The following is a 55,774-nucleotide window of genomic DNA, read 5'->3' on the forward strand; positions in this document are numbered from 1 at the left end:
AAACACAGCTCTCTGCGAAGCCGTAAGGCGAAGTATAGGGGGTGACACCTGCCCGGTGCTGGAAGGTTAAGGAGAGGGGTTAGCGTAAGCGAAGCTCTGAACTGAAGCCCCAGTAAACGGCGGCCGTAACTATAACGGTCCTAAGGTAGCGAAATTCCTTGTCGGGTAAGTTCCGACCCGCACGAAAGGTGTAACGATTTGGGCACTGTCTCAACCAGAGACTCGGTGAAATTATAGTACCTGTGAAGATGCAGGTTACCCGCGACAGGACGGAAAGACCCCGTGGAGCTTTACTGTAGCCTGATATTGAATTTTGGTACAGTTTGTACAGGATAGGCGGGAGCCTTTGAAACCGGAGCGCTAGCTTCGGTGGAGGCGCTGGTGGGATACCGCCCTGACTGTATTGAAATTCTAACCTACGGGTCTTATCGACCCGGGAGACAGTGTCAGGTGGGCAGTTTGACTGGGGCGGTCGCCTCCTAAAGTGTAACGGAGGCGCCCAAAGGTTCCCTCAGAATGGTTGGAAATCATTCGTAGAGTGCAAAGGCATAAGGGAGCTTGACTGCGAGACCTACAAGTCGAGCAGGGACGAAAGTCGGGCTTAGTGATCCGGTGGTTCCGCATGGAAGGGCCATCGCTCAACGGATAAAAGCTACCCCGGGGATAACAGGCTTATCTCCCCCAAGAGTCCACATCGACGGGGAGGTTTGGCACCTCGATGTCGGCTCATCGCATCCTGGGGCTGTAGTCGGTCCCAAGGGTTGGGCTGTTCGCCCATTAAAGCGGTACGCGAGCTGGGTTCAGAACGTCGTGAGACAGTTCGGTCCCTATCCGTCGTGGGCGTAGGAAATTTGAGAGGAGCTGTCCTTAGTACGAGAGGACCGGGATGGACGCACCGCTGGTGTACCAGTTGTTCTGCCAAGGGCATAGCTGGGTAGCTATGTGCGGAAGGGATAAGTGCTGAAAGCATCTAAGCATGAAGCCCCCCTCAAGATGAGATTTCCCATAGCGTAAGCTAGTAAGATCCCTGAAAGATGATCAGGTTGATAGGTTCGAGGTGGAAGCATGGTGACATGTGGAGCTGACGAATACTAATAGATCGAGGACTTAACCATATAATATGAAGCAATGTTATCTAGTTTTGAAAGAATATAAAAAACTTGTTGACTTTTAAAGTTAAATAAGTTATAATGATTCTTGTCTTAAATGAATAGAGTCTGGTAATGATGGCAGAGAGGTCACACCCGTTCCCATACCGAACACGGAAGTTAAGCTCTCTAGCGCCGATGGTAGTTGGGACCTTGTCCCTGTGAGAGTAGGACGTTGCCAGGCAAAATGGAGGATTAGCTCAGCTGGGAGAGCACCTGCCTTACAAGCAGGGGGTCGGCGGTTCGATCCCGTCATCCTCCACCATATATGTCGGAGGGGTAGCGAAGTGGCTAAACGCGGCGGACTGTAAATCCGCTCCTTCGGGTTCGGCAGTTCGAATCTGCCCCCCTCCACCATTCTTAATTAATGGGCTATAGCCAAGCGGTAAGGCAACGGACTTTGACTCCGTCATGCGCTGGTTCGAATCCAGCTAGCCCAGCCATTAAGAGCCATTAGCTCAGTTGGTAGAGCATCTGACTTTTAATCAGAGGGTCGAAGGTTCGAGTCCTTCATGGCTCACCATTTTAACAAAATATGCGGGTGTGGCGGAATTGGCAGACGCACTAGACTTAGGATCTAGCGCCTTTGGCGTGGGGGTTCGACTCCCTTCACCCGCACTTTTAATAAAATAACTCATACATGTCTTGCGGAAGTAGTTCAGTGGTAGAATACAACCTTGCCAAGGTTGGGGTCGCGGGTTCGAATCCCGTCTTCCGCTCCAATTTTCAATATGACATGCCGGGGTGGCGGAACAGGCAGACGCACAGGACTTAAAATCCTGCGGTGGGTGACCACCGTGCGGGTTCGACCCCCGCCCTCGGCACCATATGCGCCCGTAGCTCAATTGGATAGAGCGTTTGACTACGGATCAAGAGGTTAGGGGTTCGACTCCTCTCGGGCGCGCTTTTAATAACGGGAAGTGGCTCAGCTTGGTAGAGCACCTGGTTTGGGACCAGGGGGTCGCAGGTTCAAATCCTGTCTTCCCGATATTCCCAAAAACATGGGGCCTTAGCTCAGCTGGGAGAGCGCCTGCCTTGCACGCAGGAGGTCAGCGGTTCGATCCCGCTAGGCTCCACTTTATTTATTATATGTCTCGGAGGTATACCCAAGTTCGGCTGAAGGGATCGGTCTTGAAAACCGACAGGCGGTGAGAATCGCGCGGGGGTTCGAATCCCTCTACCTCCTCCATTTTCTTTTAAAATGGTTTAGACATAAATAATAAAATATTTTTTCCTTCATGGAGGTATACCCAAGTTCGGCTGAAGGGATCGGTCTTGAAAACCGACAGGCGGCGAGAGTCGCGCGGGGGTTCGAATCCCTCTACCTCCTCCATTTTTTATAAAGTAAATATTTTATCATCGCGGGGTGGAGCAGCACGGTAGCTCGTCGGGCTCATAACCCGAAGGTCGCAGGTTCAAATCCTGTCCCCGCAACCAAATGGTCCCGTGGTGTAGTGGTTAACATGCCTGCCTGTCACGCAGGAGATCGCCGGTTCGACCCCGGTCGGGACCGCCATTTATGTTTGGCTCGGTAGCTCAGTCGGTAGAGCAGAGGACTGAAAATCCTCGTGTCGGCGGTTCGATTCCGTCCCGAGCCACCATTTTTTTATGCCGACTTAGCTCAATTGGTAGAGCAACTGACTTGTAATCAGTAGGTTGGGGGTTCAAGTCCTCTAGTCGGCATCCTTTAGGGGCATAGTTTAAAGGTAGAACTGAGGTCTCCAAAACCTCCAGTGTGGGTTCGATTCCTACTGCCCCTGTAAAGTATATGGGCCTATAGCTCAGCTGGTTAGAGCGCACGCCTGATAAGCGTGAGGTCGATGGTTCGAGTCCATTTAGGCCCACCATATATTATTCCGCAGTAGCTCAGTGGTAGAGCTATCGGCTGTTAACCGATCGGTCGTAGGTTCGAGTCCTACCTGCGGAGCCATGGCCCGTTGGTCAAGTGGTTAAGACACCGCCCTTTCACGGCGGTAACACGGGTTCGAATCCCGTACGGGTCATAAAAAAAGAGTCAGCATATTGCTGACTCTTTTTTATTGTGCGTTCATTCTCCTTTATCAACTGATTTTCCTGAAATAAATAAAGGGATTTAGGAAAAGCTATGGTATGTATAAAAAGGAGGAGATACAAATGACACGAGTGAGAGACTTGATGAGCACTCATATTGTACAGTGTACACCGTTAGACAATGTATATGAAGCTGCTGTAAAGATGAAAGAAGAATCGATTGGATTGATCCCGGTTGTTGAAAATGAACAAGTTGTTGGTCTTGTTACGGACCGAGATTTAGTTGTTCGAGGGATTGCTGAAAAACATCCTGGATCTAATAAAATTACAAATGTAATGACAAAAAACATTGTTTCAGTTTCTCCAGATGATCCTATTGAAAAGGCTACAGAGTTAATGGCACAGTATCAAATTAGACGATTGCCAGTAGTTGAGAGTGGTCAACTCGTTGGGATGTTAGCACTAGGAGATTTAGCTATAAAAGAATCGGCAGATGATCAAGCGGGATTTGCTTTAAGTGAAATATCAGAGCATACGGAATGAAGTGAGACTTTAATTAGTGTAATACGTTACGTATAAAAATCAGATACATTATTCTAGTATATAGGGTTAAGCTAATATGTTAGCATGATGTATCTGAGCCATTATATAATAAGTATACAGTTAGTAATTTCGACAGTTTATTTAAATTTGTCATTCCTAATTATAAATAAGAGAAAAAATGATATACTGATAGATATAAGTATTATGATTGATTTCGAATATAACAATATTCATTGTTAATGATGTGATAATGGATTAATATTTCCTATGTAGATAAAAGGGAAGGGGAATTATATGAAGGCTGTACAGCGCGATCCAAATTGGAATTTGGTTACAGATACATATATAGAACCAAATAATTTCGCTGAATTATTTTCTTTGCTTGTACCTTGTCATCCAAAAGGTGAAGGGAAAGAACGAACTATATTAGTGTGGAAAGAAAAAGAATTTTATAAAGAAGAAAATTTAGCGGCATTTATCGTATATGGAATGAATAAAGCAAAGAATTTACCGCAATTTCATAAAGACGAAATTCCAACTTTAGTACGTATTCTTCGCTTATGCCAAGAAATTGGTTGGTATGAAGAAGCGAATACTTTTATGGTAACTCAAGGGCTAGCTGAGTTTGTTCATACTTCATTGGAATATGAAACGTGGGATCTTTTGACGCAGGCGGTTGCTTTAAACTATTTAATAATTAAATATCGTATTGGTGAATTAACTGATGGAGATGTAGAAATTTGGGATAGAGTTAAATTTAATGAGAAATGTATAACAGACTGTAAACATTTATTATCCCATAAAGAAGTATTAGAATTTACATTTTTTTATATGTGTAAGAGAGCTAAGTCACTATCAAAAGAGCAATTAAATAGTGATATGATGAGTTTAGCGATGTATTGTAATACTTTTGTTTATGACTTATATACATATGATTTATTACGAAAGTATCGTAAGTGTACAGACTTTCTATCATATTATGGACCTAGTCAAGCGGTGTTAGCTTGCCAAAGGGCTGTACTTTCTCAAATTTCAGATCGATTAGACCCACTCAAGACTACTCATGTAGATGATTATTTATATGTAATGAAAGATATGATGGAGCATATGACGATAGGAATAATGGATCGATATGATCATTTTATTGGAAAATTATTATCATATGTGCCATTTTTTGAAATGATCCAAGTTCCACAACATGCATATTATTGTGAAGAATTATTGTATATTTGTAAGGGCATTAAATATAAAGAAGAAATATTACGCAATTATATATTTATACAATTACATGACTGTTTACCATCTTTCTTTAAACTGTTTCTTAAAAATAAGCGTTATGCAACGATTCATGATATTCTGTTCTATTGGTGTGATGATGAACAAAGAATGAGCTTAGAGAAAAAATATAATCTTAGCTTTATTTATGAAAAATATGCTTGTGGATAAAGAGCACTTTCTATATAAATTAAAAAGGATCTCAATTGTGAGATCCTTTTTTTATTAGTAAAGCAAGGAGAATGTAATTAAGACGAGAAATAACATTCCATAAAGGAGAAATTGTGCCGTATAGCTTCCTTGTATACCAAAAAAAGTATTTGTTTTTTTATATAAATTCAATATATATTTTATCGGATTATCTTTGAAAGATTGGTACACAGTGTCTCCTCTTTCTAAGCTTCTTGTTCGTGTTTTTTGTTATTAGGGACATGAATGTATCTAGCTATGAATAATAAAACAGCCATAAAAAATACGGGAAATACGGTAGATAAATAAAAACTATTACTAATAATATTTGTTATTAAAGCACTTAATAGAAAAATGGCATTATAAATATGGGCAATTTTTTGTTTTAGTTGAACTTGAAAAGCTTCCATCATAATTTCTAAAGCAACAAAAGCAATGATAATAGATAAAAATACAGTATTTGTATTATAAATTACTAAGCAACAGATTAGGCCTAAAAAGGCTAAGTATTCAATTAAGAGAGGTATATTGATATTGCGTGGCATACAATTTACCTAACTAAATATGGCAGTGGGTTTACTGCATTTGTTTTTTCAAAATTCCATTCTCCATTGTGTAATTCAAAATGAAGATGTTGCCCGTATGAATGACCTGTGTTTCCCATATGACCTACTAATTGTCCAGCTTGTACTTGATCACCAGCTTGTACAGTGCGATCTTTCATGTGAGCATAGACTGTTGTATATAATTTCCCGTTTATTTGATGGGCGATGAACACAACATTGCCATAGCTAGCTGAATAATATGATTTCACGACTTTACCTGCCGCAGCAGCCTGGATAGAGACATTACCCTGAGCTGCGATATCTATACCATAATGCATTTGTTCCCAGCGCATATCAAATGTTGAGCTAATTTTTCCTTGAGTAGGGAATTTGAAAACGGCTGGAATGGAAGTAGGTTGAGTCGTTTGAGCTTGTGATTGCGTTTGATTTTGCACTACATAATGCTTTGCCACATATCCGTATCCTGTGCCAAAACGAATTTTATACCAAGTTCCTACAGTTTCCACTACTTGTAATTGTGTACCATTTTGTAATGAACCAAGTAGTGCGCTACTTGTACTAGCGTTGCTACGCACATTAAGTTTAGGTGTTGCAACTGTGTATTTCGTATTATTTTGAACTGTGATGCCTTTTACTAAAGGCTGTGAACCATTAGATACGAATGCCTTTTGTACGTAACCTGTTTTGCCATTATGTAAAATTTTATACCATTCACCTTGTTCTTCTTGAATAGTAATGAATTTCCCATTTGGTAATACATCTAAAATTGAAGATTCTAAATTAGGTTCAGAACGAACGTTTAATGCATTGGCATTGACGATATATTGATTATTAGATTGAAGTTTGTTTTTTAGTAGAATAGAATCTTTTTGTACGTAACCTACTTTATTATTAACAGATACTTTATACCAGCCATTAGTTGTTTCAAGTATATTCACTTTCGTATTAAAGCGAATTGTATCAATTGATGAGCTATTTGCGTTATCTTTTGTATGTAAGGCTACTTGATCGACTTTGACATATCCAGTTTTCACATTAGATAATTGTTCAGCGTTGGCTGTTTGTACATTTGTTTCTCCCATAGAAGGAAGTAAAGAAGCAATTGCGACAGTAGTTGCTGTTAAAGCAGTAGCTTTCATATTCATATAATAGAGACCTCCTCTAGTTGTATAGTTGTAATTTTATTATAGTATAAAGATATAATATAGTGGGTGTATTCACATAAATGTAATATGAAATCAATATAAAAATAAATTTTTTGAGGATAATGATTCCTTTTTATCCAATTTATTAGGATAATAATTTCTAAGATAGAATATAAGTGTTATATGGTTTTGTTATTTTGTTGACAATTGAGAAAATTAAAACAGTTGATGATGTCTTATTACGGTGTTATACTGACAGTGATAATTTTATAGTTTGCTAGGAGAGCTGGTGTTGCCAGCTGAGAGTAAGACCTTAAGTCTTTGATCCTTTTTATTACCTGATCTAGATTATGCTAGCGTAGGGAAGCAATTCGGACACTAATAATGAGTCCCCGTTTCTTTGCGTATAGAAACGGGGCTTTTTTATTTGAAAATTTCATATTGAAACCACTAGGGGTGCTTGTTGTGCTGAGAGAGGAATAATCCTTAACCCTTACAGACCTGATCTAGATAATACTAGCGAAGGGAAGTGGAGCAACGAATAAATTATAATTTTATTTGCTGTAACCACTTCTTATTTAGAAGTGGTTTTTTATTTAGATATATAAATTGAAAGGGGATAGAGAAATGAAATTTTGCGATAGATTATTAGAAACTGTACAACCAGTTTGGGAGATGAGTCATAATCATCCATTTGTTGTAGGTATGGGGGATGGTACGTTAGAAAAAGATAAGTTTCAGTATTATATTATTCAAGATTATTTATACTTGTTAGATTATGCAAAGTTATATGCGATCGGTGTTGTAAAGGCAACAAATCCACAAGTTATGGGGAAATTTGCTGAACAAATTGATGGGATATTAAACGGAGAAATGACAATTCATAAACAGTATGCAAAAAGACTTGGAATTTCTATAGAGGAGATAGAGTCTGCAAAGCCATCTGCTAAAAATTTAGCTTATACAAATTACATGATGTCTGTATCTCAAAATGGCACACTTGCGGAATTAATAGCAGCACTTCTTCCATGTATGTGGAGCTACTGGGAGATTGGAAAGCGTTTAAATGATATTCCTGGAGCAAGAGATCATGAGTTCTTTGGTGAGTGGATTCAAGGCTATAGCTCTGAAGAATATGGCAACCTTTGTGTTTGGTTAATCGATTTATTAAATGAAATGGCAGTTGGAAAGTCTGAAAAAGAGCTAGATCGATTAGAGGAGATTTTCCTATATTCCAGTCGATTTGAATATTTATTCTGGGATATGTCCTACCGTAAGGAGATGTGGGGATTTGAGGAGCAAGAACATACTACAGTTTCATAATGTTTCTTTTCATTATGATGAGAAGCCAATCATTAATGAATTAAATGCTTCTATACAAGATAAAGAGTTTGTAAGCATTATCGGACCGAGTGGATGCGGGAAAAGTACTTTATTTCGCCTTATTACAGGTTTAGAAGAAGCGAGTACAGGACAGATAGAACTAACAGAAACAAAGAGCCATCCTGTAGGGTATATGCCCCAAAAAGATATGCTCCTGCCATGGAGAACGATTATTGAGAATGCGGCCCTGCCGCTAGAGTGCCAAGGTGTACAGAAGAAAGAAGCACAAATAAAGGCAAAGGAACTGTTACACAAATTTGGTTTACAAGGATATGAGACAAAATATCCGAAAGATTTATCTGGTGGTATGAGGCAACGCGTATCTTTCATTCGAACTTTATTAACAGGCGGAGAGATATTGCTCTTAGATGAACCGTTTAGCGCGTTGGATGCTTTAACGAAGGCATCTTTGCAGGAATGGTTGTTTGAACAATGGAAAGAGTGGGAAAAAACAATTTTATTTATCACTCATGATGTGGAAGAAGCATTGTTTCTTTCTAATCGAATTTTAGTGGTAGAGCAGCAACCGATAACTACTTTAACCGAGAGGATTGTACCGCTTGATCATAATCGGACAAGAAAAGATTTATATAAACCGGAAGTATTAGCGCTGAAAGATGAGCTTCTTAGTATGTTGCAAAGGCAGGTACTCGTATGATGAACCGGTTGAAGGAGCTATTACCTGCTCTTACACTTTCTAGTATTTTACTTGCTCTTTGGGAAGTAGGCGCAAGAATTGTAGATGAAATGTACATTTTACCGTCACCGTCTGCAATTGTAATGAAGATATGGAAACTAAAAGACATATTATTTATGGTTCATTTGCCAGCAACATTATATGTCGTTTTAATAGGGGTGGCTATTTCTATCGTACTTGGGGTAGGGCTAGCGATGTTAATGAATGCGAGTAATTGGATGGAGAGAGCATTTTATCCATTATTAGTTGCCTCACAAACGATTCCTATTACAGCGCTTGCTCCGCTTTTCGTTTTATGGTTTGGATATACGATCTGGAGTAAGGTTGTTGTTACGGTTTTAATTACGTTTTTCCCAATTGCAGTTAATACGTATGATGGACTGCGCAGTACGAAAAAAGAATGGGAAGAGCTTTTAGTTACGTATGGGGCAACGAAAAAAGATGTTTTTCTTAAATTAAAATTGCCGTCTGCACTTCCTTATTTTTTCTCAGCTTTAAAAATTGCAGTACCGCTTAGTGTAATTGGGGCGGCAATTGGTGAATGGCTCGGTGCACAAGCGGGGCTAGGATATTTCAGTAAGAGAATGATGACGCAATTAGACGGGGCAGGTGTATTTGCACCCATTGTATTGTTATCGTTATTAGCTATTTTCTTCGTCGTACTTATTTCGGTATTAGAAAAGAAATTCATTAGTTGGAGGAAGCATTCATGAAATTTTTAAAACGCATCTTTGTGCTTACATTATTAGTTGCAATGATTGCTGGATGTTCGAGTAATTCAGCATCAGATAAGAATAAAAAAGAGAAAGAAATAACGGTCATGCTTGATTGGTACCCAAATGCGGTACATAGCTTTATTTATGCGGCAATTGAAAAAGGTTACTTTAAAGAAGAAGGAGTAAAGGTAAATATTAAATTCCCTTCTAATCCGACTGACCCATTAACGTTAGCAGCTGCAGGAAAAGTAACAGTTGGCTTATATTATCAGCCAGATGTTGTCATGGCAAAAGCAAATGAACAAATTCCAGTGAAATCAATTGGAGCTGTCGTACGTTCACCATTAAATCATGTTGTATCGCTGAAGTCTGCAGGCATTCAATCGCCAAAAGATTTAGAGGGTAAAACAGTTGGGTATTCTGGAACACCTTTAAGTGAGATGTATTTAAAAACGATGGTAAAAGAAGCTGGTGGTAATCCAGATACAGTGAAAGTAGTCGATGTTGGTTTTGATTTAGTACCAGCATTAATTACGAAAAAAGTGGATGCGGTAACAGGAGCATATATTAACCACGAAGTACCTGTTATGCGTCATGAAGGTCATGAACCAGCATACTTTAATCCAGCAGATTATGGTGTACCGAATTATCATGAGCTCGTATTTGTAACAGGTGATAAAACATTGAAAAAAGATAAAGAAGCTTTGCAAGCTTTCTTGCGTGGTACGAAAAAAGGCTATGATTTTATGAAGAAAAACCCAGATGAAGCATTGAATATTTTATTAAATCATCAAGAAAAAGAAAACTTCCCACTTGTGCCAGAAGTTGAAAAGGAAAGTATGAAAATTTTATTAGAGAAGATGGAAACGAAAGATGAGCCATTTTTATCAGATTCAAAAGAGTCATGGGAGAAACAAAATAAATGGTTGAAAGATAAAGGAATGACGAAAGAAATCGTTCCGGCCGATGAGTTATTCGAAAACATTTTAAAGTAGGCGAATGAATATGAAAAATGAGCTTCATGTAATCTCAAATGGTCACATGTCATTCGAAGAGTTAGTGAATGTAGCGATGCAAATTGAAAGTGAAATTGATTATTTGCATATTCGTGAGCGTGAGAAAAGTACGAAGGAATTGTATGAAGGTGTGGAAAGTCTTTTGAAGAAGGGCTTTCCAGCATCGAAAATAGTGATAAATGATCGAATTGATATTGCTATTTTATTAAATATTCCGCGCGTGCAGCTAGGATATCGAAGCGCAGATGTAAGGTCAGTGAAAGAAAAGTTTTCTTATTTGCATGTCGGTTATTCTGTGCATTCTTTAGAAGAGGCGATTGATGCATTTAAGAATGGCGCGGATTCACTCGTCTATGGTCATGTATTTCCGACAGATTGTAAAAAAGGTGTGCCAGCGAGAGGGGTTGAAGAAATTTCAGACATTGCAAGGTGTTTATCCATACCGATTACAGCAATTGGAGGAATCACTCCGGAAAACACTGGAGATGTTCTTACTAACGGCGTCAGTGGTATTGCTGTTATGTCTGGGATTATAAGTAGTAGTAACCCGTATAGCAAAGCGAAATCTTATAAGGAATCAATAAGAAAGTGGGCGGAAAAACATGTGTAAGAAGTATGATGTAGCGATAATTGGCGGTGGTGTAATTGGTAGTTCAGTTGCACATTTTCTAGCAGAAAGAGGCCATAAAGTAGCGATTGTAGAGAAGCAACAGATTGCATCTGAAGCCTCGAAAGCAGCCGCTGGTTTACTTGGGGTGCAGGCAGAATGGGATGAATATGACCCGCTATTTGAACTTGCGAGAGAAAGCCGTGCTATATTTCCACAACTTGCAGAAGTTTTACGCGAAAAAACAGGCATCGATATTGGGTATGAAGAGAAAGGCATTTATCGCATTGCTCAAAATGAAGATGAGAAGGAAAGAATTCTTCACATTATGGATTGGCAGCAGAAAACCGGTGAAGATTCTTATTTCCTAGCGGGAGATCGTTTGCGAGAGAAAGAGCCGTATCTATCTGAGTCAATTATAGGGGCTGTATATTATCCGAAAGATGGTCATGTTATTGCACCAGAGCTTACGAAAGCATTCGCACATTCCGCATCATTCTCGGGTGCTGATATATATGAGCAAACAGAAGTATTTGATATCCGTATTGAAAATAATAAAGTGACTGGAATTGTGACAAGCGAAGGTATGATCACTTGCGAAAAAGTTGTTATTGCGGGTGGCTCATGGAGCACAAAGTTACTAGGTTATTTTCACCGCGAATGGGGTACATATCCAGTTAAAGGAGAAGTAGTAGCGGTCAGAAGTAGAAAACCACTTTTAAAGGCGCCTATTTTCCAAGAAAGATTTTACATTGCACCAAAGCGCGGCGGACGTTACGTAATTGGAGCAACGATGAAGCCCCGTACATTCAATAAAACTGTGCAACCAGAGAGTATTACTTCTATATTAGAGCGCGCGTATACAATATTGCCAGCATTAAAAGAAGCGGAATGGGAAAGCGCATGGGCAGGATTAAGACCACAGTCGAATCATGAAGCTCCTTATATGGGAGAGCATGAAGAAATAAAAGGTTTATATGCTTGCACAGGCCATTATCGAAACGGCATTTTATTAAGTCCTGTTTCTGGTCAATATATGGCTGATTTAATAGAAGGAAAGCAGGAGAATCACTTGCTAGATTCATTGCTTTCTAAAACAGTTTAGAAAGGGGATGAAAGTTTGAATTTAAAAATTAATGGTAATCAAATTGAAGTGCCAGAGAGTGTGAAAACAGTAGCTGAGCTACTTACACATTTAGAGTTAGATAACAGAATTGTTGTAGTAGAGCGTAATAAAGATATTTTACAAAAAGATGATCATACAGATACATCTGTTTTTGATGGAGACCAAATTGAGATTGTAACTTTCGTAGGAGGCGGTTGATTATGTTAAACATTGGACCATTTTCATTTCATTCTAGACTTTTATTAGGAACAGGAAAATTCCCTGATTTTGATGTGCAGCAAAAGGCAATTGATGTATCTGAGGCAGAAATTTTAACGTTCGCAGTACGTCGTATGGATATATTTGATGCAAAGCAGCCTAATTTATTAGAGAGACTTGATGTAAAAAAATATACGTTATTACCGAATACAGCCGGAGCAAAAAATGCTGAAGAAGCTGTTCGTATTGCAAAATTAGCAAAAGCTTCAGGGCTTTGCGACATGATAAAGGTAGAAGTTATTGGTGATGATAGAACGTTATTACCTGATCCGGTAGAGACGTTAAAGGCATCTGAAATGTTACTAGAAGAAGGATTTATCGTACTTCCGTACACATCTGATGATGTTGTATTAGCACGTAAATTACAAGAACTTGGCGTGCATGCGATTATGCCAGGAGCATCTCCAATTGGATCAGGACTTGGTATTGTAAATCCATTGAATTTGAGCTTTATTATTGAACAAGCGACATTACCAGTTATCGTTGATGCTGGTATCGGTAGCCCGGCTGATGCGGCATTTGCGATGGAATTAGGAGCAGATGGTGTGTTATTAAATACAGCTGTATCAGGAGCAAAAGATCCTATTAAAATGGCACAAGCAATGAAATTAAGTATTGAGGCAGGCCGTTTAGGCTTTGAAGCAGGTCGTATTGCACGTAAACGTTGTGCAACAGCAAGTAGTCCTTTAGAAGGAATGAGCGTAGTTGAATAATCGATATTCTCGCCAAGAACTATTTTCTCCAATTGGAGAAGAAGGACAGCAAAAGATAAGGGAAAAGCATGTGCTCATTATCGGTGCAGGCGCACTAGGTAGTGCAAATGCAGAAATGTTTGTAAGAGCTGGTGTTGGCACAGTAACGATTGTTGACCGGGATTATGTCGATTGGAGTAATTTACAAAGGCAGCAATTGTATGCAGAGAGTGATGTGGAAAATAATCTTCCGAAAGCTGTAGCAGCGAAGAAGCGTCTAGAAGAGATTAATAGTGAAGTAAGAGTAGAAGCGCTCGTTCAAGATGTAACAGCTGAGGAGTTAGAAGAACTCGTTACAAACGTTGATGTAATGATTGATGCAACTGATAATTTCGAAACGCGTTTCATTGTGAATGATATGGCACAAAAATATTCTATTCCATGGATTTACGGAGCATGTGTAGGGAGTTACGGTCTTTCTTACACAATCCTTCCTAGTAAAACGCCATGTTTATCTTGTTTATTACAATCGATTCCGCTTGGCGGAGCGACATGTGATACAGCGGGGATTATATCACCTGCTGTATCTCTCGTCGTTTCTCATCAAGTAACGGAAGCTCTTAAACTGTTAGTGGAAGATTACGAATCACTTCGAGATGGACTTGTATCGTTTGATGTATGGAAGAATGAATATTCATGTATGAATGTGCAAAAGCTTCGTAAACATAATTGCCCTTCGTGCGGAGAGAATGCATTATATCCTTATTTAAACAAAGAAAATACATCGAAAACAGCAGTTTTATGCGGGAGAAATACAGTTCAAATTAGACCACCTCATAAAGAGGAAATAGATTTTGAACGATACAAAGAGCTGCTGCATGATCGTGTGAATGATTTAAATGTAAATCCATATTTATTATCATTTTCTGTGGAAGAAAAGAGATTAGTTGCTTTTAAAGATGGTCGTGTACTTGTACATGGAACGAAAGATATAAGTGAAGCAAAAACAGTTTATCATCGTTATTTTGGATAGAAAAGGATGAGTGGGATGAAAGTAAATAAAGCTTTAACAATTGCAGGATCTGATAGTGGCGGCGGTGCCGGCATTCAAGCAGATTTAAAAACATTCCAAGAGCTTGGTGTGTATGGGATGACGGCTATTACGGCAATTACTGCTCAAAACACGCTTGGCGTTCAAGGGGTATATCCAGTTTCGTTAGAAGGTATTACGGAACAGTTGAATTCAATTGGTACGGATTTAACACCAGATGCTGTGAAATTAGGAATGTTATTTAGCAGCGAAATTATTCAAATTGTAGCAGAACATATTAATAAATTTGGCTGGAATAATATTGTACTAGATCCTGTTATGATTGCTAAGGGCGGTGCATCATTATTACAGCAAGAAGCAGTACAAGCGTTAAAAGAATATTTATTGCCAGTAGCAACAGTTGTAACGCCGAATGTTCCTGAGGCAGAAGTGTTAACGGGGCTAGAAATTCATAACGTTGAAGATAGTAAAGAGGCTGCAAAAGTATTGCATGAATTAGGGGCGAAATATGTACTTATGAAGGGCGGACATGCAGAATATCAAGGTAATGAAGTAATTGATTTACTTTTTGATGGAGAAAAGTTTATTGAATTTAGAAGTGAACGAATTCCTTCAAAGCAAACGCATGGAAGCGGGTGTACATTTGCTTCAGCGGTTACAGCTGGACTTGCGAAAGGATACTCAATTGAAGAGGCAGTTCAAGAAGCAAAACAATTTATTAGTATAGCAATTGAAGAGCCGCTACATATTGGAAGTGGTCATGGACCGACGAATCATTTTGCATATAAATTGAATAAAGCACATGTATAAGTAGACAAAAGTCAGTTGTATAACTGGCTTTTTTTTCTGTTTACTTTTTCTAGATACAAGAGTAATATATCAGCCAGAATATATTTTTTGTAATACGCTGAGTCCAATTATATGGAGCGGAGGAACCAATTTGTGCAGTGTCACTAGGGGTGAATCTTTCAATTTTGAAAGTAGGGCTACTCTCAAAGTCCGAATCCGACAGCTAACTTCGTAAGCGTCTTGAGAGAGGACGGTGCCATGATGGATACATCACTTCATCGATCTGATTAGTATAGGGGAATATCAATCTATGTTTGAGTTCTTTTATGCTAAGGAGGATGAGGTACATGGAACTAACACTTATTTGTGTTGGAGAAGAAAGCAAGGTAAATAGTTTAATAGATTTAGTAGCGTTTCAACATGAGTTAATTATTTTTACCGCAAATGAAGAGATAGCGGCTGAAGTGAGGAATTGTGGGTTTGATTGGACGTATAGCTGTAGTAAGGAGCAGGATTTTGCTAGTGTTTGTGAGTGTATTAAGAAGGTGATTTTACTAGGGGATGAGCTTCCAATTATTAGCTTCTTTACAGAACACATTCGCTTTTCTTTTCAAGCACCTATTACTGTTGTTACAAGGAATAAACGATACCCAGCGAGGCTCTATGAAACAATTGGAGCTACATTTGTCGTGTTTACGAATTGTGATAATATTTCTTTTTTATTTTTTGAATAGGGCGGGGGAGAAGAAGATGAAGGTGTTGTTACTAGGAGATATAGCGAATCGTTGGGCGGTATCGGTAGAGCGAGTTCAAGAATTGGTGGTACTTGATCCTATTTTTCCAAGGCCCTATATCATATTGCCATCGAAAGACGCTTTATATTTAAAAACAGATGTTATCGAATATGAGCAGCTACATGCAGAATTGTCACAAGTTTATATTCGCGGGAGAAATTTACGTGCTTTTTTACGAGGAGAATAAATAGTGAATAAAAATAGAGCGAATGCTAAGTGCAACAAGCTATGCACTTCATGTCATTCGCTCTTTTTATTTCGTATTTAAAAGATCATTTATGTGAAAAAGAAAGAAAAGACGAGAAAACAGATGAAAAAATATTAATAACACTCAATGTAAGCGTTTAAATAGATGGATATTTTCTTATTTTCAGTAATTTAGCTCTTTACAAGTGAAAAATAGAGGAGTATATTTACTCTCATAAATCATTCATAAAATTTCCAAAAAAACCTAAAATCGCTGAGTTCCAGAAATGGAGCGGGGGAACCAATTTTGTGCATTGTCACTTGGGGTGAATCTTTCAGTTTTGAAAGTAGGGCTACTCTTTAGGCCCGAATCCGACAGCTAACCTCGTAAGCGTTTAGAGAGGAGGTTTACTTTTTGTTGTTCATTTTTTGAACACTGAGTAGAGCTCAGTGTTCTTTTTTAATATTTTAATGGTAAATTTTTACAGAAAGGTGAGAGGGTAGCTATGTTAGATGTTGTAATGATCGGAATTTTTGTTGTGTTAGTCGCATCGATGGCAAGTCTTGCAAGTTGGTCAGATAAAGTTGTGAAAGAAGGGAAGCAATCATGATGATTGTTTTATCAGTTATTGTTGCAGCAATTACGGTGTACTTAGTGTATGCATTATTAAATCCGGAAAAGTTTTAATTAGGGGGAGTCATTCATTATGATCTGGGTTGCAGTCGTTATTACAATGCTATTGTTTATTCTTGTGGCAAAGCCAACGGGAATTTATTTAGAGAAAGCCTTTCAAGGTAGTAAAAAGCTAGATAAAGTATTCGGGCCTTTTGAAAAACTTATTTTTAAAATTACGGGTGTAAAAGAATATAATCAAACGTGGAAACAGTACGCATTATCATTAGTTTTATTAAATGGATTTATGATTGTTGTCGTATATTTCATTTTCAGACTACAAGGAGTATTGCCATTAAATCCAGCACACATTGAAGGAATGGAGCCTACGCTCGCTTTTAATACAGCAATTAGTTTTATGGCTGATACGAACTTACAGCATTATAGCGGTGAAAATGGTTTATCTTATTTATCACAATTAATCGGAATTACATTCTTAATGTTTGCAGCACCGGCAACGACGTTAGCGCTCGTTATGGCATTTATAAGAGGGCTAGCTGGAAAAGAACTCGGTAACTTTTTCGTTGATTTTACGAGAGCATTAACGAGAGTGTTTCTTCCTATCGCATTTATGGCGGCACTAGTCTTTGTCGCACTTGGTGTACCACAAACGTTAGACGGGGCAGTTACGGCGCAAACGATTGATGGCGCGAAACAAAGTATTTTACGCGGGCCAGTTGCATCATTCGTGTCCATTAAGGAACTTGGAAATAACGGCGGTGGATTTTTCGGAGCCAACTCTACGCATCCTTTCGAAAATCCAGGGCAAATGAGTAATATTTTGCAAATGATGCTTATGATGTTGTTGCCAACAGCACTTCCATTTACGTACGGACGAATGGTAGGAAATAAAAAACAAGGTCGCATCCTTTTCGTTTCACTATTCATGGTGTTTTTACTAGGATTTATAACAATTACGACATCTGAATTAAACGGGAATCCAGCTTTAAATGGAATGGGTATCGAACATGTACAAGGAAGTACAGAAGGAAAAGAAGTAAGGTTCGGAACAGTATTTTCTTCACTATACGCAACAGTAACGACAGCTGCTGAAACCGGAGCGGTGAATACGATGCATGATACGTTAACACCAATTGGTGGGTTAGTACCACTCGTAAATATGATGTTAAACACAGTATACGGCGGCGTTGGAGCAGGCTTTGTGAACATTATTATGTATGCGATTATCGCAGTTTTTATATCAGGATTGATGGTTGGACGGACACCGGAGTTTTTAGGTAAGAAAATTGAAGGGAAGGAAATGAAATTAATTGCGGTAACGATACTATTTCATCCACTGCTTATTTTAGGATTTTCAGCATTAGCTCTTTCAACAAGTTTAGGAACGGATGCTATTTCTCATTCCGGTTTCCACGGTTTGACGCAAGTAGTATATGAATACACATCGTCAGCTGCGAATAACGGATCTGGATTTGAAGGATTAGCGGATAATACACCGTTTTGGAATATTACAACTGGTTTAGTTATGTTTTTAGGACGCTATTTCAGTTTAATTACGATGCTAGCTGTTGCAGCTTCATTGAAAGAAAAGACGGTTGTACCAGAAACAGTCGGAACGTTCCGTACGGATAATAGTTTATTTGGCGGCATTTTCATCGGAACAATTGTAATTGTCGGTGCATTAACATTCTTCCCAATGTTGGTACTCGGTCCAATTGCAGAATTTCTTACATTGAAGTAATGGAGGGTAAATGATGAGACCGGTAGTAGTAAAAGAAAAAAGAGTAAATGAGTCGCAAATACATGTTGTAGAAGAGGAAGTTAGACAAGCGAAAACAATGGATCGTGATATCGTGACACATGCGATGAAACAGTCCTTTGCGAAATTGAATCCAAAAGTCATGATAAAGAATCCGATTATGTTTGTTGTAGAAATTGGATTTATCATTACGTTCATTTTATCGTTTCTTCCAAGTCATTCTAGTAGTGTACCAGGATGGTTTAATATAACAGTTTCTTTCATTCTCTTATTTACAGTTTTATTTGCTAATTTTGCAGAAGCATTAGCGGAAGGACGGGGGAAAGCGCAAGCCGATTCTTTAAAACAGTCGAAGAAAGATGTGTTTGCCAATGTTGTAAAAGAAAATGGGAACATTGTTCAAGTTTCAGCAACGGATCTGAGAAAAGGTGATGTTGTTATTGTAAAACAAGGAGAAATGATTCCAAGTGATGGGGAAGTCATAAAAGGATTAGCATCTGTTGATGAATCTGCGATTACAGGGGAATCAGCTCCTGTAATAAAAGAAGCTGGCGGTGATTTTTGTTCCGTAACAGGCGGTACGATGGTTGTAAGTGATGAGATTACGATTATCATTACGAGTAATCCTGGTGAATCATTTATTGATAAAATGATCTCTTTAGTAGAAGGGGCTGCTCGTCAAAAAACACCGAATGAAATTGCTTTAAATACAGTATTAACGAGTTTAACGCTTATTTTCTTAATCGTTGTTGTGACGCTGCCGATTTTCACAAATTATTTAGGGTTTCAAATTGATACAGCTGTACTTGTAGCATTGTTAGTTTGTTTAATTCCAACGACAATTGGTGGATTATTATCAGCGATTGGTATTGCCGGGATGGACCGTGTGACAAAGTTTAATGTGTTAGCAATGTCGGGTAAAGCAGTAGAAGCTGCTGGCGATATTAATACAATTATTTTAGATAAAACGGGTACGATTACTTTCGGGAACAGAATGGCTCATACATTATTACCTGTAGGAAATGAAACGATTGAGCAAGTTGGAAAGTGGGCTGCGATTAGCTCAGTTTTAGATGAAACACCAGAAGGTCGATCTGTTATCGAGTATGTGCAAGCGAAATCTATATCATATAATAGAGAACTTGCGGAACAAGGTGAGTTTGTTCCATTTAAAGCAGAAACGAGAATGAGTGGTGTTGATTTACAGGACGGAACGAAAGTGAGAAAAGGTGCTGTCGGTAGCGTGATTGAATGGGTTCAGTCACAAGGTGGAACAATTCCGAAAGATGTAAATCAAAAAGCAGATTTCATTTCAAAAGAGGGCGGAACACCACTTGTAGTTGCAGTGAATAATCGTATTTACGGTTTAATCTATTTAAAAGATACAGTAAAACCTGGTATGCGTGAACGTTTTGAACAGTTGCGTCAAATGGGGATTAAAACGGTTATGTGTACAGGGGATAACCCATTAACAGCAGCAACCATTGCAAAAGAAGCAGGAGTAGATGAGTTTGTTGCTGAGTGCAAACCAGAAGATAAAATTGCAGTTATTAAAGCAGAGCAAGATAAAGGGAAACTCGTAGCGATGACAGGTGATGGTACAAATGATGCGCCGGCATTAGCACAGGCTGATGTTGGATTAGCGATGAATAGTGGTACAACAGCTGCGAAAGAAGCAGCCAATATGATTGATTTAGATTCGAACCCGACAAAAATTATTGAGGTTGTAGGAATCGGTAAGCAATTGTTAATGACACGTGGTGCGTTAACGACGTTTAGTATTGCAAATGATATAGCGAAATATTTTGCAATCATTCCAGCAATGTTTACACTTGCGATTCCGCAAATGGAAGCATTGAACATTATGAAACTAACATCACCACTGTCAGCGATTTTATCAGCATTACTATTTAATGCGGTTATTATTCCATTACTCATTCCATTGGCGATGAAAGGTATCGCATATAAACCGATGAGTTCGAATGCACTACTTGGCCGAAACCTACTTATTTATGGGCTTGGCGGAGTGATTGTACCGTTCATTGGAATTAAAGTAATTGATATGATTGTCGGCTTGTTTATATAAGGAAGAGGGGAAAGAGATGGCGAAGAAACAAAGTATACTATCACCAATCATCCGTATTACTTTTACATTTTTAGTGTTGTGCGGACTTGTATATCCGCTTATTGTTACTGGTATTGCACAAGCAGTAATGAAGGATAATGCGGATGGAAGTCTAATATATAATGATAAAAATGAAGTGATTGGTTCTAAATTAATCGGTCAAAATTTCACAGATCCACGTTATTTTCATGGGCGTGTTTCTAGTATTGAATATAAAGCAGAAGCGTCTGGTTCAAATAACTATGCACCGTCTAATCCAGATTTAGAGAAACGAGTAGAGAAAAGTATTGAAGAGTGGAAGAAACAAAATCCGAGCGTTCCAGTTACAGAAGTACCAATCGATTTAGTGACAAATTCAGGTTCAGGGCTTGATCCTGACATTAGTCCGAAGGCAGCTTCCGTGCAGGTAGAGCGTATCTCTAAAATAACGAATATTCCGAAAGAAACGCTAAATCAATTGATTAAGGAGCAAACAGAAGGTGCGGCACTTGGCTTATTTGGAGAAAACCGTGTGAACGTTTTAAAGTTAAATTTAGAATTACAGAAACTACTGAAATAGTAACAACGCTACCTCAATCTAAAGGATTGAGGTAGCGTTGTTTCAAAAGAAGGGTTGTGAATGTTTTGTATGCGGATGATTATAAACCAACTTTTCAAAGGCGAACACCAGAAGAGTATTTAAAATATATTCGTCAGCAAAACCGTGGGAAGTTAAAGCTATATGTAGGAGCAGCTCCAGGAGTAGGGAAAAGCTATAAAATGCTCTATGATGCTAGAGAGATGAAAAAGGACGGTATGGATATTGTAATTGGTTTAATTGAAACGCACGGGAGAAAAGAGACAGAAGACGCAATTGCTGATTTAGAAAAGGTTCCTTTAAAAGAAATAGAGTATAAAGGGAAAGTGTTTTATGAACTTGATGTGGAAGGAATTATAAAGCGTGCGCCGCAAGTCGTTGTAGTGGATGAACTTGCACATAGTAATATTCCCAGCTCTAAAAATAAGAAGCGTTATATGGATGTACAAGAATTGTTAGAGGCTGGTATATCCGTATTGTCAGCGTTTAATATTCAACATTTAGAAAGCGTTCATGACATTGTAGCTCAAATTACAAATGTAAAAGTAAGAGAACGAATTCCAGATTTTATTTTACAAAAAGCAAATGAAATTCAGCTCGTTGATGCAACGCCGGAAGTACTTCGGAAGAGGTTAATAGATGGAAAGATATATAAAGAAGAAAAAATTCAGCAAAGCTTACAAAATTTCTTTACGCTTAATAATTTAGGAGCACTAAGAGAATTATCACTTCGGGAAGTCGCTGACGATATGGACGAAAAGATTAGTCAAACAGTGATAGAACCAATCGGAGTGAAAGAAAAAATTCTCGTTTGTGTACAGTACAGTTCAACAGCAGAGAAATTAATAAGACGGGGCTGGCGCATGGCTAATCGCTTAAACGCTGAATTGTATGTATTAAATGTTGAAAGAGAAAATATAGACTCTCTTTCAGCTAGTAAAAAACAAACAATTGAAGAGTGGAAGTCGCTCACGAATCAATTTGATGCAAGTTTTGTATTAGAAGAAGCAAAAGGGAGAAAGCCTGCGGATGTTATTATTGAAGTCGCGAAAAGATTGCAAGTAACACAAATTTTACTTGGGCAATCAGCGAGAACGCGGTGGGAAGAAATTCGAAAAGGTTCTATTGTAAATGAAATTATGAGACAGACGAAACATATTGATATTCATATTGTTGCGGATCAAAGAGTTTAAAATAGAGACCATCTGTAGGTCTCTATTTTGCTTTTTGTGTGGCAGGGAAGCATAGCATTTTCATTGCATATAAGATTACAAGTAAAAACATAATTGCGCCTAGGAAGAAAATCCAAAAGTAATTTTGGTTAAATAAAAGAAATCCACCTATAAGTGGGCCTGTGCCCATACCAAGATAGCGGATGAAGTTGTACATACCGATAGCTGTTGCGCGTTCTTGTACGAATTCTTCCGTTAATAAAGTAGTGTGAGTTGGCATAGAAAGTCCCATACTAAAACCGTACAAAGATGTAACGATAATGATGAATGGGATATTAATGCTATATGTGAAAGAGAATAAAACGACACATATAATTTTGAAGAAACTCGTAATAAATAAAGTTTGCTTTGTTGTGAGGCGTTTTTGCAAAAACTTGTAGCAAAAACTTCCCAGCATGATAGAAAGAGACATTGGTACAAACATAAGACCAATTTCATTTACAGTTAAATGAAATGAATTTGTTAAAATACTCGGTAAAAAAACGAGAAAGCAAAAGTAAATACAAAATTGAATGAAGCCAATAAGAGTAATAGAAAATCCAGTTTTATTTTTTAAGATAAACCAGTAATTCTTTTTTGCTTGCGGTTGCTTAATTACAGTAGGTTTTGTTTCTGGAAGTAGTGAAAGGTTTATCATTAATAAAAGAATGCCAAGTATAGATAAAAATAGAAATACGGATAAGTGGCCATTTATACTGCCGAGATAACCACCAATGAGAGGACCAATCGCAGGTGCGAGGGCAAGTAACATTTGGTATAGGCTCATCGCTTCTCCGCGTTCTTTTCCTTCAAATAAATCGCCGATAATCGTTGCTGAAACTACAGGTATAGCCGCTATTCCTATAGCTTGAACAGCTCTAAAAAAGAGAAATAAATAAATGTTTGCCGAAAAAGCACATCCGATTGAACCAATTGTACTAATGACTAAACTAGGGATAAGGACAGATTTTCTCCCTTTTGTATCAATTAAAGGTCCATATACGAGCTGCATAATTGCAAGAATGAATGTGAAAAGTGAAACTGTTACATTTACAAGATAAAGAGAAGTATGAAAAGAACCTTGAATCATGGGCAAGATAGGTGTGTAAATATTTTGAGCGAAGGAACCAAGTAAGGCACTAATACAGACAACATATAAAATGAAATGTAGTTTGGATTTTTTCATTATGTTAACCTCCTCCTTTTTAGTTTCCTTGGAAACTAAATTTATTTTAACATGTTTTTCTCACTTGTAAATATGAAAAAATGATTTTAAAATGGTATATAGTTAAATTGTTTCTTTGGAAACTTAGGGGGCGAACGGATTGGATTATGTAACGAAACAAATGGAAATACTTTCGGACATTCGTACACTTTTGCATAAAAGAGAAGAACATTTGAAAGGACAAAATGAGAAGTTTCTTCGTGAGACAGGTGTAAGTGGTATGTCTTTATCTGAGTTACATGTAATCGAGTGTATCGGGAAAAATGGTCTGATGAATGTAACGGCAATTACGATAGAAATGGGAATGACGAAGGGCGCAATCTCTAAAGTTTGTACAAAGTTGTTCCAAAAGAAATTCGTTGAGAAGATGCAAATGTTAGACAATCAAAAAGAAATTTTCTTTCGCTTAACGGAAAGCGGAAATGAAATATATAAAGCTCATGATAAATTGCATAAACAAGCTGAAGAAAAGTGGCTGTTATTCTTAGATAGATATACGAAAGAAGAACAAGATTTTATTCAAAGGTTTATAAAGGATGTCTCTGATCATTTGGAAATATAATTGGAAGAAAAAATTCCGTTTTCTCAAGTCTTTTAAATATAATTTCTGAAAGAACTCATATATAATAGAAACAGATACTTAACATAGTGAATAATTAAAGAGTCAATATATATAGAGGAGAGAGTAACATGCTTGAAAATACAGGGTTAGTATTAGAAGGCGGCGGTATGCGTGGTGTATATACGGGCGGGATATTAGAATACTTTATGGAACAAGATTTATATTTTCCATATGTAATCGGTGTATCAGCTGGTGCTTGTCATGCAGCGTCGTATCTTTCCAGACAAAGAAATAGAAATAAAACGGTCAATATTGATTATGCATCACATCCGAAATATTTATCGTATAAAAACTTATGGAGAAAACGTCAGCTATTTGATATGGATTTTATTTTTCATGAAATTCCAGAAAAGCATGTGCCGTTTGATTTTGAAACATACTTTAATAGCCCAGAGCGTTTCCTTGTAGGAACGACGGATTGTGAAACAGGACAGTCTGTTTATTTTGAAAAAGAGGGAACGAATGACGATGCACTAAATTTATTACAAGCTTCTAGTTCATTACCTTTCATTGCACCAGTAGTAAATTATCGTGGTAAGCAATTATTAGATGGCGGGATTTCAGATCCAATTCCAGTTCGTAAAGCACAGGAAGATGGATTTAAAAAATCAGTCGTAATTTTAACAAGAAATCACGGTTACGCAAAGAAAAAATCAAGATTTGGGTGGATTGCTGCGAAAGCTTATAAAAAATATCCGAATCTTGTTAACACGATGCTAAATCGCTATGAAGTGTATAATGAAACACTTCACTACATTGAAAAAGAAGAACAAGCGGGTAATTTATTTGTTATTCGTCCAGAAGTACCGCTTCAAGTAGATCGTATGGAAAAAGATACAGCAAAACTACAAAATCTATATGAGCAAGGTTATGAAGATGCAAAGAGACAATTTGCAGATTTAAAAGCGTTCTTGCAAAAATAAGTATTAGGCTGTGGAGAAGAAATTCTCTGCAGTCTTTTTTGTATTGCTTGCTTATCCGTTACTTTTTAAAAATGTATGAATGTTTAAGTGTTTAAAGAGTTTGTAAAACATAGGGGTGTCTTATTGAGGAGAATTTATTTGAAGGATATTATGATGAGGTAGCGCTACTAAAATATTAAATTTATGAGGTGATTGTTAATGAAAGGAAAAGTTTTTTCAATTACGACTTTAGTATTATTAGCAACATCAATCTCAACAAGTGCATTCTATCCAACTCTAAGCGGTCACAAAAGCGGTAACCTACTATCTTATAGAGCTCAAACTACTACGAATCAAAATGCATCTCGTTGTTCAGTAGCAATTTCTTTTATTAAATCAAATGGAAATAATTCATATATTGAAAGCGCTTCAGACAAATTAGGGTCCCATGAATCTGGAAGAGCATTAAACGCAACTGTGAGTAATGGTGCATACAACGCCTTTGGTGCAAAAGGACTATACTCGGAGCATTATGCAAATGAGAATAATGACTATCAAGAAGATACACACAAAGGTACTTTTGATAGTAACGGTAACTTACGATTACAGTGGTAAAAAGCATTAAACAGTTGTCTTTATAAATATTTGGATAAGGAGAAGGGGATGTTCATCATCTCCTTCTTATCTAAAAGGAGCAGAGACATGTATTTAGCTTTTAAAAATATAAAAAACAACAAACTGTTTTCCGTCATTCTTCTTATGGCATTTTTTATTTCTTTTCTTTCTATATCAATAGCCGCACTTTTAACAGAATCTAAACGAAACTTTATATCTGCTTTTCAAATCGGTTTTCCAGAGAAGAATCAAATTTTAACTGTTCCGATAGCGAATGCAACTGAATTGGAAGAGATAATTCCTTTCATACAAGATATTTTTGTAAAAAGTGATATTTACGTAGAGCATTTAAAAGCATTAAATAGTTCAGGGGCAACAAAGATTATAGCTGTGAACTTAAAAGATGAGTATTATTGGAAGCCATATATTTCTGAAGGACAATATTTTCATCGTGAAAATGTAAACGATATGGTTGTTGGCGATCAAACGAATGTAGAGGAGTTATATGAATTTGATGATACATATAAAAAAATAGGAACTATATCAAGAAAAGACAGTGACGTCGGTGTAGCAGGTATATACGTTCCACTTCAAAACTTACCTACTATATCTAAAAAAGGTATTATCGCGAGTAAACAATTACAATTAACAGTTGTTAATCCTACATCATCTATTCATAACGAAATAAAAAAGTTTATGGATAGGAGTAAAGAATTGCTTTCGGGAGATGTTCAAATACTGAATGAACGAGATCTTCAGGAACTAAATGTGACACATATAGATCCAGCAAATAAGTATTATTATAAATTTATTCTTGTTGCAATTGTTTCTGGTATTTCTGCGGTTTTATTTTGGATTTATAAAAAAGAAAGAGAGATTTCATTAAAAAAAGCAGTAGGTGCTTCTAATATATCTATTTACTGCGAACTATATATTCAAATTTTGTTTATTTCTCTATTGGCGATGCTGTTGGTTTTTCTGGTGTTAGAAATGTTTTCTGGAACAATTCATACGTATTTTCAGACATACTTATTAAAACCGTTAACACCATATGTATTGGTATGTAATATTGTTTTTATAATTTTTCTTACAATGTTTGTTACTGTAATTCCAATCAAGCACATTATAAATATATATCCCGGAAAACATTTAAGAACGTAGGAGGTCTTCATGTTTTTTATATTTGATTCTATACGGTCTGTGAAAAAACGGTTGTTACCAAGTTTGATTATAGTAATTTCTTTAATTATTGCATTTTCTTCAGCAATAGAATTTGTTAGTAATCTTTCGGGATATCGAAAAATGATGACGGTAGCAAATAATTTATCGACTCATAAAAATTTCTATGAACTTTATGCGACGCAAGATATAACATTGTTTAGCGAAGAAAAAGCAAAAAGTGATTATCAACATTTCATGCAAGGGTTATCTAATACGATACCAATAACAAATAAAACAAATTATTTGTTCCGTAACTATTCACTTAGTTTAAAAAAAGAAAATGGAACGATAAAGACTCTTATTGTTGATAAAGATATTAATAAGTACTTTCATATACGAATTTCACAAGGAAGATATTTTGAGGAATCGGAATTTCATAAATCAGTATTTGATATTAGACCTGTTATATTAGGGGCTAATTATATAGAAAAGGTATCTATTGGTGATGTTATACAATCTGGAAAAATGAAGCTAAAAGTAATTGGCTTTTTAGAAAAAAATTCACCATTTACATATCCTCGAAGTGGTGAAATATCGGATAATCGTATTACAATATTAGATGACATGGCGATTTTACCAATTGGAACAGAAGAAATAGAGTTCTATAGTGTAGAACTTTTATATAATGGGTTAATTATAGAAACAAAGGAGCAGATAAATATAAATGAATTTCAAAAGAAAGTATTAAAGGTAACGGAAGGTAAGGGTTATTCGTATTATGTTACAAATCCGAATAAATTGTTAGAAAATGAAAAACAAGGTATTGATAATATGTCATACCCCTTATTATTAAGCGGTACAGTCTTATTTTTTTCATTTCTATCTATTGTATTGACATCAATGGCAGCACTTTATATGGAGCGTAAAAATATTTCTATTAAATCAGCGTTAGGTGCAAGCACTTTTCAAATATGTCTTCCATTTATTATTGAGTATATGTTGCTATTCGTTTTAGCGATATGTATAGGAATAATGTATTTTCAATGGGAGAATAGCGGAGTAATTGAAATTCAGAAAGGGCTAGAAAATAGTATAGTATCTTTCTTTGGAACGTTAAAAGTTTCTATAGAATCATTGGTTGTTATAGGTGCTTTATCACTTGTAATGATCCTCGTTATATATGCAATCATTTATTTCAATGTAATAAAAATAAAAAATACATATATGAAAGAGGTGTTATAGATGATTCAGCTCGCAAATGTGGCTAAGGGCTTTGGAAAGAATAATTTTAGTGCTTTAAAAGATATTAATCTTACAATAGAAAAAGGCGAAATGATAGCCATTATGGGCCCCTCTGGTTCGGGGAAGTCTACTCTCCTTAACATTATTGGCTTAATCGATAGCCCCTCTGCTGGAAAGTATTTTTTAGATGGAATGGATACGAGTACATTAAAGCAAAACTATCATAAGTATAGAAACACGGAAGTTGGATTTGTGTTTCAGAACTTTTCGCTACTCGATGATTATACGATTATTGAAAATGTAATGCTTCCACTTATATATAGAAGAATTTCTCATAAGAAACGTATGCAAATATCAAAAGAAATGCTGAAAATGGTAGGGCTTGAGAGGCATATTAACAAATATCCTTACGAGTTATCAGGAGGAGAACAGCAAAGAACAGCAATAGCAAGGGCTTTAGCACAAGATACAAAAATTATACTTGCTGATGAACCGACTGGTGCTCTTGATCAAGAAAATGGGGAAAAAATTATGAGTATTTTACAAGAGATTAATAAAGAAGGAAAAACAGTGCTAGTTGTTACACATGATCAAAAGGTAGCTGCATATTGTCAGAGGACGATACGACTACTTGATGGCAATATTCAATAAAATTTATGGTATAATATGGATAAAAGGTATGTGGAGAGGTGATACATATGGAAAATGTATATAAAGGGCTTAGACATACTGGATTTATTATGATGCTTATTTTTGGTGGGGTATTTTTACTGCGCTGGTTCATTCATGATGAAATGCTACTGGATCAGCTTATTGGGTGTAGTGTAGGGATGGTAATGGTTATTTCTTCAGTTTTCATTCAGAAGTATAGTAAAGAATTACAGGTGAATGAGAAATATTAATAATTTTTAAATGCTGTTATCTTTTTCATAGTTTAGTAATGGTGGAGGCTTTCGTGTGATTGTTGCAAAGGGAAAGTAGAGCATCGAATTCGATGCTCTACTTTTTATTTACGCTTCTTTTTAATAAATGAAAAGGCTAGGGCTGTAATTAAAATACTGCCTTTAATAATATCTTGTGCATAATAAGGGACGTTCATCATTGTGAGTCCATTTAATATAATTCCAATTAATACTGAGCCGAGAAATGTTCCGACTATATTTGGTTTCTTAGCACCGAACATTGCGTAACCGATATAGGCAGCTGCGACTGCATCCATTAATAATGGGGCGCCAGCTGAAACTTGTCCTGTTCCAACGCGGCTGCATAGAATAATGCCGCCAATAGAAGCTAGTAAACCACTAATCATGTAAGCATATACACGGTAACGATCAGTAGGAATACCAGCTAATCTAGCAGCTTCTCGATTCCCACCAGTCATATAAAAGAAACGACCGTACGTTGTTTTTTCTAAAAATAGATGTGCAATTAAAACGACAGTAAGCATGATAATGACAGGGACTGGAATTCCTAAGACGAAACCTTGACCGATAAATAAAAAGGATGGAATAAAATGTCCTGTTGCACCGGACATTCCTTCATAAATTGAAGATCCTTTTGAAAATGTTAAGTGTAGTCCATTAACAATATACATGATACTTAATGTAGCTAGTAAATCTGGTAGTTTAATTCGGATAACGAGTAGTGCATTTAATAACCCAACTAATACCCCGCAAAGAATAGGAACAAGGAGTGTAACTAATAGTTCTTGTCGATATAAAACGAGACAAGAAGCAGCGGCAATTGTTGCTAAACTAGCGGTAGAGCCAACTGATAAATCAAATCCATCTACAATTAATGTAAAGGTAACGCCGATTGCAAGTAACGTTACGATGGAAATAGAACGTAAAATATCACTAATATTGTTATATGTTAAAAAAGAATCATTGACGATAGAGAAAAAAATTGTAACACCTATAATAATAGCAATTGTACTGAATTGATAAAAAAGATGAGTAGGTAAATCTGTTTTTTTAGTTTTATGAACGAGATTCAATGGAATAACTCCCTTCAGATAAATGTAAAAGCTGTTCAGGAGATAGTTCGTTTGGTAAGTATTCACCTACAAATTCTCCGTTCGCCAGTATAAGAATGCGATCAGCGATATGTAGTGCTTCATCTTGTTCTCCTGTGAAATAAATGACGGAACTTCCGTTTTCTGTAATGCTGCGAATGAATTGAAAAATGTCTTGTTTTGCAGCGATGTCTACACCTTTAGTTGGTTCATCCAAAAGAAATAGATTAGGTTTGAACCCATCCCACTTTGCAATTGAGACTTTTTGTTGGTTTCCACCACTAAGTGAATGAATAAAGGCTTTTGGGTCATTTGGCGAAATGCTGAAAGAAGAAATTGCCATGGTGGCATTATTTAATTCGGTTTGTTTTCGTTGCCATCCTGATTGGTGTAAATTTGTGTGACCTATAATATTTTCTGTAAGAAACACGCCTTGTTTTCTTCTTTCTTCGGGTACAAGTGCAATTTTCGCTTTAATTGCATCTCGCGGTGTTTTGATTTTTATTGTTTGACCATCTATTTCAGCGTGATAAGTATGACGAGCACCAAATAACGTTTCAGCAAGTGTTGTTTTGCCGCTTCCAATTAATCCGTATACCACAACAGTTTCTCCTTTTCGTATTGTAAGAGAAAGGGGAGAATGATCTTCGCGTAATTGAAGCTCTTGTACTTTAAATAATTCTTTGCTCCCGCGTTTTGGTGCTGTATTAATAGGGAGTGTAAGTTGTTTTCCAGTCATTGCTTCCACAATTTGCTGATCTGTAATCTTTGTAATAGCTTCAGAAAGGGAAACCTTCCCATTGTGTAATACAGTTACATCATCTGCGAAATTTCGAATCTCGGATAAACGATGAGAAATTAAGATAATGCCAATACCTTTTGCTGTTAAATCTTTTAATAGTTTCCCAAAGGTTTCAACCTCTTTTGGTCCAAGAGAAGAAGTAGGTTCATCTAATAAAAGATAATTTGTATTGTTAGATAAAGCTCTTGCGATAAGGAGTAATTGTTTTTCATGTAATGAGCAGTTTGAAACATCTTCCGAAATATTTAAATTTACCTGTACAGTTTGCAAATGTTGTTTAGCAAGTGCGACTAATTTGGACTTTGAAAATAGTATTTTATTTTGCATTGCTAAATGATCGATTAGTACATTTTCTAATACAGATAATCCGGGAATAAGTCCGTGATCTACTTCTTGTGTTACGAAAGAAATACCATGCTTTTTTGCATCTCGAGGTGAAGTAAAGGAAACAGACTGATTATCAATTTTTATATCGCCAGCAACTGGTTGAATTTCACCAGTTGCTATTTTTAGTAAAGTACTTTTTCCGGCACCGTTCATGCCTAGTAAAGCGTGCACTTTTCCTTTTTGAATATGAATAGAAACATCTTCTAGAACAGGTGTAGCGATATGATAAGAATGTGTAATGTTTTGAAGAGAGAACGTCATCATTTTTTCTCCTTCTCTAATTTTTTCATCCAAGGGGAATATGCATCTTTTGAGTCTCCCCAACCATTTATATATTTTGATAAATGATCCATTGTTATATTTTCTTTCGGTAAACTATTTTTCTTTACTAAATAAGGTTCTAGTGAATAAATATCTGGCGTTTGTTCACCAGCAATTTTTTTGTATAAAAATCGTACTTGAACCTTACCTACTTCAGCTGGGTCAGTTGCAGCTGTAGCAGTCCAAGGTGAGTTTTCTTTTTGCATGAGTTGTAAATCTTCATTACTTAAGTCAATGCCATATACTTTTATATCTGTACGACCAGCTTGTTCAAGTGCTTTAACAGCCCCTTTAGCAAACTCATCCCACGAAGCGAAAATAGCTTGTAAATCGCCTTTTTTCGGATATTTCTTTAGTAAAGCTTCTACTTGTGTTTGTGTATCAAGCGGTGTGTTATTACTAGCAGTACCGAACCTTGCAACTTCTTTTATATTTGGATACCGTTTATAAAAGGCATCAATGATAACATTGCGGCGTTCCATTGGAGCAAATCCGCCAACCCATACAACTGCGATATTTCCTTCTCCATTCAAATCTTCCGCTAACGTTTTTAAAGATTTCCAAGCAAGACTATAGTCATCTTGATCGATAATTGTCACACCTGGCAAGCGTAGATCGTTATCGAACGCAACTACGGGAATGTTCGCCTGTAATGCTTTTTCTACTCCGGGTTTTAGTGCTTCAGAACGGCCATGATCAATTAAAATACCATCCACTTTTGAATTAATAGCAGTATCTAAATTTGCAGCCATTTTTGCTAAATCATTATCAGAATTGTAGACTTGTACACTGCCGCCAAATAGCTCAACTTGTTTTTTGACGCCCTCAATATATTGAGAGGAAAAAGTTCCGATGGACATTTGCATAATTAATGCGATTTTTAATGGCTTCTTCATTTGGATTGGAACTTCTGTTTGTAATTGTTTTTCTACCATTGTAGTTGCCTGCTTCACAGTTTGTTGCTTTTGTGAAGAGATAGCATCTTGTTCATTTGTACAAGCTGTTAATGTAAATAAGAGAAAAATAAGTAAGATGGAACATAGTTTTTTCATAAAAAAATCCCTCCTAAACTAAGAAGAGAGAGGAGGGAGTGAAAATAAAAAACGCCTTTTCATATAGAAAAGACGTCTTATCATATTACTCTTATCTTTCAACACAATGTGTTGTAAGAATTAGCACCGTGCCCATAAATGGGTCGGTTGCCGGGCTTCGTAGGGCTCATCCCTCCACCTGCTCTTGATAAGACATCGAATATTTAACTATTTCGAATTATTCCATGATTCTGTATGGTTGTCAAATGTTTTTTTGTAAATAAAAAAACCCTCAGAAAGAGGGTTTTTAATGTGGTAAGAATATCAATTGATAAGCAAACAAAATTCCAAATACATATACAAGTGGGTGAACAGCTCGGAATTTACCTTTTGCCACTTTCATAAGTGGATATGAAATAAATCCAAGTGCAATACCTGTTGCGATACTTGATGTAAGTGGCATGCTTAAGATTACTAAGAATGCTGGGAATGCTTCATCAAATGCGTCCCAATCGATGTGGCGAACTGAACCCATCATAAGACTACCAACGATAATTAATGATGGTGCAGTAATAGCTGATACACCAGAAACGGCACTTACTAATGGTCCGAAGAATGCTGCTAGAGCGAATAGAACAGCTACTGTAACAGTTGTTAAACCAGTACGACCACCAGCTGCAACACCAGCAGAAGATTCAATGTAAGCTGTTGATGGTGTTGTTCCGAACATAGAACCGATTGTTGCTGAGAATGAGTCAGATAGAAGAGCTCGTCCAGCTTTTGGAAGTTTTCCATCTTTCATAAATCCACCTTGTTGAGCAACGCCAAGTAATGTACCTGTTGTATCGAATAATGTAACAAGGAAGAATGAGAATACAACGCCGTATAATCCGTAGTTAATTACGTCAGATATAGCAGTAATTGGATTTGAAACGATAATTCCTTCTGGTAATCCAGGCATTGATGTAACACCGTTTGAGAATGATAATTGTCCCGTGAAGAAAGCGATAATACCAGTTAATAACATACCGATAAATAGTGCGCCATTTACATTTAAAGACATAAGAACAATCGTAATTCCAAGTCCAGCTAATGCTAGTAGTACTGGAGCAGAGTGAAGATCACCAAGTCCAACTAAGTTTGCTTCATTTTTTGTAACGATACCTGTTAAACGTAAACCGATAAAGGCGATGAAAAGACCGATACCAGCAGTAATTGCATGTTTTAAGTTTTCAGGAATTGCTTCCATTAATTTTGTACGGAAAGATGTGAATGATAACAAAATTAAAATCATACCTGCTACGAATACAGCAGAGAATGCAATTGCGAAAGTCATGCCTTCATGAGCCTTTACAACAGAGTAAGAGAAGTAAGCATTTAATCCCATACCTGGTGCAATTGCGATTGGTAAGTTTGTAAAGATCGCCATAAATAATGTTCCGACAACAGCAGCGATAATGGTTGCTGTAAATGCTTGTTCAAATGGAACACCTGCATCCCCAAGGATAACTGGGTTTACGACAATGATATATGCCATTGTTAAGAAGGTAATAATACCTGCCATAATTTCAGTTTTAATAGAAGTTTTATGTTTTGAAAGGTTAAACATATAAACATCCTTTCTGTTTACGAATAATTTTCACAACAGTTATATATAATATTCGTTTTTTATCTATTTTGCAATAGTTTTGCATAAAAAGTTTACAACAATTCATATTTTGTGTCTTAAATTCGAATATTAATCGTAATATGATGTGCGAATTTCAGTTTTTATTATGCACATTATAAGAAAAAGGAGTTGAAAGAAATTATGCCGCAGCAAAAAAACTTTGTAACAATGCCAGCGCAACATCCAAATAAACAACCTGGTATTGAATCATTAATGAATCCTCTACCACAGTTTGAAGATCCAAATTATAAAGGTAGCGAAAAGTTAAAAGGAAAGAATGTATTAATTACAGGGGGAGATAGTGGGATTGGACGAGCTGTTTCCATCGCTTTTGCGAAAGAGGGAGCAAATATTGCGATTGCTTATTTAGATGAGGAAGAAGATGCTAATGAGACGAAGCAGTATGTTGAGAAAGAAGGTGTAAAGTGTGTATTGTTGCCGGGTGATTTAAGTGATGAACAGCATTGTAAAGATGTTGTTCAAGAGACCGTCCAGCAGCTAGGTAGTTTACAGGTTTTAGTAAATAATGTCGCGCAGCAATATCCGCAGCAAGGACTAGAGTATATTACAGCAGAACAGCTAGAAAAGACTTTTCGTATTAATATTTTTTCTTATTTTCACGTTGCGAAAGCCGCACTTTCTCATTTAAAGCAAGGGGATGTCATTATAAATACCGCGTCTATCGTTGCATACGAAGGAAATGAAACGTTAATTGATTATTCTGCAACGAAAGGGGCAATCGTTGCTTTCACAAGATCACTTTCTCAGTCATTAGTGCAAAAAGGGATTCGTGTAAATGGTGTTGCGCCAGGACCAATTTGGACACCACTTATTCCATCGAGCTTTGATGAGAAAAAAGTATCACAGTTTGGAAGCAATGTTCCAATGCAAAGACCTGGACAACCATATGAATTAGCGCCAGCATATGTATATTTAGCGTCTGGTGATTCATCTTATGTTACTGGACAAATGATACATGTAAATGGGGGCGTTATTGTAAATGGATAGTTTTCATTTATAAGAGCAAAGTAAAGTTAATTCCACTTATTATAGTGAGCGCTAGGGGGGTATAGATGAAAAAGCTATGTTTCGTCATACTATTATTTTTCATTCTACCGGTTAGTGCTTTTGCTAGTACAGATCATTTAATATTAGTGAATCTTACGACAAACCAGTTGTCTTTTTTTGAAAATGGAAATTATACAAAAACATTCCCCGTAACAACTGGAAGAGATCGTACACCTACGCCTGAAGGTAATTTTTGTATTATAACTAAATATAAAAATAAAGAATACCATCGAAAAAAAATAGCTGGTGGTGCACCAAATAACCCTCTTGGTACGAGATGGCTTGGACTAGATAAAAATGAATATGCGATTCATGGGACAAATCGGGAATGGACAATTGGAAGTAGGGAATCAAATGGCTGTATTCGTATGCATGACAGGGATATACAGTGGTTATATGACCGAGTTCAATTACAGACGAAAGTAATCATTTCTCGGTTTCATACGAGCCCGGAATATGAAGCGAATAAGCTTGGTTATCGTGTTGTGAGCTGGAATGGTCGTAAAGTAGAAGAAGAGCAAATTGGTATGCTTACGTTAGTAGATCGCGCCGATATATATTGGCAAGAACCGAATGGACAGCTAACGAAAGTGAAAACGGTATTGCCAAACGAAAGGTATGCAGTGTACTCAAAACGAAAAGATGGAATATATTATATAGGAAACAATTTGTATATAGTGGATGAAACAGGAGAAAAAATTCGTTATGAGCAAATTCCTTCTTCAGCTTTAAGTAATATATATAAACGAAAATATAATGTTCCGTAATAGGCTACCGTATTATAGACGGTAGCTTATTTCTACTTCGAGTTTAACTGCAACTATTGTACTTTGCTGAATATAATACAGTACAGATAGGGGGCGGTTACATTATGAAAAGTGAATTTGCGTTTAAAGTTTTCTTAGTAACGACCTGTTTATTTATCGTGTATTTGTATGCGTTTCTCGTCTTTTCGTTTTATGTTCCATACGTTGATTTAATATTGTTCTTCGGATTTATTTGGGCGTTTGTTAAGGCAAGGGAAGGGGAGAAAAGTATATATCGGCGTATTACGTTATGCGGGACAGCCGTTCTCGTTATTTTGTACTTTTTTATTATGCATGATTTTTGGAGGGGAATGTAAAAAAGCATACGATTAGTCGTATGCTTTTTATGTTTAATATTTTGGCTTAAATGTATGACAACAAGTCTCTACACTTGTTGTTACAGAACTTTCTAGCGTCTCGTTTGTTAAAACTGCGCTTGTATACGAATCATTTGTATTCGAACCCGTTTCTTCAGCATCTGGTTGAACAATGATTGCACTTGCTTGACAAAAGTTACCTTGTCCCCAAAATGAGCAATTGGAAACAGAACATTTTACTTCTGGCATAAAACCCCCTCCTTATACATTAGTTTGGAATTTTACGTCCATTTCATGTGTAGAAGGAGTTTCCTTTTCTCGTTATTTTTTCGTTTGTTCAAACCATTCTTTGAACTTTTCTTTTGATTGTTCGCCGCTAATACGGCTTACTTCTTTACCATCTTTAAAATGAATAATTGTTGGTGTTCCTTGGATATTGTATTTATCCCAAGGCTCGTTTAAATTTTCAATATCAATTACTTTCATATCAACATTTAAATCTTTTGCTAAAGGTACAACAGTAGGAGAGACCTTTTGACAATGAACACAAGAGGTTTGATAAAAGTAAATCGTTTGTTCTTTTTTATCTTCTATATTTTTATTGAGATCCTCAAGAGAAATTTTATTTGAGTAGTAACCTTTTTCATCTGTTGATGCGCTTTTCTTTTCCATTTGTGTTACAGCAAAGATTGCCGCAAATAAGACGATAATAATACCGCCAAATATAAGCATTTTTTTCATTCTTTCATCTCCTTATTTGTTTTTGATGACAATAAAGCTACAAACAGCGATTGTAATAAAGCCGATAAGTGCTAAAAACGGGATTGTCACAAAGCCGAACCAGTTTATGTATTCTCCCGTACATGGTACACGGCCGCAAGCTGCCCCTGCAGCTGAAAATGCTGCGACTTTTTGAATTGCATAGTGATATAAAGAAATACAAGCACCAATACTTGCGATCGGTAAAGAATAACTTGCGATGCGATAATCTTTTTTTACTACAGCGATACCGAGCCATAAAACGAATGGATACATGAAAATACGTTGATACCAACAAAGGACACAAGGTTCAAATTTCATGATTTCGGAAAAGTACAGACTTCCTAGTGTCGCAATAAAAGAAGCTCCCCACGCGGTAAATAAAGCATATTCTTGCTTTTTTTCTCGTTCCATATTTTATACCTCTCTTATAATAGTTACATACTAAATTATAGTATGAAGTGGTACAGAAAAGAAAGAAAAAATATGTTTATCAATAAAAGTTTTATAAGGGGAAACTTTTATTGATATGAACATTTTAAAAAAGCGCTATCCTCCAGAAGAGGATAGCGCTATATTTTACATTTGAATTTGCTCTACTTCTTCTATATGTGACTTTTGGGATGCGTGGTCAATATATTGAAATAGGAGCTGCAATTGTTTATCAACTTCTGGCAGTTCTTTACTGTATTGATAAGCGTGTAAAAAATGCTCAATACGCTTAGAAAATAATTGATCGTTCGTTTGAACCATAAGAACGAGTAATTTATCCCAATTACAGCAATACGTGTAATAGAGAGCTTTATCATAGTCGTTATATGTTTGCACTGTGTACCCTCCTTACCGAGAGTTATATATAGTGTGTGATAAGTAAGGAGAAATACACTTGAAAGAATTTGTTAAGAAAAAAAGTGAATGAAAAAAAACGAGGTGTTTCCTCGTTTTTTAAGCTTTTGGCATTGGCGTAGGTGTTGGTTTTCCGTATCCTTCTTTGTATTTATTGTCGATATAGTTACGAATTTCAAGCGTTGATTTTCCTTTTTGTTTCATCGAAGCAGATTCAACTGCAATTTCTAGGCAATTGACGCAAGTTGTTGCATGGGAATCCCAAACAACTTCACCATTTTTTTTAATTTCACGAATAAAGCAATTTTTATTATTTTTATGTCCTACACTTTCACCGCAACCGCAGTAACATGGAATCCAATCTAATAGCTCTGCATTTTGTCCAGCGACAGTGTAGATATCTTTCATTTGTGGATCAAGCTTGTCTAGGAAGGTAGGGAGTGTGTCGACTCCTTTTGTTTTCTCTTGAATGTCAGCTTGCTGAGTGTGCGATGCGTGGTCATGTTCTTCTTTTTTTGATTCAGAAGATTTTTGGTCATTTGTACTAGTACTTCCGCATCCAGCAAGAATTAAACTCAGTACTGCAAGTAAAGAAAATACATACTTTTTCATTCGCTTGTCCCCTTTACAAATGTATTAATCAAATTGTATCAGAGATTACGGTGTGTCGGGTGAAGATTTTTTTGACCGATTTTTGAAATGCCATCGAACTGAATGGAATAGAAATAAAATTGGGATATAAGCGTATACAATATATAAACCAGCTTGAGATAGTACTGTATTTAATGTGTTGATACTTTCACGGTTTTTAAAAAATAAAGAAGCTGTAAAAACGATGAAAATAAAAAACGGTAATGTAAATTTAAATGAAATATGAAATGAACGCTTCATCGTTTGGCATGATGACCAAATAGTTAAACAAAGGTTTGGCAAAATAATCAGAAACCAAACAAAAATAATAATATATTCAAACCGTTGAATGAAAGGAACTTTAATTATTTTTAACATCGTTAAAGTAGGCCAAATAGTATGATTTAATTGTCCTTCACTATAATACATAAAAGATACAATAGCTAAAACTACATAAATCAAAGTGCTAAAAAAAATTCCTGCATGAGCCCATCTTTTTAAAGACTTACCTTTTTCAATAAATGGATAGAAGATAAGGATTGTTTCAAAGCCGAGAAACTCTAATGCAGATTGCTTTGCAGATATAAGCATGTCAAAAGGTGAATGTGTAAAAATAGGTAAAATATTACGGAAATGAGCGTATTTCATTGGATAAATTAAAAAGAATACAACGAAAATAGGAAGAACGACTCCCCAAAAACATATTCCGGTTACAGAGCGAAATCCACCCTTTATAATATAGCAAGTCACTAATAAAAACATAAAGGTTAGTTTCCATAATTTAATGGTAGGGAAAATCCAAACTTGTATCACTTCCATATATGTACGAAGAACAGTAAGGCAAAATAATAAGCAATAAAGAGTGAAAATCACGGAAAATATAGAACCAATCCATTTTCCAAAAGTTGTTGTATGAATGCTAATTAAATCTCCGTCTTTTTCTAACATTTTTAACATACAAAACAGCACAATATGGGTTGTAATCCCCGCAATAATAAGAGAAATCCAGGCATCATAACCAGCGTTTTTTAAAATTACACGCTGATACCCAAGAACTCCTATTCCAATTTGAAGCGAATGTAATAATATAAAGGCAAAGTATGGAGAGACTGTCTTTGCTTTATTCATTGTATTCATTGCTTATTTCACCTCACTATTCCCCGATTCCAGATTGTACAATATTAAGATCTAAATTTATATCTACGGCTACGTTTTTATACATATTTCGAATTTGTTTTATATTCCATTTTCTCGTATGACTTCTAATTTCATCGCGTATGCCTAAAGGATCAATTTCCTTTTTTTGAAATTGTTTTATTAAATCTTCACAGTCTTTTTCAACATTTCGTTCAATTTGTTTCTTTATATAGTTGATATTTGTTTCTTTTCTTAAATCAATCCAATTAGGAGAGTTTTTAATTAAACCATTTAATTTTAAATGGATTTTTACTTTTGGTATGTCGCCAGTTTGATCTATATCATATTTATTTTTCCCAGCTAAGTTTTGTATGACCACTATACCTTTATTTTTATTCTTTTTTATTGCTGCTTCGTAACGCCCATTTTTTGTAGGATTAATTAGTAATTTTGCTAAAACAGAATGTCTTTTATCCGTATACATGACGACTTTATCGCCTCTTAAAAAAGCAAGCCCTTTAACAGCGACGGAATGATTATCACCCATTTTTATATAAGGAACATAGGCATCACATACAGAAGAGTAGTAATTATATAAAAAGACGTTTAATTCAGTTTGTGGAATGTTCTCATTTCTTATATTTTGCTCGAGTAAATCAGCGATATATAACGAACCATTTTTTTTTCCGTAATTTAAAAGCTCTTCGGCCGTTCCATCTACAATTGCTAGTTGAACGTCACGTCCGATATTTGGATCACGTTGTAAGTTAGTAATAATTTCTCCCATTCCGCGTTCTCCTAGAGCCTTTCCAAATAGGACGACACGCATTTGACCTACAACAACATTGTGAGGAGATTTAGCGTTCAATCGTGAAGCGATTGTTTCAAGTGAACGAGCAGATGTTGATTGCGTCTCTGGCTTAGACTTTACACCATGTGTGTATTCTGGGAATAAGATAGTTCCTTGGAATTGTTTATTTTTTGTGATGTCAAATCCAGCAATATGAATAATACGCTGTGTATCCACTATATACGTTTGTGTACAACCAGTTTGTAGAACAAAAAAGATTATAATAAGGAACAAGAAAAGTTTTTTCATTGATTATCACCATCACGTTTTTGCTTCACTTTGTTCGGGTTATAGCGCCATTTTGATGTGGGTCTAAGGAAGGAAGGCCTTTGTGCTGTTTGACTAAATGGTAGTCGAAGAAAACCTTCTGCTGTACCTAAACCACGAAATGGATATAAAGGTAATAAATAAGGTGATCCAAGTGATTTTAATTTAATTAAATGAGCTAAAATAAATACAAACCCGACAATAAGACCTAATCCACCAAATGCGCCGGCTAAAAGAATAAGTGGAAAGCGTAACAACCGGATAGTAGAAGACATCTTTACAGTCGGTGTTGTGAAAGATGCAAGAGCGGATAAAGCAACTGCAATTAATAAAATTGTACTTGTTAAAGCAGCTTCAACAGATGCTTGCCCAATTACAATCCCGCCAACAATACCAATTGTTTGTCCTACTTTCGTAGGTAAACGTGCTCCTGCTTCACGAAGCAATTCGATTGTAATTTCTAAAAAGAGTGCTTCTAAAATAGGTGGGAAAGGTACGTTCGCTCTTGAGAAAATAATAGGTCCTAGTAAATCAGCAGGAATCATTTGATAGTGATACGTTAAAGCCGCTGTATAAATAGCGGATGAAAAAAGAGAAAATATAGCTCCGAAAAAACGAATAATGCGAAAGAACGATCCAATCATCCACGGTAAATAATAATCTTCTGGAGAAATGAAAAAATCTAGTAACGTTGTCGGTCCTGATAAAGCATATGGAGAGCCATCTGTTAAAATTAAAACTTGTCCGTTAACCAATGCATATACAGCTCGATCTAATCGTTCTGTAGGCAATAAAACAGGAAACGGTGAATTGCTATTATCACTAATAAATTGCTCAATCATAGTTGCGTCAAATGGGACATCAAAGTCAATGTCTTCTAGCCGTTGTATGGCGGTGTTGATAAATTGTTCATTTGTAACGCCTTCTATATAAGCAACTGCTACTTTCGTTTTTGACATAGTTCCGACGGTCATTTCTTTAAATATGAGTTGCTCTGTTACAATATTTCGGCGTAATAAGTGTATATTTGTATCAAGGTTTTCAACGAAACCGATTTTAGGCCCGATTACGCTATATTCATTTTCTGTATCGTTATTTAATCGTATTCCTAAAACAGTACTTTCGGCACGAATTAAAGCATATTGATCGGGATTCGAATTGTTTTTTAAGCGTAATAAAATATATCCCCCTAATAATTTCTCACGAATATCATCAATAGAAGGGGAGGTAATAATATCTTCAATAGAGACGATATTACATAAATCAGAGATGTTTTGAATTCGATCCGATTCCTTTTTTAGAGGAGTTAAAATAAATTGTTTAATAATAAGTGCTTCCACGACAGATTTATAATAAAACAAACATAATGTTTCATTTTCAAGTACGTTATAAGAGACAAAATCGCTAGATTCTGTCATGCTTTGTATAAATTCTGGAATAGAACAAAGTGTTTTTGGATTAGTATTTTTGGATTTCTTAGATGATAAACCGAACATTTTCTCACCCCTAACATATATCATTTCCTTGTGTTAGTTTTTGGGAAAGACGGGAATTTATACTTAAAAATTGAAAGTTCATAAAGAAAAGGAAGAGTATTGAAAAACTCTTCCTTTTTGGCATATTAATTTGTTTTCTTTTCCTTAATAGACTTCACTAATTTAATCATTTCTGCTCGTATATCTTCTTTTTTTACATTTAATTTTTCTGCAATTTGTTTCATATCCATTCCGTCTTTTTTCATTTTTAGTACATCATCAAGGGGAGTATTACTTTTTTGAGAGATGATTGTTAATACCGTGAGCTGACGTAATCCGATATTATATTCTTTCATTTTTTGTTTTAGCCCGTCTGGTGTAGATTTTTGCATATTTGCTAATTGTTGCAGTAGTGCTTTTTTTGTTTCTTTATTCATATGATGCTTTTTCAACTTACTTGGGTCTACCCCGAAATGCTCTGCTGTTTTCTCCCAAGAATTATTTTGCTTATAGTAAGCTAAAACGTCCTTAATTTCTTTTTTACTCATTTTTGCAATGTGGGCAGCTTTCCAAATTTCATGTTTGTTATAGCCGAGTTTTTCGAGTGATTGCATTTCTTCTTCTGAAATTGGCTTATGATGATGCAATGTTACTTCTTTTGGCGTAGCAGCGAAAGTAGGGAAGACGGTTGCACCGAATAATAATGTTGCCATAGACATACTTACTGCGATTTTTTTGTACATATAAACTCCTCCTAGATAGATAATGTGGAAAACTGTACACATATCATTTCCATAAAATGTGAAATACTTGTGAACAAATGAAGTTTTTTTATTCACAGGATTAAATGAAGTTTTTGGGAGTTTTCCAACATAAAACATTGATTAATAGTAAAAAACTAAGGTATAATCGAAATTGAAAATCAATATCAATAATAAACGTATACATATAGATAAAAATAAGGGAGAGAAAAATATGACTACATATACTTCCATCGCAAATGTGATTAAAGAAAGACGTTCTGTTCGTACATTTACAGATAAAGCAGTAGACAAAGAGTTATTAATTGAACTATTAAACGACGCAACGTGGGCACCGAATCATAAACATCGTGAACCATGGAATTGTAAATTATACATTGGAGAAGGTCGTCAGAAATTAGTGGACGCAGTATTAAACTCTTTCACAGAAGAAGAAAGAGCGAAACGGGGTAAAATTTTATCGGATCGTTTCTTAAGCACGCCAGCACAAATTGTTGTTTACATAAATGAAGATCCACGTCAAATTCAACGTGACGAAGATTACGCTGCAACATGTGCATTTATGCAAAACTTCCAACTTCTTGCTTGGGAACGCGGTTTAGGTTGTGTTTGGAAATCAGGTGGATTAAACTACAATCCATTATTTATAGAAGGACTTGGTTTAACTAGAGGTCAACGCATCGTTGGAATTCTTCACCTTGGCTATTTCGATAAAGCACCAGAAGGAAAAGCTCGTACACCGATTACGGAGAAGATGGAGATTATTGAAGGTTAATAGATGAGACATTCTCGTTTTTATGAGGGTGTCTTTTTATTATGCAATCAATCCTCATGAAAGCTTGTTCTCAATCATACACTTTCTTAAGGGAAAGTGTAAGGAGGGAAAATAATGAGAGCAAGTGACGATAAAGCACTGCAATATGCAATTGCGGAAATTACGGAAATTGCGACTGGATTTGGGCTTGATTTTTATCCGATGCGTTATGAAATATGTCCAGCGGAAATTATTTATACATTTGGTGCATATGGGATGCCGACGCGGTTTTCACATTGGAGTTTTGGAAAACAGTTTTTCAGAATGAAATTACAATACGATTTAGGTCTTAGTAAAATATACGAACTCGTTATTAACTCTGATCCATGTTATGCCTTTTTATTAGATACGAACTCGTTAATTCAAAATAAATTAATTGTAGCGCACGTGTTAGCGCACTGTGATTTCTTTAAAAATAATATTCGTTTTTCAAATACGAAGCGAGATATGGTAGAAAGTATGTCAGCAACAGCTGAACGGGTGAAAGCATATGAGCATAAGTACGGAAAAGAAGAAGTAGAAACATTTTTAGATGCCGTACTTGCCATTCAAGAGCATATTGATCCGTCGCTTATGCGTCCAAAACTTGCGTGGAGTATTGATGATTTAGAAGAGGAAGAAGTAGAAAAGAAAAAGGCATCGCAATACGATGATTTGTGGAATTTAGATAATCGAAATAAAAAGCAGGAACGCTCCAATGTACGTAAAAAGAAGAAAATCCCACCACAACCAGAGAAAGACTTACTCCTCTTTATTGAAGAATATAGCCGTGAGCTAGAAGATTGGCAGCGAGACATATTAACGATGATGCGCGAAGAAATGCTATATTTCTGGCCGCAGCTTGAAACGAAAATTATGAACGAAGGCTGGGCATCCTTCTGGCATCAACGCATACTTCGCGAAATGGACTTAACATCTGATGAAGCAATCGAATTTGCAAAATTAAATGCGGGCGTCGTTCAGCCATCAAAAACAAGTATTAATCCATACTACCTCGGTATTAAAATGTTTGAAGATATTGAAGAACGTTACAACAACCCGACAGAAGAAATGAAACGACGCGGCGTCAAACCAGGATCTGGTCGAGACAAAATCTTTGAAGTACGCGAAATCGAATGGGATGTATCGTTCCTAAGAAACTATTTAAATAAAGATCTTGTTATGCGAGAAGATATGTACTTATTCCAGCGCCAAGGAAAAGAATATAAAGTAATAGATAAAGAGTGGGAACATGTACGTGATCAACTCGTAAATATGCGTACAAATGGCGGCTTCCCGTACTTAGTAGTAGAAGACGGAGACTACTTAAAGAACGGAGAATTGTATATTAAGCATAGTTACGAAGGAATCGAGCTCGATTTAAAATACTTAGAAAAGGTATTACCATATCTTCATCAGCTGTGGGGAAGAACAGTGCATATGGAGTCGATTGTGGAGAGTAAGGGTGTTGTGTTTTCTTATGATGGGAAGATGGTGCATCGGAAGTATGTGTGATGGAAAGAACGGACATAGAATGCTATGTTCGTTCTTTTTTTATTTGGAACAAAGTCAAATATGCTATTCTTGAAAAAAGGGAGTTACATAGAGAAATGGAGCGATTCAAATGAGCAAAATAGGGGTATGCAAGGTGGATATTACGCCGCCTGTTGGCATTGATTTTGTTGGATACCATAGAGAGATAGGAATAAATAATGTTGAAGAGCGTATTTATGGGACGGTTTTTGTATTTGAAAAAGATGAAATGAAAACTGTGTTTATAAGTATTGATAATATTGGAATGTTAGTAGAAGATACGAATATGATTCGTGAGCGAGTAGCAAGTAGGCTTCATGTTCCATTTGAGCGAATAACAGTTGTTTATACACATACACATTCTGGTCCAGAAACTGTTGGTGAGCAACCTTTAGTAAGGTCGTATAAAACGATTTTAGTAAATAATGTGGTGCAAGGTGCTGTTACTGCGAATAACAACTTGAAGCGATGTGAAGTTGGCTGGGGTGTTACGACAGGTGATATTGGAGTAAACCGAAGAGAGAGAACATCTGATGGAAGAGCGAAGATGGGAACAAATATAGAGGGTGTTGTAGATAAACGAATTGGTATATTAGCAATAAAAGATGCTGAAACGAAGGCGTTATCTGGGATTATAGTATTTTGTACGGCCCATCCGAATGTTTTAAAAGGTGATAGCGATGCATTATCAGCGGACTATCCGGGGATGACAAGAGAGATTCTTGAGAAGATCGTAAACTGTCCTGTTATGATTGTGCAAGGTGCTGCTGGTAATGTGAATGCGAAGTATCGAGGTTCTAAGGAAGCATTAACACAAATGGCTTACACGCTTAGTGGACATGTATTAACGATGTTACCGACAGTTACATATAGCCCAATTGTAAATGTAAGAACGATTTCGAGTATGGTGCAAATGAAGTTGAAGAATATCCCTGAAATTGATGAGATACGAAGCATGGCTTGGTTAGCTGAGAAGCAGTGGGGCGTGAATACGGATGAATGGCTTACTATCGTTTTAGAGAAATATAAGCAAGGTATTCGGCATTTAACTATTGATTTAGAAGTGCAACTGTTTCAAGTGAATGATGGTATGTTTTCAGGTATACCGATGGAACCTTTTTCGGAAACGGCATTAGAAGTGAAAGAGAATCTTCAAAATGAATTGGCTTTCTTTGGTGGATATATGAACGGATATATTGGTTACTTGCCGACAAAGGAAGAAATTTCATATGGTGGTTATGAAGTGGAATTAAGTCCTGTTGTGTATGGGCCGGTTACAAATTTATTGATGCCACCGGAGGAAAATACTGCGGATCTGATTGTGAAGAAGGTTACGGGTTTATGTAATAAAGTGAACCTTTAATGCGACAGATTTTTGAACGCAGAGTAAAGAATATGACTAATTGTGTGATTTTGTTAAGTCAATGTAATTAATAATGATTATCATTATTAATTACATTGACTTCTGAAAAAAGAAAAACTAGAATTTATAAAGGGATCTTCAATTGTTCGCTATCATTTGTATAGGAGGTAAGTTATGTTGGATAGCTTTATTTCTATAAGATGTAGGTTGGCTCTTTATAGTTTTGGTGTTCTTTTTATCTTTTTTTGTACAGTATTTTTGGTGAATCAGAAGGTGTATGCAGAAGATGTACCGTGGATATCAGTTTCAAATGAGGGAGAACGTGTACTTTTTCAAGAACAATCTTTGTATAGTAATGATCGAAGGGGAGAAGATCATGTTTCACCCTCATTTGAAGGGTGTAAACATGATGGGGAAGAGTCGGAGCCTTTTCGGAAATCGAATAACAGACAATGTGTTTAATAATCTTAAAAAATGGTCTGAATAAATATAATAAGCTTTTATGGATTTTATGTTGTGTATTGGTCATCATTATAATGTCTAGTTCTATAGCAAATAAAGAAAAGAAGTTTAGTAAGGTTGTTAATTTTGTAATTTTTCATGTAAAAAATAAAGAGAAAGAGCCAATAAAAGATTTTGAAATTATACTTATGAAAGACGAATCACCTCAGCCCAGTAGAGAAATTGGGGTCTCAATAGGGAAAACAGACGAAGAAGGAAAAGTTATTTGGAGGAATGTGAGAACGGGAAAATATATCGTATTTTTGCCAAATAATAAGGCGCAGATGGTTATGATTAATGACAGAGATGAAACGAAAAAAATAAACATATCATTGTAGAAAACGAATCCGTTGGGATCCGTTTTCTCAGGTTGTGGCATTAAAGAATTTTACGTGGAATGGATCTAGCCTTATGTGAAGAAGCTATTGATTTTGAAAATTTAAATACAGGTGTATTTCAGTTATTAAAAACGTGTATTTATACATTGGTGTAATCTTACAGAAAGTTATAGAACTACACGCAAAAGAACTTGGAAAGGTCTAAGTTCTTTTTTATCTCGCTATTTGCCGGGCAGTAAGACCACCACCTCAAAATTCAGCGGAAGCAAAGAAGTTAGGTGGGGGATCAACTGTCCGTAAAAGCCCGATTGGTGAGGGCTGAATAAAGTTTCACTTTATTTGTTTCAAATTTGTGAAAGAAAGCCATATTGATTGAAATTAACTTTTTTATAATTTATTATATACCCATACAGGTATAGGTTTTATGTGGGGGTTGAGAAAATTAAATACTATGGAGGTTTAAAATATGTCCAGAAAAATAGTTGTAGTAGGCGGAGTTGCTGGCGGCGCATCAGTAGCTGCAAGGCTTCGTCGTTTAAGTGAGGAAGATGAAATTATTATGGTTGAACGCGGTGAATACATTTCATTCGCAAACTGTGGATTGCCATATTATATTGGCGGTGTCATTACAGAAAGACAAAAATTATTAGTACAAACTGTTGAAAGAATGTCGAAGCGTTTTAATTTAGATATACGTGTATTGAGTGAAGTAGTACAGATTAATAAAGAAGAGAAAACAATTACGATAAAGAATGTAACGACAAATGAAACATATAGCGAGGAATATGATATTTTAATTCTTTCACCAGGGGCGAAACCAATTGTTCCATCTATCCCGGGTATTGAAGAAGCGAAGGCGTTGTTTACGTTACGGAATGTACCTGATACAGATCGTATTAAAGCATACGTTGATGAGCAGAAACCACGTCATGCGACGGTTATTGGTGGCGGATTTATTGGTGTGGAGATGGTTGAAAATTTAAGAGAACGTGGAATTGATGTTACTCTTGTAGAGATGGCAAATCAAGTGATGCCACCAATCGATTATGAAATGGCGGCATATGTGCATGAGCATCTTCAAAAACACGATGTTGAGCTCGTTTTTGAAGATGGTGTAGATGCGTTAGAAGAGAATGGGACTGTTGTACGTTTAAAAAGTGGCTCAATTATAGAGACAGATATGATTATTTTAGCAATTGGTGTACAATCAGAGAGTAGTTTAGCGAAGGATGCAGGATTAGCATTAGGAGTTAGAGGGACGATAAAAGTAAATGAGAAATTTCAAACGTCGGACCCACATATATATGCAATTGGTGATGCGATTGAAGTAAAAGATTTTGTTACTGAAACAGAAACGATGATTCCTTTAGCGTGGCCAGCTAATCGTCAAGGTCGTATGTTAGCAGATATTATTCATGGTAATACAGATTCTGTATATAAAGGTACACTCGGAACTTCTGTAGCTAAAGTTTTTGATTTAACGGTTGCTTCGACGGGAGTAAATGAGAAAATATTAAAACGATTAAATATACCCTATGAGGTAGTGCATGTACAGGCAAATTCGCATGCGGGATACTACCCGAATGCTACGCCAGTGCTAATAAAATTAATTTTTAATAAAGATAGTGGGAAAATTTACGGAGCACAGGCTCTAGGACGTGACGGTGTAGATAAGCGTATGGATGTTATCGCAACGGCAATAAAAGCAAATTTAACTGTACTTGATTTGCCAGATTTAGAATTATCATATGCCCCGCCATATTCTTCTGCAAAAGACCCTGTAAACATGGTAGGGTATGCAGCAAGTAATATAGTAGATGGTTTTGTGGACACAGTACAATGGCATGAAATAGATCGTATTGTTGAAAATGGTGGATATCTTATTGATGTTCGAGAGCCTAATGAATTAAAACAAGGAATGATTAAAGGCTCTATTAATATTCCGTTAGATGAATTACGTGATCGTTTGGATGAGGTGCCGGTAGATAAAGAAATATATATTACTTGTCAACTTGGTATGAGAGGGTATGTTGCAGCACGCATGTTAATGGAAAAAGGATATAAGGTAAAGAATGTAGATGGTGGTTTTAAATTGTATGGAACAGTATTACCAGAACGTATTGTATATTGATATTTTTTCATCTTCCACTTCAAAATTTGGTGGAAGATGAAAGCCTATAGATGAAGGTTTCGCTTTGTGTTTTGTGAATGTATAAGGTAAAAGTTTAAAATAGGGGTTTACAAAATACCCTACAGGGTATAATATATTGTCATAAGCTATAAATGGTGACATAATGGTAATGAGGTGATTATACAATGGAATATAATCAAGATATGAAAAATAGATTGAAACGTATTGAAGGGCAAGTTCGTGGTGTGCTTCGTATGATGGAAGAAGGAAAAGATTGCCGAGAGGTTATTACACAGTTAACGGCATCTCGTTCTGCACTTGATCGTACAATTGGACTTGTTGTTGGAACGAATTTAGAGCAATGCTTGCGTGAACAGTTTGAAAGTGGTAATGGTTCAAATGAAGAGTTAATTAAAGAAGCTGTTCAATTACTTGTAAAAAGCCGATAATCTGTCAAACGTAAGTGTTGACAGATTTTCAAAAACATTTTAATATACCCCTACAGGTATATGTATATAAGTTATGGAGGAATCGACTATGAGTATAAAAGTGGATATGAGTTTAGATTGTAAAGGGTTAGCTTGTCCGATGCCGATTGTGAAAACGAAGAAGGCGATAGAAGGATTGGCATCAGGACAAGTGATTGAAATTAAGGCAACAGATAAAGGATCTACAGTAGATATACAAAGCTGGGCAAATAAAGTAGGGCATCAATATATCGGGACGAAACAAGAGGGCGATGTTTTGATGCATTACATTAGGAAAGCACATGAGCATGAAGTGAACGAAGTAGCAAAGTATCCTCATACAATTACGAATACGGAGTTGGAAGAGATATTATTAAGCGATGAAGAGTGTATAGTATTAGATGTTCGAGAAGCAGCGGAATTCGCTTTTGGTCATATTCCATCGGCCATTTCGGTGCCGTTAGGAGAGTTAGACAGTGCAGTTTTAGATCAGACGAAGCAAATTTATGTTGTTTGCCGAACTGGTAACCGTAGTGATGTAGCTTGCCATATGTTGAAAGAGAAAGGTTATGAAAATGTGAAAAATGTCATTCCAGGTATGTTAGAGTGGCAAGGGAATATAAAGAATTAAATTTTTTTAAATGTAAATATACCATAGGGGGTAAAAAGATGAGTGTTAAATCATTACAAGCAAAAGATGTTGCAGAGAAAGTTTTATTCGGAGAGTTGTTTATTTTAGATGTTCGTAATGAGACGGATTATGAAGATTGGAAAATTGAAGGGAAACAAATCTCATCTATAAATAAACCGTATTTTGATTTGTTAGATGGTGTAGATCATATTGTAAGTGAATTACCTAAAGATAAAGATGTTTTAGTAGTATGCGCAAAAGAAGGGTCTTCTATATTTGTGGCAGAGCAATTAACAGAGGCTGGATTAGAAAATATTTATTATTTAGCTGGTGGTATGAAGGCATGGAGTGAATATGTAAAGCCTGTAAAAGTTGGAGATTTAAAAAATGGCGGAAGTATGTATCAGTTTAACCGTCTTGGAAAAGGCTGTTTATCTTATATGGTCGTTTCAAACGGTGAAGCAGCAGTTATTGATGCAGTAAGAACAGTTGAAGCGTATGAAGAATTTGCGAAAGAGCATGCTGTTACGATTACGAATGTAATGGATACACATTTACATGCAGACCATATTTCTGGAGGACGTAAGTTAGCGGAAAAAGTAGGTGGTACGTATTGGTTACCGCCAAAAGATGCGGAGGAAGTTGTTTTCTCATACGAACCGCTTGTTGAAGGATCTGTTATTACGGTGGGGGGTACTAAAATTGAAATTGACGCATTATACTCACCAGGGCATACGATTGGAAGTACGTCATTTATTGTAGATGATTCCTATTTATTATCAGGCGATATTTTATTTGTAGATTCAATCGGGCGTCCAGATCTTGCTGGGAAAGCTGAAGATTGGGTAAGTGATTTACGTAATACTTTGTATAGCCGATATAAAGAACTATCTCAAAGTTTAATTGTGTTACCGGCTCATTATTCAAAAATAAGTGAAATGGACGAAAGTGGTATTGTTAGTGCAAAATTAAAAGATTTATTTGAGCATAATGCAGGTTTAAATATTGAGGATGAGGGAGAGTTCCGTAAAGTTGTAACAGAGAATTTACCACCTCAACCGAATGCATATCAAGAAATTCGTCAAACAAATATGGGACAATTAAATCCAAATGAAGACGAAGAGCGTGAAATGGAGATTGGTCCAAACCGTTGTGCTGTTCATAATTAATTCGGTTTCAAATGAAATAAACACAGGAGGTATATGAAATGAATGCCAAGCAAGTATTAGATGTAAAAGGATTAGCGTGTCCAATGCCCATTGTAAAAACAAAGAAGGCAATGGAAGCATTACAATCAGGAGAAGTGTTAGAAGTACACGTAACAGATAAAGGTGCGATTAAAGATATTCCAGCATGGTCACAAACAGGCGGTCATGAAGTGTTAAAGCATACAGAAGAAAAAGGCGAATTAAAGTTCTGGATTAAGAAGGCTTAATGATAAAAACAGGAGGTATATGAGATGAATGCCAAGCAAGTATTAGATGTAAAAGGATTAGCGTGTCCAATGCCCATTGTAAAAACAAAGAAGGCAATGGAAGCATTACAATCAGGAGAAGTGTTAGAAGTACACGTAACAGATAAAGGTGCGATTAAAGATATTCCAGCATGGTCACAAACAGGCGGTCATGAAGTGTTAAAACACACGGAAGAAGATGGTGAATTAAAGTTCTGGATCAAGAAAGCATAGCATTTCAATAATAGGCGGAGGAGCAAATCATCTGCTTATTATTGAAAGTAAAGAGGATAATCATATATGTTCTATATAGTTATATCCCTAATAGTATTGGTGCTGGGAAGTTTAGTAAAACGTTACATTCCCGTTTTAAATGTTGCATATATTTCGTTAGAACAAGTAAGGAAAATTGAAAGTGTTATTGTAGATGTACGAAATTATACAGAGAGCGACAGTGATAACAATTCTAGAATTATGTGTATACCATATGCGTATTTAAAACGGTATTATCATGAAATACCAAATAAGCCTTTGCATCTTATTGTTCATAATAAAGTGGATCGGAATTTAAGTATACGCTTTTTAAGAAAGAAGGGGTTCCATATTCAAAGTTATAGTATGTATTTGGATAGGAAAAAAGTATAGAAGGAGTTTGAATAGCTTTATGGATGTGAAGACAATATTGAATATAATCTTAATTGTACTTGTATCATGGTTTATTATTTCTCGATTCTTACCAGCTAGAGGAGTAAAAAACATTTCAGGAAAAGAATTAAAACGTATGATGGGACAAAATAATAAACAATTTATTGATGTGCGAACAGCTGGTGAGTATAGAGGGAACAATATTAAAGGGTTTCGGAATATCCCATTAAATGAACTAGCTAATAAGGCGCAACAATTAGATAAACAGAAAGAAGTTATTGTTCTTTGTCAAAGTGGAATGAGAAGTAAGCAGGCTGCAAAAGTATTAAAAAAATTAGGATTTCAGCACGTTATCAATGTTTCAGGCGGTATGAATGGTTTGTGAGGAGGAAATGTAAAATGAAAGAAATGACAGCAAAAGAATTAGAAGAAAAATTGTTACGTAAAGAAGCAGTAAATATCGTAGACGTACGTGAAGTAGAAGAAGTAGCTGCAGGGAAAATTCCAGAAGCGTGTAATATTCCACTAGGACTATTGGAGTTTCGTATGCATGAGTTGGATAAAAAGAAAGAGTATATTATCGTTTGTCGTTCTGGCGGAAGAAGTGCACGAGCTGTTCAATTTTTAGAGAGCTACGGTTTTCAAGTGATCAATATGGTAGGTGGTATGTTAGCGTGGGAAGGTAAAGTAGAATAGGGCGAAACAATTTTTTATAAAAATAAAAATACCCCTATAGGTAATTGGAGGGAAAACAACATGGAACAACAGAAGAAAACAACAATCGTTTTATTTAGCGGAGATTATGATAAAGCGATGGCTGCTTATATTATTGCAAATGGTGCAGCGGCGTATGATCAAGAGGTAACTATTTTTCATACTTTCTGGGGATTAAATGCTTTAAGGAAAGATGAACATGTAGAGGTAAAGAAAACTTTCATAGAAAAAATGTTTGGAAAGATGATGCCACGCGGCGCTGATAAGATGGGATTATCTAAAATGAATTTTGCTGGTATGGGACCAAAGATGATTAAAGGTATTATGAAAAAACATAATGCGATGCCGTTACCAGATTTAATTGATTTGGCGAAAAAACAGGGGATTAAACTTGTCGCTTGTCAAATGACAGTAGATTTATTAGGGTTAAAAGAGGAAGAGATTATGGAAGGAGTAGAGTTTGCAGGAGTAGGAGCTTATTTAGCAGATGCTTCGGATGGGAATGTGAATTTATTCATTTAAATCACCTTCTTTTTAGAAGGCGGGGGATATAAGGTGAGTTTAGTCGTATTACTTTTTATAATTGGGTTTATAGGATCGTTTATATCAGGAATGGTTGGAATTGGCGGTGCGATTATTAATTATCCGATGATCTTATACATTCCGGTATTGCTAGGATTTACTGGCTATACTGCACATGAAGTGAGTGGTATTACAGCGGTGCAAGTATTCTTTGCAACTTTCGCAGGGGCATGGGCTTATCGGAAAAGTAATGATATGGATAAAACGCTCGTTGTGTATATGGGAGCTAGTATATTAATAGGAAGTTTCATAGGTAGTTTTGGTGCTAATGCATTAGAGGAACATACGGTCAATGTTGTTTATGCAGCGTTAGCAACAATTGCTGCTATTATGATGTTCGTACCGAAACGAAATAATGGTGATGAATTGAAATATAATAAATGGATAGCAAGTTTGTTAGCATTTATTGTAGGCGGAGCATCAGGCATTATAGGTGCTGGAGGTTCGTTCCTTTTAGTTCCGATTATGCTAGTTATTTTAAAATTGCCGATACGTACAACGATAGCAACATCTATCGCTATTACGTTTATTTCTTCAGTAGGGATTACAACTGGAAAAGTAATAACTGGACAAGTAGTTGTAATTCCAGCTCTTATTATTGCGATTGCAAGTATCTTTGCAGCGCCGCTTGGAGCGCGAGTAGGGAAAAAGATCAATCAAAAAGCACTGCAATATATGTTATCGATTTTGATTGTAGGTACAGCTATTAAGATGTGGATTGATATGATATTGAAATAAAAGGATGGCGCTGCTTGCAGCCCATCCTTTTATTTATGCCCAAATCACTTTCATTAAGTTTTTATATTCGTCATTTGCTAATTTATATAGCATTCTCGTATGCTCAAAGACAAGTGCTGGATTAAAGTTTGGCTCTGAGAATGCAAGAGATGTTGAAATATCAATTGCATTTTGCTTGTTTAATGTGAATTTTGCAAATCGATAAGATGTATTTAATTCATTAATGGTATGTAAAACATCATTTGTTGCTGCTTCATTAGGTACGTGAGCAACATTGAAGCAGTATATATCTACAGTAGGATGTTCGTTTTGGAAAGCAGCGATAAGTTGAATTTTTGCGCCAGCTTCTGTCTCTAATCCTACTGAAAAATGAACAGAACCATCATTTTCATCTATATTTTCTTCCATGTATATATCGTTTGACTTTAAGTAGTCTTTAAAATCTGAGATGTTATGTTTTACTGCAGCTTTCATATGTATG

The 55,774-nt window shown here is 36.2% G+C and carries 62 protein-coding genes, 20 tRNA genes, 2 rRNA genes, 1 pseudogene and 5 riboswitches (1 of these 90 cut by a window edge); of the genes and pseudogenes, 68 read left to right on the top strand and 17 right to left on the bottom strand.

What is annotated here, in order from left to right:
- From NLJ82_RS03840 to NLJ82_RS03955, 24 genes are all read left to right on the top strand, one after another.
- A 23S ribosomal RNA gene (locus tag NLJ82_RS03840) occupies positions 1-1,115 on the top strand (it extends 1,808 nt beyond the left edge of the window).
- Between the two features lie 101 nt (positions 1,116-1,216).
- Positions 1,217-1,332 (top strand): 5S ribosomal RNA (gene rrf / locus NLJ82_RS03845).
- Between the two features lie 5 nt (positions 1,333-1,337).
- Positions 1,338-1,413, top strand: a tRNA-Val gene (locus tag NLJ82_RS03850).
- A gap of 8 nt (positions 1,414-1,421) precedes the next feature.
- Positions 1,422-1,505, top strand: a tRNA-Tyr gene (locus tag NLJ82_RS03855).
- A gap of 11 nt (positions 1,506-1,516) precedes the next feature.
- Positions 1,517-1,591 (top strand) — tRNA-Gln (locus NLJ82_RS03860).
- 4 nt (positions 1,592-1,595) lie between these two features.
- Positions 1,596-1,671 (top strand) — tRNA-Lys (locus NLJ82_RS03865).
- Positions 1,672-1,685: 14 nt separating this feature from the next.
- Positions 1,686-1,766, top strand: a tRNA-Leu gene (locus NLJ82_RS03870).
- 29 nt (positions 1,767-1,795) lie between these two features.
- Positions 1,796-1,870: transfer RNA gene (locus tag NLJ82_RS03875), tRNA-Gly, on the top strand.
- Between the two features lie 16 nt (positions 1,871-1,886).
- Positions 1,887-1,975: transfer RNA gene (locus tag NLJ82_RS03880), tRNA-Leu, on the top strand.
- A 3-nt stretch (positions 1,976-1,978) separates the two neighbouring features.
- Positions 1,979-2,052: transfer RNA gene (locus tag NLJ82_RS03885), tRNA-Arg, on the top strand.
- 10 nt (positions 2,053-2,062) lie between these two features.
- Positions 2,063-2,136: transfer RNA gene (locus tag NLJ82_RS03890), tRNA-Pro, on the top strand.
- A gap of 15 nt (positions 2,137-2,151) precedes the next feature.
- Positions 2,152-2,224 (top strand) — tRNA-Ala (locus NLJ82_RS03895).
- Positions 2,225-2,244: 20 nt separating this feature from the next.
- Positions 2,245-2,337 (top strand) — tRNA-Ser (locus NLJ82_RS03900).
- Positions 2,338-2,388: 51 nt separating this feature from the next.
- A tRNA-Ser gene (locus tag NLJ82_RS03905) sits at positions 2,389-2,481 on the top strand.
- 27 nt (positions 2,482-2,508) lie between these two features.
- Positions 2,509-2,585 (top strand) — tRNA-Met (locus tag NLJ82_RS03910).
- A 3-nt stretch (positions 2,586-2,588) separates the two neighbouring features.
- Positions 2,589-2,664: transfer RNA gene (locus NLJ82_RS03915), tRNA-Asp, on the top strand.
- 9 nt (positions 2,665-2,673) lie between these two features.
- Positions 2,674-2,749: transfer RNA gene (locus NLJ82_RS03920), tRNA-Phe, on the top strand.
- A gap of 9 nt (positions 2,750-2,758) precedes the next feature.
- A tRNA-Thr gene (locus tag NLJ82_RS03925) sits at positions 2,759-2,831 on the top strand.
- Positions 2,832-2,837: 6 nt separating this feature from the next.
- Positions 2,838-2,908: transfer RNA gene (locus tag NLJ82_RS03930), tRNA-Trp, on the top strand.
- 10 nt (positions 2,909-2,918) lie between these two features.
- Positions 2,919-2,995: transfer RNA gene (locus NLJ82_RS03935), tRNA-Ile, on the top strand.
- Between the two features lie 8 nt (positions 2,996-3,003).
- A tRNA-Asn gene (locus tag NLJ82_RS03940) sits at positions 3,004-3,078 on the top strand.
- 1 nt (position 3,079) lies between these two features.
- Positions 3,080-3,151: transfer RNA gene (locus NLJ82_RS03945), tRNA-Glu, on the top strand.
- A 130-nt stretch (positions 3,152-3,281) separates the two neighbouring features.
- Complete coding sequence (locus tag NLJ82_RS03950) at positions 3,282-3,701, top strand: CBS domain-containing protein (RefSeq protein ID WP_000199015.1); 420 nt, start codon at positions 3,282-3,284, stop codon at positions 3,699-3,701.
- A 294-nt stretch (positions 3,702-3,995) separates the two neighbouring features.
- The gene (locus NLJ82_RS03955) at positions 3,996-5,147 is read left to right on the top strand and encodes a DUF3965 domain-containing protein (protein WP_000648924.1); all 1,152 of its coding nucleotides are present in this window, start codon (positions 3,996-3,998) and stop codon (positions 5,145-5,147) included.
- A 224-nt stretch (positions 5,148-5,371) separates the two neighbouring features.
- On the opposite strand, the gene NLJ82_RS03960 is transcribed toward NLJ82_RS03955, so the two are convergent.
- Together NLJ82_RS03960 and NLJ82_RS03965 are read right to left on the bottom strand one after the other, a co-directional pair.
- Entirely contained in the window at positions 5,372-5,710 is a 339-nt protein-coding gene (locus NLJ82_RS03960) for a hypothetical protein (RefSeq protein ID WP_254754637.1), read from the bottom strand.
- A gap of 5 nt (positions 5,711-5,715) precedes the next feature.
- Complete coding sequence (locus NLJ82_RS03965; protein WP_001056053.1) at positions 5,716-6,876, bottom strand: SH3 domain-containing protein; 1,161 nt, start codon at positions 6,874-6,876, stop codon at positions 5,716-5,718.
- 269 nt (positions 6,877-7,145) lie between these two features.
- Positions 7,146-7,258, top strand: a riboswitch (TPP riboswitch).
- Between the two features lie 60 nt (positions 7,259-7,318).
- A riboswitch (TPP riboswitch) is annotated at positions 7,319-7,421 on the top strand.
- A gap of 82 nt (positions 7,422-7,503) precedes the next feature.
- Here NLJ82_RS03965 and tenA point away from each other — a divergent pair.
- The 18 genes from tenA (at position 7,504) to kdpDN (ending at position 22,479) form a co-directional block, all read left to right on the top strand.
- Entirely contained in the window at positions 7,504-8,199 is a 696-nt protein-coding gene (tenA, locus tag NLJ82_RS03970) for a thiaminase II (RefSeq protein WP_000666831.1), read from the top strand.
- Positions 8,168-8,917 carry an ABC transporter ATP-binding protein gene (locus NLJ82_RS03975; RefSeq protein ID WP_001256806.1) on the top strand — a complete coding sequence of 250 codons (750 nt, stop codon included), beginning with the start codon at positions 8,168-8,170 and terminating at the stop codon, positions 8,915-8,917. The genes tenA and NLJ82_RS03975 overlap by 32 nt, the downstream gene beginning before the upstream one ends.
- Positions 8,917-9,669, top strand: coding sequence for an ABC transporter permease (locus NLJ82_RS03980; protein WP_002027054.1), 753 nt, complete (start codon positions 8,917-8,919; stop codon positions 9,667-9,669). Before NLJ82_RS03975 ends, NLJ82_RS03980 begins: the two co-directional genes overlap by 1 nt.
- The gene (locus NLJ82_RS03985; RefSeq protein ID WP_000670443.1) at positions 9,666-10,667 is read left to right on the top strand and encodes an ABC transporter substrate-binding protein; all 1,002 of its coding nucleotides are present in this window, start codon (positions 9,666-9,668) and stop codon (positions 10,665-10,667) included. Before NLJ82_RS03980 ends, NLJ82_RS03985 begins: the two co-directional genes overlap by 4 nt.
- Before the next feature lie 10 nt (positions 10,668-10,677).
- Complete coding sequence (gene tenI / locus NLJ82_RS03990; RefSeq protein ID WP_000787182.1) at positions 10,678-11,298, top strand: thiazole tautomerase TenI; 621 nt, start codon at positions 10,678-10,680, stop codon at positions 11,296-11,298.
- Positions 11,291-12,400 carry a glycine oxidase ThiO gene (gene thiO, locus NLJ82_RS03995; RefSeq protein ID WP_000335190.1) on the top strand — a complete coding sequence of 370 codons (1,110 nt, stop codon included), beginning with the start codon at positions 11,291-11,293 and terminating at the stop codon, positions 12,398-12,400. The genes tenI and thiO overlap by 8 nt, the downstream gene beginning before the upstream one ends.
- 15 nt (positions 12,401-12,415) lie before the next feature.
- The gene (thiS, locus tag NLJ82_RS04000) at positions 12,416-12,619 is read left to right on the top strand and encodes a sulfur carrier protein ThiS (RefSeq protein ID WP_001049505.1); all 204 of its coding nucleotides are present in this window, start codon (positions 12,416-12,418) and stop codon (positions 12,617-12,619) included.
- Between the two features lie 2 nt (positions 12,620-12,621).
- Positions 12,622-13,392 (top strand): thiazole synthase, encoded by a 771-nt coding sequence (gene thiG, locus NLJ82_RS04005; RefSeq protein ID WP_000931987.1) that lies wholly within the window; start codon positions 12,622-12,624, stop codon positions 13,390-13,392.
- Entirely contained in the window at positions 13,385-14,404 is a 1,020-nt protein-coding gene (gene thiF, locus NLJ82_RS04010; protein WP_001065434.1) for a thiazole biosynthesis adenylyltransferase ThiF, read from the top strand. Before thiG ends, thiF begins: the two co-directional genes overlap by 8 nt.
- 15 nt (positions 14,405-14,419) lie before the next feature.
- Entirely contained in the window at positions 14,420-15,232 is an 813-nt protein-coding gene (gene thiD, locus NLJ82_RS04015; protein ID WP_000867406.1) for a bifunctional hydroxymethylpyrimidine kinase/phosphomethylpyrimidine kinase, read from the top strand.
- 85 nt (positions 15,233-15,317) lie between these two features.
- A riboswitch (cyclic di-AMP (ydaO/yuaA leader) is annotated at positions 15,318-15,465 on the top strand.
- Positions 15,466-15,558: 93 nt separating this feature from the next.
- Positions 15,559-15,945: a hypothetical protein gene (locus tag NLJ82_RS04020; protein WP_000424071.1), complete on the top strand. Its 387-nt coding sequence runs from the start codon at positions 15,559-15,561 to the stop codon at positions 15,943-15,945.
- A gap of 16 nt (positions 15,946-15,961) precedes the next feature.
- Positions 15,962-16,192: a hypothetical protein gene (locus NLJ82_RS04025; protein ID WP_000866315.1), complete on the top strand. Its 231-nt coding sequence runs from the start codon at positions 15,962-15,964 to the stop codon at positions 16,190-16,192.
- Positions 16,193-16,453: 261 nt separating this feature from the next.
- Positions 16,454-16,599: riboswitch (cyclic di-AMP (ydaO/yuaA leader) on the top strand.
- Positions 16,600-16,697: 98 nt separating this feature from the next.
- Complete coding sequence (locus NLJ82_RS04030; RefSeq protein WP_000887889.1) at positions 16,698-16,802, top strand: SipW-dependent-type signal peptide-containing protein; 105 nt, start codon at positions 16,698-16,700, stop codon at positions 16,800-16,802.
- A complete protein-coding gene (gene kdpF, locus NLJ82_RS04035; protein WP_223153441.1) occupies positions 16,802-16,879 on the top strand; it encodes a K(+)-transporting ATPase subunit F in 78 nt (25 codons plus the stop codon). Before NLJ82_RS04030 ends, kdpF begins: the two co-directional genes overlap by 1 nt.
- A gap of 19 nt (positions 16,880-16,898) precedes the next feature.
- Complete coding sequence (kdpA, locus tag NLJ82_RS04040) at positions 16,899-18,566, top strand: potassium-transporting ATPase subunit KdpA (RefSeq protein WP_000638353.1); 1,668 nt, start codon at positions 16,899-16,901, stop codon at positions 18,564-18,566.
- Positions 18,567-18,579: 13 nt separating this feature from the next.
- The gene (gene kdpB / locus NLJ82_RS04045; protein ID WP_001248032.1) at positions 18,580-20,670 is read left to right on the top strand and encodes a potassium-transporting ATPase subunit KdpB; all 2,091 of its coding nucleotides are present in this window, start codon (positions 18,580-18,582) and stop codon (positions 20,668-20,670) included.
- A 16-nt stretch (positions 20,671-20,686) separates the two neighbouring features.
- On the top strand, positions 20,687-21,268 hold the full coding sequence (gene kdpC / locus NLJ82_RS04050; RefSeq protein ID WP_001085554.1) for a K(+)-transporting ATPase subunit C: 582 nt from the start codon (positions 20,687-20,689) through the stop codon (positions 21,266-21,268).
- Between the two features lie 56 nt (positions 21,269-21,324).
- Positions 21,325-22,479, top strand: coding sequence for a KdpD-like non-kinase potassium sensor (kdpDN, locus tag NLJ82_RS04055; RefSeq protein WP_079993943.1), 1,155 nt, complete (start codon positions 21,325-21,327; stop codon positions 22,477-22,479).
- Positions 22,480-22,501: 22 nt separating this feature from the next.
- Here the strand turns inward: kdpDN and NLJ82_RS04060 are convergent, their stop codons facing one another.
- A complete protein-coding gene (locus NLJ82_RS04060; protein ID WP_000748678.1) occupies positions 22,502-23,683 on the bottom strand; it encodes an MFS transporter in 1,182 nt (393 codons plus the stop codon).
- A gap of 139 nt (positions 23,684-23,822) precedes the next feature.
- On the opposite strand from NLJ82_RS04060, the gene NLJ82_RS04065 reads away from it, so the two are divergent.
- The 7 genes from NLJ82_RS04065 to NLJ82_RS04095 all read left to right on the top strand — a co-directional run bounded on the left by NLJ82_RS04065 (position 23,823) and on the right by NLJ82_RS04095 (position 29,166).
- Positions 23,823-24,284 carry a MarR family transcriptional regulator gene (locus tag NLJ82_RS04065; protein ID WP_000386825.1) on the top strand — a complete coding sequence of 154 codons (462 nt, stop codon included), beginning with the start codon at positions 23,823-23,825 and terminating at the stop codon, positions 24,282-24,284.
- A 128-nt stretch (positions 24,285-24,412) separates the two neighbouring features.
- A complete protein-coding gene (locus tag NLJ82_RS04070) occupies positions 24,413-25,267 on the top strand; it encodes a patatin-like phospholipase family protein (RefSeq protein WP_000892678.1) in 855 nt (284 codons plus the stop codon).
- A 198-nt stretch (positions 25,268-25,465) separates the two neighbouring features.
- Positions 25,466-25,861, top strand: a complete 396-nt coding sequence (locus tag NLJ82_RS04075) for a hypothetical protein (protein ID WP_000676983.1) — start codon at positions 25,466-25,468, stop codon at positions 25,859-25,861.
- 87 nt (positions 25,862-25,948) lie between these two features.
- Complete coding sequence (locus NLJ82_RS04080; protein ID WP_000280213.1) at positions 25,949-27,022, top strand: ABC transporter permease; 1,074 nt, start codon at positions 25,949-25,951, stop codon at positions 27,020-27,022.
- 9 nt (positions 27,023-27,031) lie between these two features.
- Positions 27,032-28,264 carry an ABC transporter permease gene (locus tag NLJ82_RS04085; RefSeq protein WP_000465079.1) on the top strand — a complete coding sequence of 411 codons (1,233 nt, stop codon included), beginning with the start codon at positions 27,032-27,034 and terminating at the stop codon, positions 28,262-28,264.
- On the top strand, positions 28,265-28,915 hold the full coding sequence (locus NLJ82_RS04090) for an ABC transporter ATP-binding protein (RefSeq protein WP_000615280.1): 651 nt from the start codon (positions 28,265-28,267) through the stop codon (positions 28,913-28,915).
- Positions 28,916-28,962: 47 nt separating this feature from the next.
- A complete protein-coding gene (locus NLJ82_RS04095; RefSeq protein ID WP_001993632.1) occupies positions 28,963-29,166 on the top strand; it encodes a hypothetical protein in 204 nt (67 codons plus the stop codon).
- Positions 29,167-29,270: 104 nt separating this feature from the next.
- Here NLJ82_RS04095 and NLJ82_RS04100 read toward each other — a convergent pair whose 3' ends face one another.
- From NLJ82_RS04100 to NLJ82_RS04115, 4 genes are all read right to left on the bottom strand, one after another.
- Positions 29,271-30,260, bottom strand: coding sequence for an ABC transporter permease (locus tag NLJ82_RS04100; protein WP_001054972.1), 990 nt, complete (start codon positions 30,258-30,260; stop codon positions 29,271-29,273).
- On the bottom strand, positions 30,244-31,731 hold the full coding sequence (locus tag NLJ82_RS04105) for a sugar ABC transporter ATP-binding protein (RefSeq protein WP_041185201.1): 1,488 nt from the start codon (positions 31,729-31,731) through the stop codon (positions 30,244-30,246). The genes NLJ82_RS04100 and NLJ82_RS04105 overlap by 17 nt, the downstream gene beginning before the upstream one ends.
- Positions 31,728-32,840, bottom strand: a complete 1,113-nt coding sequence (locus NLJ82_RS04110; protein ID WP_000732061.1) for a sugar ABC transporter substrate-binding protein — start codon at positions 32,838-32,840, stop codon at positions 31,728-31,730. Before NLJ82_RS04110 ends, NLJ82_RS04105 begins: the two co-directional genes overlap by 4 nt.
- A gap of 88 nt (positions 32,841-32,928) precedes the next feature.
- A riboswitch (SAM riboswitch) is annotated at positions 32,929-33,034 on the bottom strand.
- Between the two features lie 92 nt (positions 33,035-33,126).
- Positions 33,127-34,428, bottom strand: coding sequence for an NCS2 family permease (locus NLJ82_RS04115; protein WP_000482724.1), 1,302 nt, complete (start codon positions 34,426-34,428; stop codon positions 33,127-33,129).
- Between the two features lie 201 nt (positions 34,429-34,629).
- Between NLJ82_RS04115 and NLJ82_RS04120 the strand changes: the two genes are divergently transcribed.
- The 3 genes from NLJ82_RS04120 (at position 34,630) to NLJ82_RS04130 (ending at position 36,679) form a co-directional block, all read left to right on the top strand.
- Positions 34,630-35,496, top strand: a complete 867-nt coding sequence (locus NLJ82_RS04120) for an SDR family oxidoreductase (protein WP_001136270.1) — start codon at positions 34,630-34,632, stop codon at positions 35,494-35,496.
- 65 nt (positions 35,497-35,561) lie between these two features.
- Positions 35,562-36,323, top strand: coding sequence for a L,D-transpeptidase (locus NLJ82_RS04125; protein WP_000732023.1), 762 nt, complete (start codon positions 35,562-35,564; stop codon positions 36,321-36,323).
- A gap of 104 nt (positions 36,324-36,427) precedes the next feature.
- The gene (locus tag NLJ82_RS04130; RefSeq protein WP_000834195.1) at positions 36,428-36,679 is read left to right on the top strand and encodes a hypothetical protein; all 252 of its coding nucleotides are present in this window, start codon (positions 36,428-36,430) and stop codon (positions 36,677-36,679) included.
- A 33-nt stretch (positions 36,680-36,712) separates the two neighbouring features.
- Here the strand turns inward: NLJ82_RS04130 and NLJ82_RS04135 are convergent, their stop codons facing one another.
- From NLJ82_RS04135 to NLJ82_RS04175, 9 genes are all read right to left on the bottom strand, one after another.
- The gene (locus NLJ82_RS04135; protein ID WP_001115394.1) at positions 36,713-36,928 is read right to left on the bottom strand and encodes a DUF1540 domain-containing protein; all 216 of its coding nucleotides are present in this window, start codon (positions 36,926-36,928) and stop codon (positions 36,713-36,715) included.
- 72 nt (positions 36,929-37,000) lie between these two features.
- On the bottom strand, positions 37,001-37,420 hold the full coding sequence (locus NLJ82_RS04140; protein WP_000738463.1) for a thioredoxin family protein: 420 nt from the start codon (positions 37,418-37,420) through the stop codon (positions 37,001-37,003).
- 12 nt (positions 37,421-37,432) lie between these two features.
- A complete protein-coding gene (locus tag NLJ82_RS04145; RefSeq protein ID WP_000439084.1) occupies positions 37,433-37,852 on the bottom strand; it encodes a disulfide formation protein C in 420 nt (139 codons plus the stop codon).
- Between the two features lie 165 nt (positions 37,853-38,017).
- The gene (locus tag NLJ82_RS04150; RefSeq protein WP_001195458.1) at positions 38,018-38,266 is read right to left on the bottom strand and encodes a YhdB family protein; all 249 of its coding nucleotides are present in this window, start codon (positions 38,264-38,266) and stop codon (positions 38,018-38,020) included.
- Between the two features lie 117 nt (positions 38,267-38,383).
- On the bottom strand, positions 38,384-38,896 hold the full coding sequence (locus NLJ82_RS04155; protein ID WP_000761036.1) for a PCYCGC domain-containing protein: 513 nt from the start codon (positions 38,894-38,896) through the stop codon (positions 38,384-38,386).
- A gap of 45 nt (positions 38,897-38,941) precedes the next feature.
- Positions 38,942-40,051 (bottom strand): GerAB/ArcD/ProY family transporter, encoded by a 1,110-nt coding sequence (locus NLJ82_RS04160; protein ID WP_001095025.1) that lies wholly within the window; start codon positions 40,049-40,051, stop codon positions 38,942-38,944.
- Positions 40,052-40,067: 16 nt separating this feature from the next.
- Complete coding sequence (locus tag NLJ82_RS04165; RefSeq protein ID WP_000732619.1) at positions 40,068-41,150, bottom strand: Ger(x)C family spore germination protein; 1,083 nt, start codon at positions 41,148-41,150, stop codon at positions 40,068-40,070.
- Entirely contained in the window at positions 41,147-42,664 is a 1,518-nt protein-coding gene (locus NLJ82_RS04170; RefSeq protein ID WP_000467501.1) for a spore germination protein, read from the bottom strand. The genes NLJ82_RS04165 and NLJ82_RS04170 overlap by 4 nt, the downstream gene beginning before the upstream one ends.
- Before the next feature lie 125 nt (positions 42,665-42,789).
- The gene (locus NLJ82_RS04175; protein WP_000276977.1) at positions 42,790-43,386 is read right to left on the bottom strand and encodes a hypothetical protein; all 597 of its coding nucleotides are present in this window, start codon (positions 43,384-43,386) and stop codon (positions 42,790-42,792) included.
- Positions 43,387-43,618: 232 nt separating this feature from the next.
- Here NLJ82_RS04175 and NLJ82_RS04180 point away from each other — a divergent pair, with 232 nt between their 5' ends.
- From NLJ82_RS04180 to NLJ82_RS04250, 16 genes and pseudogenes are all read left to right on the top strand, one after another.
- Positions 43,619-44,179, top strand: a complete 561-nt coding sequence (locus tag NLJ82_RS04180) for a nitroreductase family protein (protein WP_000214810.1) — start codon at positions 43,619-43,621, stop codon at positions 44,177-44,179.
- Positions 44,180-44,293: 114 nt separating this feature from the next.
- The gene (gene spoVR, locus NLJ82_RS04185) at positions 44,294-45,712 is read left to right on the top strand and encodes a stage V sporulation protein SpoVR (protein ID WP_001202710.1); all 1,419 of its coding nucleotides are present in this window, start codon (positions 44,294-44,296) and stop codon (positions 45,710-45,712) included.
- Between the two features lie 109 nt (positions 45,713-45,821).
- The gene (locus NLJ82_RS04190) at positions 45,822-47,093 is read left to right on the top strand and encodes a neutral/alkaline non-lysosomal ceramidase N-terminal domain-containing protein (RefSeq protein WP_012644211.1); all 1,272 of its coding nucleotides are present in this window, start codon (positions 45,822-45,824) and stop codon (positions 47,091-47,093) included.
- Between the two features lie 174 nt (positions 47,094-47,267).
- Positions 47,268-47,513: pseudogene (locus tag NLJ82_RS04195) on the top strand (glutamyl endopeptidase); the annotation flags it as partial.
- A gap of 32 nt (positions 47,514-47,545) precedes the next feature.
- Positions 47,546-47,932: a DUF2606 family protein gene (locus tag NLJ82_RS04200; protein ID WP_000335657.1), complete on the top strand. Its 387-nt coding sequence runs from the start codon at positions 47,546-47,548 to the stop codon at positions 47,930-47,932.
- A 466-nt stretch (positions 47,933-48,398) separates the two neighbouring features.
- The gene (gene cdr, locus NLJ82_RS04205) at positions 48,399-50,063 is read left to right on the top strand and encodes a CoA-disulfide reductase (protein WP_000087602.1); all 1,665 of its coding nucleotides are present in this window, start codon (positions 48,399-48,401) and stop codon (positions 50,061-50,063) included.
- Positions 50,064-50,248: 185 nt separating this feature from the next.
- Entirely contained in the window at positions 50,249-50,512 is a 264-nt protein-coding gene (locus NLJ82_RS04210) for a metal-sensitive transcriptional regulator (RefSeq protein WP_000456206.1), read from the top strand.
- A gap of 88 nt (positions 50,513-50,600) precedes the next feature.
- Positions 50,601-51,161 (top strand): sulfurtransferase TusA family protein, encoded by a 561-nt coding sequence (locus NLJ82_RS04215; protein ID WP_000023963.1) that lies wholly within the window; start codon positions 50,601-50,603, stop codon positions 51,159-51,161.
- A 38-nt stretch (positions 51,162-51,199) separates the two neighbouring features.
- Complete coding sequence (locus NLJ82_RS04220; protein ID WP_000114199.1) at positions 51,200-52,330, top strand: MBL fold metallo-hydrolase; 1,131 nt, start codon at positions 51,200-51,202, stop codon at positions 52,328-52,330.
- Between the two features lie 38 nt (positions 52,331-52,368).
- Entirely contained in the window at positions 52,369-52,596 is a 228-nt protein-coding gene (locus tag NLJ82_RS04225; RefSeq protein ID WP_000992270.1) for a sulfurtransferase TusA family protein, read from the top strand.
- 24 nt (positions 52,597-52,620) lie between these two features.
- On the top strand, positions 52,621-52,848 hold the full coding sequence (locus NLJ82_RS04230) for a sulfurtransferase TusA family protein (RefSeq protein WP_000992269.1): 228 nt from the start codon (positions 52,621-52,623) through the stop codon (positions 52,846-52,848).
- Between the two features lie 66 nt (positions 52,849-52,914).
- Positions 52,915-53,259, top strand: coding sequence for a hypothetical protein (locus NLJ82_RS28725; protein ID WP_000499415.1), 345 nt, complete (start codon positions 52,915-52,917; stop codon positions 53,257-53,259).
- A 19-nt stretch (positions 53,260-53,278) separates the two neighbouring features.
- A complete protein-coding gene (locus NLJ82_RS04235) occupies positions 53,279-53,644 on the top strand; it encodes a rhodanese-like domain-containing protein (protein WP_000382692.1) in 366 nt (121 codons plus the stop codon).
- Between the two features lie 14 nt (positions 53,645-53,658).
- Positions 53,659-53,955, top strand: coding sequence for a rhodanese-like domain-containing protein (locus NLJ82_RS04240; protein ID WP_000661793.1), 297 nt, complete (start codon positions 53,659-53,661; stop codon positions 53,953-53,955).
- A gap of 60 nt (positions 53,956-54,015) precedes the next feature.
- Positions 54,016-54,495: a DsrE/DsrF/DrsH-like family protein gene (locus NLJ82_RS04245; protein WP_000437720.1), complete on the top strand. Its 480-nt coding sequence runs from the start codon at positions 54,016-54,018 to the stop codon at positions 54,493-54,495.
- A gap of 33 nt (positions 54,496-54,528) precedes the next feature.
- The gene (locus tag NLJ82_RS04250; protein ID WP_000060723.1) at positions 54,529-55,293 is read left to right on the top strand and encodes a sulfite exporter TauE/SafE family protein; all 765 of its coding nucleotides are present in this window, start codon (positions 54,529-54,531) and stop codon (positions 55,291-55,293) included.
- Between the two features lie 33 nt (positions 55,294-55,326).
- On the opposite strand, the gene NLJ82_RS04255 is transcribed toward NLJ82_RS04250, so the two are convergent.
- Entirely contained in the window at positions 55,327-55,767 is a 441-nt protein-coding gene (locus tag NLJ82_RS04255) for a YbjN domain-containing protein (protein ID WP_000642365.1), read from the bottom strand.
- Between the last annotated feature and the right edge of the window lie 7 nt (positions 55,768-55,774).

Source organism: Bacillus paranthracis, assembly GCF_024296885.1.
Taxonomy (GTDB): Bacteria; Bacillota; Bacilli; order Bacillales; family Bacillaceae_G; genus Bacillus_A; species Bacillus_A paranthracis.

Bases quoted from the DNA above. Each gene is read 5' to 3' on its own strand.
- NLJ82_RS04200 (WP_000335657.1), top strand. From the start codon at position 47,546: ATGTGTTTAATAATCTTAAAAAATGGTCTGAATAAATATAATAAGCTT.
- NLJ82_RS03965 (WP_001056053.1), bottom strand. From the start codon at position 6,876: ATGAATATGAAAGCTACTGCTTTAACAGCAACTACTGTCGCAATTGCT.
- NLJ82_RS04230 (WP_000992269.1), top strand. From the start codon at position 52,621: ATGAATGCCAAGCAAGTATTAGATGTAAAAGGATTAGCGTGTCCAATG.
- NLJ82_RS04235 (WP_000382692.1), top strand. From the start codon at position 53,279: ATGGATGTGAAGACAATATTGAATATAATCTTAATTGTACTTGTATCA.
- NLJ82_RS03960 (WP_254754637.1), bottom strand. From the start codon at position 5,710: ATGCCACGCAATATCAATATACCTCTCTTAATTGAATACTTAGCCTTT.
- NLJ82_RS04030 (WP_000887889.1), top strand. From the start codon at position 16,698: ATGTTAGATGTTGTAATGATCGGAATTTTTGTTGTGTTAGTCGCATCG.
- kdpA (WP_000638353.1), top strand. From the start codon at position 16,899: ATGATCTGGGTTGCAGTCGTTATTACAATGCTATTGTTTATTCTTGTG.
- NLJ82_RS03955 (WP_000648924.1), top strand. From the start codon at position 3,996: ATGAAGGCTGTACAGCGCGATCCAAATTGGAATTTGGTTACAGATACA.
- NLJ82_RS04145 (WP_000439084.1), bottom strand. From the start codon at position 37,852: ATGGAACGAGAAAAAAAGCAAGAATATGCTTTATTTACCGCGTGGGGA.
- NLJ82_RS04225 (WP_000992270.1), top strand. From the start codon at position 52,369: ATGAATGCCAAGCAAGTATTAGATGTAAAAGGATTAGCGTGTCCAATG.
- tenI (WP_000787182.1), top strand. From the start codon at position 10,678: ATGAAAAATGAGCTTCATGTAATCTCAAATGGTCACATGTCATTCGAA.
- cdr (WP_000087602.1), top strand. From the start codon at position 48,399: ATGTCCAGAAAAATAGTTGTAGTAGGCGGAGTTGCTGGCGGCGCATCA.
- spoVR (WP_001202710.1), top strand. From the start codon at position 44,294: ATGAGAGCAAGTGACGATAAAGCACTGCAATATGCAATTGCGGAAATT.
- NLJ82_RS04025 (WP_000866315.1), top strand. From the start codon at position 15,962: ATGAAGGTGTTGTTACTAGGAGATATAGCGAATCGTTGGGCGGTATCG.
- NLJ82_RS04095 (WP_001993632.1), top strand. From the start codon at position 28,963: ATGGAAAATGTATATAAAGGGCTTAGACATACTGGATTTATTATGATG.
- thiG (WP_000931987.1), top strand. From the start codon at position 12,622: ATGTTAAACATTGGACCATTTTCATTTCATTCTAGACTTTTATTAGGA.
- tenA (WP_000666831.1), top strand. From the start codon at position 7,504: ATGAAATTTTGCGATAGATTATTAGAAACTGTACAACCAGTTTGGGAG.
- NLJ82_RS04110 (WP_000732061.1), bottom strand. From the start codon at position 32,840: ATGAAAAAACTATGTTCCATCTTACTTATTTTTCTCTTATTTACATTA.
- kdpB (WP_001248032.1), top strand. From the start codon at position 18,580: ATGAGACCGGTAGTAGTAAAAGAAAAAAGAGTAAATGAGTCGCAAATA.
- NLJ82_RS03980 (WP_002027054.1), top strand. From the start codon at position 8,917: ATGAACCGGTTGAAGGAGCTATTACCTGCTCTTACACTTTCTAGTATT.
- kdpC (WP_001085554.1), top strand. From the start codon at position 20,687: ATGGCGAAGAAACAAAGTATACTATCACCAATCATCCGTATTACTTTT.
- NLJ82_RS04175 (WP_000276977.1), bottom strand. From the start codon at position 43,386: ATGTACAAAAAAATCGCAGTAAGTATGTCTATGGCAACATTATTATTC.
- NLJ82_RS04085 (WP_000465079.1), top strand. From the start codon at position 27,032: ATGTTTTTTATATTTGATTCTATACGGTCTGTGAAAAAACGGTTGTTA.
- NLJ82_RS04130 (WP_000834195.1), top strand. From the start codon at position 36,428: ATGAAAAGTGAATTTGCGTTTAAAGTTTTCTTAGTAACGACCTGTTTA.
- NLJ82_RS04165 (WP_000732619.1), bottom strand. From the start codon at position 41,150: ATGAAAAAACTTTTCTTGTTCCTTATTATAATCTTTTTTGTTCTACAA.
- NLJ82_RS04080 (WP_000280213.1), top strand. From the start codon at position 25,949: ATGTATTTAGCTTTTAAAAATATAAAAAACAACAAACTGTTTTCCGTC.
- NLJ82_RS04245 (WP_000437720.1), top strand. From the start codon at position 54,016: ATGGAACAACAGAAGAAAACAACAATCGTTTTATTTAGCGGAGATTAT.
- NLJ82_RS04120 (WP_001136270.1), top strand. From the start codon at position 34,630: ATGCCGCAGCAAAAAAACTTTGTAACAATGCCAGCGCAACATCCAAAT.
- NLJ82_RS04020 (WP_000424071.1), top strand. From the start codon at position 15,559: ATGGAACTAACACTTATTTGTGTTGGAGAAGAAAGCAAGGTAAATAGT.
- thiD (WP_000867406.1), top strand. From the start codon at position 14,420: ATGAAAGTAAATAAAGCTTTAACAATTGCAGGATCTGATAGTGGCGGC.
- NLJ82_RS04070 (WP_000892678.1), top strand. From the start codon at position 24,413: ATGCTTGAAAATACAGGGTTAGTATTAGAAGGCGGCGGTATGCGTGGT.
- NLJ82_RS04180 (WP_000214810.1), top strand. From the start codon at position 43,619: ATGACTACATATACTTCCATCGCAAATGTGATTAAAGAAAGACGTTCT.
- NLJ82_RS04105 (WP_041185201.1), bottom strand. From the start codon at position 31,731: ATGATGACGTTCTCTCTTCAAAACATTACACATTCTTATCATATCGCT.
- NLJ82_RS04255 (WP_000642365.1), bottom strand. From the start codon at position 55,767: ATGAAAGCTGCAGTAAAACATAACATCTCAGATTTTAAAGACTACTTA.
- NLJ82_RS04140 (WP_000738463.1), bottom strand. From the start codon at position 37,420: ATGAAAAAAATGCTTATATTTGGCGGTATTATTATCGTCTTATTTGCG.
- NLJ82_RS04060 (WP_000748678.1), bottom strand. From the start codon at position 23,683: ATGAAAAAATCCAAACTACATTTCATTTTATATGTTGTCTGTATTAGT.
- NLJ82_RS03985 (WP_000670443.1), top strand. From the start codon at position 9,666: ATGAAATTTTTAAAACGCATCTTTGTGCTTACATTATTAGTTGCAATG.
- NLJ82_RS04125 (WP_000732023.1), top strand. From the start codon at position 35,562: ATGAAAAAGCTATGTTTCGTCATACTATTATTTTTCATTCTACCGGTT.
- NLJ82_RS04240 (WP_000661793.1), top strand. From the start codon at position 53,659: ATGAAAGAAATGACAGCAAAAGAATTAGAAGAAAAATTGTTACGTAAA.
- NLJ82_RS04075 (WP_000676983.1), top strand. From the start codon at position 25,466: ATGAAAGGAAAAGTTTTTTCAATTACGACTTTAGTATTATTAGCAACA.
- NLJ82_RS04160 (WP_001095025.1), bottom strand. From the start codon at position 40,051: ATGAATACAATGAATAAAGCAAAGACAGTCTCTCCATACTTTGCCTTT.
- NLJ82_RS28725 (WP_000499415.1), top strand. From the start codon at position 52,915: ATGTTCTATATAGTTATATCCCTAATAGTATTGGTGCTGGGAAGTTTA.
- thiO (WP_000335190.1), top strand. From the start codon at position 11,291: ATGTGTAAGAAGTATGATGTAGCGATAATTGGCGGTGGTGTAATTGGT.
- NLJ82_RS04155 (WP_000761036.1), bottom strand. From the start codon at position 38,896: ATGAAAAAGTATGTATTTTCTTTACTTGCAGTACTGAGTTTAATTCTT.
- NLJ82_RS03950 (WP_000199015.1), top strand. From the start codon at position 3,282: ATGACACGAGTGAGAGACTTGATGAGCACTCATATTGTACAGTGTACA.
- NLJ82_RS04115 (WP_000482724.1), bottom strand. From the start codon at position 34,428: ATGTTTAACCTTTCAAAACATAAAACTTCTATTAAAACTGAAATTATG.
- NLJ82_RS04190 (WP_012644211.1), top strand. From the start codon at position 45,822: ATGAGCAAAATAGGGGTATGCAAGGTGGATATTACGCCGCCTGTTGGC.
- NLJ82_RS04090 (WP_000615280.1), top strand. From the start codon at position 28,265: ATGATTCAGCTCGCAAATGTGGCTAAGGGCTTTGGAAAGAATAATTTT.
- NLJ82_RS04215 (WP_000023963.1), top strand. From the start codon at position 50,601: ATGAGTATAAAAGTGGATATGAGTTTAGATTGTAAAGGGTTAGCTTGT.
- kdpF (WP_223153441.1), top strand. From the start codon at position 16,802: ATGATTGTTTTATCAGTTATTGTTGCAGCAATTACGGTGTACTTAGTG.
- NLJ82_RS04170 (WP_000467501.1), bottom strand. From the start codon at position 42,664: ATGTTCGGTTTATCATCTAAGAAATCCAAAAATACTAATCCAAAAACA.
- NLJ82_RS04220 (WP_000114199.1), top strand. From the start codon at position 51,200: ATGAGTGTTAAATCATTACAAGCAAAAGATGTTGCAGAGAAAGTTTTA.
- NLJ82_RS04210 (WP_000456206.1), top strand. From the start codon at position 50,249: ATGGAATATAATCAAGATATGAAAAATAGATTGAAACGTATTGAAGGG.
- NLJ82_RS04135 (WP_001115394.1), bottom strand. From the start codon at position 36,928: ATGCCAGAAGTAAAATGTTCTGTTTCCAATTGCTCATTTTGGGGACAA.